The 57,671-nt window shown below is 57.3% G+C and carries 46 protein-coding genes and 1 pseudogene (1 of these 47 running past the window's edge); 28 read left to right on the top strand and 19 right to left on the bottom strand.

Annotation, left to right across the window (positions count from 1 at the left end; translation table 11 throughout):
* The 5 genes from ABIE61_RS10200 to ABIE61_RS10180 form a co-directional block, all read left to right on the top strand.
* Positions 1 to 650, top strand: partial view of an EAL domain-containing protein gene (locus tag ABIE61_RS10200; RefSeq protein ID WP_354409134.1) — the 3' portion only. 3,481 nt of this gene lie to the left of the window's left edge; only the last 650 of its 4,131 coding nucleotides appear in the window; its start codon lies beyond the left edge, outside the window; its stop codon occupies positions 648 to 650.
* A gap of 84 nt (positions 651 to 734) precedes the next feature.
* Complete coding sequence (locus ABIE61_RS10195; protein ID WP_354409131.1) at positions 735 to 3,599, top strand: bifunctional diguanylate cyclase/phosphodiesterase; 2,865 nt, start codon at positions 735 to 737, stop codon at positions 3,597 to 3,599.
* Positions 3,600 to 3,727: 128 nt separating this feature from the next.
* Positions 3,728 to 4,867: a putative porin gene (locus ABIE61_RS10190; RefSeq protein WP_354409129.1), complete on the top strand. Its 1,140-nt coding sequence runs from the start codon at positions 3,728 to 3,730 to the stop codon at positions 4,865 to 4,867.
* Complete coding sequence (locus ABIE61_RS10185; protein WP_354409126.1) at positions 4,851 to 5,759, top strand: metal ABC transporter substrate-binding protein; 909 nt, start codon at positions 4,851 to 4,853, stop codon at positions 5,757 to 5,759. Before ABIE61_RS10190 ends, ABIE61_RS10185 begins: the two co-directional genes overlap by 17 nt.
* Positions 5,749 to 6,525 carry a metal ABC transporter permease gene (locus tag ABIE61_RS10180; RefSeq protein ID WP_354409123.1) on the top strand — a complete coding sequence of 259 codons (777 nt, stop codon included), beginning with the start codon at positions 5,749 to 5,751 and terminating at the stop codon, positions 6,523 to 6,525. The genes ABIE61_RS10185 and ABIE61_RS10180 overlap by 11 nt, the downstream gene beginning before the upstream one ends.
* On the opposite strand, the gene ABIE61_RS10175 is transcribed toward ABIE61_RS10180, so the two are convergent.
* Genes ABIE61_RS10175 through ABIE61_RS10160 form a run of 4 tightly spaced genes read right to left on the bottom strand, consistent with a single transcriptional unit; the run spans position 6,486 to position 9,569 of the window.
* Positions 6,486 to 7,055: a DUF3299 domain-containing protein gene (locus ABIE61_RS10175; RefSeq protein WP_354409121.1), complete on the bottom strand. Its 570-nt coding sequence runs from the start codon at positions 7,053 to 7,055 to the stop codon at positions 6,486 to 6,488. The two genes, ABIE61_RS10180 and ABIE61_RS10175, sit on opposite strands and share 40 nt — an antisense overlap.
* Before the next feature lie 11 nt (positions 7,056 to 7,066).
* A complete protein-coding gene (locus tag ABIE61_RS10170; protein WP_354409118.1) occupies positions 7,067 to 8,323 on the bottom strand; it encodes an ABC transporter permease in 1,257 nt (418 codons plus the stop codon).
* Positions 8,323 to 9,006 carry an ATP-binding cassette domain-containing protein gene (locus ABIE61_RS10165; protein WP_354409115.1) on the bottom strand — a complete coding sequence of 228 codons (684 nt, stop codon included), beginning with the start codon at positions 9,004 to 9,006 and terminating at the stop codon, positions 8,323 to 8,325. Before ABIE61_RS10165 ends, ABIE61_RS10170 begins: the two co-directional genes overlap by 1 nt.
* Entirely contained in the window at positions 9,003 to 9,569 is a 567-nt protein-coding gene (locus ABIE61_RS10160; RefSeq protein WP_354409113.1) for a ZrgA family zinc uptake protein, read from the bottom strand. Before ABIE61_RS10160 ends, ABIE61_RS10165 begins: the two co-directional genes overlap by 4 nt.
* A gap of 256 nt (positions 9,570 to 9,825) precedes the next feature.
* Here ABIE61_RS10160 and ABIE61_RS10155 point away from each other — a divergent pair, with 256 nt between their 5' ends.
* The 4 genes from ABIE61_RS10155 to ABIE61_RS10140 all read left to right on the top strand — a co-directional run bounded on the left by ABIE61_RS10155 (position 9,826) and on the right by ABIE61_RS10140 (position 16,878).
* On the top strand, positions 9,826 to 11,142 hold the full coding sequence (locus ABIE61_RS10155) for a methyl-accepting chemotaxis protein (protein WP_354409110.1): 1,317 nt from the start codon (positions 9,826 to 9,828) through the stop codon (positions 11,140 to 11,142).
* A gap of 84 nt (positions 11,143 to 11,226) precedes the next feature.
* Positions 11,227 to 13,869 (top strand): GAF domain-containing protein, encoded by a 2,643-nt coding sequence (locus ABIE61_RS10150; protein WP_354409107.1) that lies wholly within the window; start codon positions 11,227 to 11,229, stop codon positions 13,867 to 13,869.
* Positions 13,866 to 15,602: a GGDEF/EAL domain-containing response regulator gene (locus tag ABIE61_RS10145; protein WP_354409104.1), complete on the top strand. Its 1,737-nt coding sequence runs from the start codon at positions 13,866 to 13,868 to the stop codon at positions 15,600 to 15,602. The genes ABIE61_RS10150 and ABIE61_RS10145 overlap by 4 nt, the downstream gene beginning before the upstream one ends.
* Positions 15,603 to 15,621: 19 nt before the next feature.
* Positions 15,622 to 16,878, top strand: a complete 1,257-nt coding sequence (locus ABIE61_RS10140) for a DUF2254 domain-containing protein (RefSeq protein ID WP_354409102.1) — start codon at positions 15,622 to 15,624, stop codon at positions 16,876 to 16,878.
* A gap of 72 nt (positions 16,879 to 16,950) precedes the next feature.
* Here the strand turns inward: ABIE61_RS10140 and ABIE61_RS10135 are convergent, their stop codons facing one another.
* A complete protein-coding gene (locus tag ABIE61_RS10135; RefSeq protein ID WP_354409099.1) occupies positions 16,951 to 19,086 on the bottom strand; it encodes a BCCT family transporter in 2,136 nt (711 codons plus the stop codon).
* Positions 19,087 to 19,328: 242 nt separating this feature from the next.
* Between ABIE61_RS10135 and ABIE61_RS10130 the strand changes: the two genes are divergently transcribed.
* From ABIE61_RS10130 to ABIE61_RS10120, 3 genes are read left to right on the top strand one after another with little or no spacing between them, the layout of a single operon-like run.
* Positions 19,329 to 21,071: an autotransporter assembly complex protein TamA gene (locus ABIE61_RS10130; protein WP_354409096.1), complete on the top strand. Its 1,743-nt coding sequence runs from the start codon at positions 19,329 to 19,331 to the stop codon at positions 21,069 to 21,071.
* Positions 21,068 to 24,295: a translocation/assembly module TamB domain-containing protein gene (locus ABIE61_RS10125; RefSeq protein ID WP_354409094.1), complete on the top strand. Its 3,228-nt coding sequence runs from the start codon at positions 21,068 to 21,070 to the stop codon at positions 24,293 to 24,295. Before ABIE61_RS10130 ends, ABIE61_RS10125 begins: the two co-directional genes overlap by 4 nt.
* Positions 24,296 to 24,319: 24 nt before the next feature.
* Entirely contained in the window at positions 24,320 to 24,562 is a 243-nt protein-coding gene (locus ABIE61_RS10120; protein ID WP_354409091.1) for a Rho-binding antiterminator, read from the top strand.
* A 16-nt stretch (positions 24,563 to 24,578) separates the two neighbouring features.
* Here the strand turns inward: ABIE61_RS10120 and ABIE61_RS10115 are convergent, their stop codons facing one another.
* Together ABIE61_RS10115 and ABIE61_RS10110 are read right to left on the bottom strand one after the other, a co-directional pair.
* Complete coding sequence (locus tag ABIE61_RS10115) at positions 24,579 to 25,439, bottom strand: universal stress protein (protein WP_354409088.1); 861 nt, start codon at positions 25,437 to 25,439, stop codon at positions 24,579 to 24,581.
* Between the two features lie 9 nt (positions 25,440 to 25,448).
* Positions 25,449 to 26,939: a SulP family inorganic anion transporter gene (locus tag ABIE61_RS10110; protein ID WP_354409085.1), complete on the bottom strand. Its 1,491-nt coding sequence runs from the start codon at positions 26,937 to 26,939 to the stop codon at positions 25,449 to 25,451.
* Positions 26,940 to 27,345: 406 nt separating this feature from the next.
* Here ABIE61_RS10110 and cysP point away from each other — a divergent pair, with 406 nt between their 5' ends.
* The 4 genes from cysP to ABIE61_RS10090 are packed head-to-tail and all read left to right on the top strand — an operon-like array spanning position 27,346 to position 31,203.
* Positions 27,346 to 28,341: a thiosulfate ABC transporter substrate-binding protein CysP gene (gene cysP / locus ABIE61_RS10105; protein ID WP_354409082.1), complete on the top strand. Its 996-nt coding sequence runs from the start codon at positions 27,346 to 27,348 to the stop codon at positions 28,339 to 28,341.
* A 10-nt stretch (positions 28,342 to 28,351) separates the two neighbouring features.
* Positions 28,352 to 29,242 carry a sulfate/thiosulfate ABC transporter permease CysT gene (gene cysT / locus ABIE61_RS10100; RefSeq protein WP_354409079.1) on the top strand — a complete coding sequence of 297 codons (891 nt, stop codon included), beginning with the start codon at positions 28,352 to 28,354 and terminating at the stop codon, positions 29,240 to 29,242.
* 6 nt (positions 29,243 to 29,248) lie between these two features.
* Complete coding sequence (cysW, locus tag ABIE61_RS10095) at positions 29,249 to 30,112, top strand: sulfate ABC transporter permease subunit CysW (RefSeq protein WP_354409076.1); 864 nt, start codon at positions 29,249 to 29,251, stop codon at positions 30,110 to 30,112.
* Complete coding sequence (locus ABIE61_RS10090; RefSeq protein ID WP_354409073.1) at positions 30,109 to 31,203, top strand: sulfate/molybdate ABC transporter ATP-binding protein; 1,095 nt, start codon at positions 30,109 to 30,111, stop codon at positions 31,201 to 31,203. Before cysW ends, ABIE61_RS10090 begins: the two co-directional genes overlap by 4 nt.
* Here the strand turns inward: ABIE61_RS10090 and ABIE61_RS10085 are convergent.
* From ABIE61_RS10085 to ABIE61_RS10045, 9 genes are read right to left on the bottom strand one after another with little or no spacing between them, the layout of a single operon-like run.
* Positions 31,197 to 32,048: a metallophosphoesterase family protein gene (locus ABIE61_RS10085; RefSeq protein ID WP_354409070.1), complete on the bottom strand. Its 852-nt coding sequence runs from the start codon at positions 32,046 to 32,048 to the stop codon at positions 31,197 to 31,199. The two genes, ABIE61_RS10090 and ABIE61_RS10085, sit on opposite strands and share 7 nt — an antisense overlap.
* The gene (locus tag ABIE61_RS10080) at positions 32,045 to 33,439 is read right to left on the bottom strand and encodes a sodium:solute symporter family transporter (RefSeq protein ID WP_354409067.1); all 1,395 of its coding nucleotides are present in this window, start codon (positions 33,437 to 33,439) and stop codon (positions 32,045 to 32,047) included. Before ABIE61_RS10080 ends, ABIE61_RS10085 begins: the two co-directional genes overlap by 4 nt.
* A gap of 1 nt (position 33,440) precedes the next feature.
* Positions 33,441 to 34,241, bottom strand: coding sequence for a DUF3047 domain-containing protein (locus tag ABIE61_RS10075; protein ID WP_354409064.1), 801 nt, complete (start codon positions 34,239 to 34,241; stop codon positions 33,441 to 33,443).
* On the bottom strand, positions 34,238 to 34,864 hold the full coding sequence (locus tag ABIE61_RS10070; protein WP_354409061.1) for a TIGR04282 family arsenosugar biosynthesis glycosyltransferase: 627 nt from the start codon (positions 34,862 to 34,864) through the stop codon (positions 34,238 to 34,240). Before ABIE61_RS10070 ends, ABIE61_RS10075 begins: the two co-directional genes overlap by 4 nt.
* On the bottom strand, positions 34,861 to 35,547 hold the full coding sequence (locus ABIE61_RS10065) for a TIGR04283 family arsenosugar biosynthesis glycosyltransferase (RefSeq protein ID WP_354409058.1): 687 nt from the start codon (positions 35,545 to 35,547) through the stop codon (positions 34,861 to 34,863). Before ABIE61_RS10065 ends, ABIE61_RS10070 begins: the two co-directional genes overlap by 4 nt.
* Position 35,548: 1 nt before the next feature.
* Positions 35,549 to 37,699 carry a dihydrolipoyl dehydrogenase family protein gene (locus ABIE61_RS10060; protein WP_354409056.1) on the bottom strand — a complete coding sequence of 717 codons (2,151 nt, stop codon included), beginning with the start codon at positions 37,697 to 37,699 and terminating at the stop codon, positions 35,549 to 35,551.
* Positions 37,696 to 38,658, bottom strand: coding sequence for an arsenosugar biosynthesis radical SAM (seleno)protein ArsS (gene arsS, locus ABIE61_RS10055; protein ID WP_354409054.1), 963 nt, complete (start codon positions 38,656 to 38,658; stop codon positions 37,696 to 37,698). The genes ABIE61_RS10060 and arsS overlap by 4 nt, the downstream gene beginning before the upstream one ends.
* Before the next feature lie 57 nt (positions 38,659 to 38,715).
* On the bottom strand, positions 38,716 to 38,922 hold the full coding sequence (locus tag ABIE61_RS10050; RefSeq protein ID WP_175527667.1) for a zf-HC2 domain-containing protein: 207 nt from the start codon (positions 38,920 to 38,922) through the stop codon (positions 38,716 to 38,718).
* A complete protein-coding gene (locus ABIE61_RS10045; RefSeq protein ID WP_091827109.1) occupies positions 38,919 to 39,515 on the bottom strand; it encodes a sigma-70 family RNA polymerase sigma factor in 597 nt (198 codons plus the stop codon). Before ABIE61_RS10045 ends, ABIE61_RS10050 begins: the two co-directional genes overlap by 4 nt.
* A 192-nt stretch (positions 39,516 to 39,707) precedes the next feature.
* On the opposite strand from ABIE61_RS10045, the gene ABIE61_RS10040 reads away from it, so the two are divergent.
* The 7 genes from ABIE61_RS10040 to ABIE61_RS10010 all read left to right on the top strand — a co-directional run bounded on the left by ABIE61_RS10040 (position 39,708) and on the right by ABIE61_RS10010 (position 48,123).
* The gene (locus ABIE61_RS10040) at positions 39,708 to 40,496 is read left to right on the top strand and encodes a metalloregulator ArsR/SmtB family transcription factor (RefSeq protein ID WP_354409051.1); all 789 of its coding nucleotides are present in this window, start codon (positions 39,708 to 39,710) and stop codon (positions 40,494 to 40,496) included.
* A gap of 23 nt (positions 40,497 to 40,519) precedes the next feature.
* The gene (locus ABIE61_RS10035) at positions 40,520 to 41,845 is read left to right on the top strand and encodes a permease (protein ID WP_354409049.1); all 1,326 of its coding nucleotides are present in this window, start codon (positions 40,520 to 40,522) and stop codon (positions 41,843 to 41,845) included.
* A gap of 43 nt (positions 41,846 to 41,888) precedes the next feature.
* The gene (locus ABIE61_RS10030; protein ID WP_091827150.1) at positions 41,889 to 42,119 is read left to right on the top strand and encodes a thioredoxin family protein; all 231 of its coding nucleotides are present in this window, start codon (positions 41,889 to 41,891) and stop codon (positions 42,117 to 42,119) included.
* Positions 42,120 to 42,232: 113 nt separating this feature from the next.
* Complete coding sequence (locus ABIE61_RS10025) at positions 42,233 to 43,234, top strand: ArsJ-associated glyceraldehyde-3-phosphate dehydrogenase (protein WP_354409046.1); 1,002 nt, start codon at positions 42,233 to 42,235, stop codon at positions 43,232 to 43,234.
* Positions 43,235 to 44,476 (top strand): organoarsenical effux MFS transporter ArsJ, encoded by a 1,242-nt coding sequence (gene arsJ, locus ABIE61_RS10020; protein ID WP_354409043.1) that lies wholly within the window; start codon positions 43,235 to 43,237, stop codon positions 44,474 to 44,476.
* 122 nt (positions 44,477 to 44,598) lie between these two features.
* Positions 44,599 to 46,215 (top strand): methyl-accepting chemotaxis protein, encoded by a 1,617-nt coding sequence (locus ABIE61_RS10015; protein WP_354409041.1) that lies wholly within the window; start codon positions 44,599 to 44,601, stop codon positions 46,213 to 46,215.
* Between the two features lie 132 nt (positions 46,216 to 46,347).
* A complete protein-coding gene (locus ABIE61_RS10010) occupies positions 46,348 to 48,123 on the top strand; it encodes an SLC13 family permease (RefSeq protein WP_354409038.1) in 1,776 nt (591 codons plus the stop codon).
* Positions 48,124 to 48,153: 30 nt separating this feature from the next.
* On the opposite strand, the gene nhaB is transcribed toward ABIE61_RS10010, so the two are convergent.
* Positions 48,154 to 49,665 (bottom strand): sodium/proton antiporter NhaB, encoded by a 1,512-nt coding sequence (gene nhaB, locus ABIE61_RS10005; RefSeq protein ID WP_354409035.1) that lies wholly within the window; start codon positions 49,663 to 49,665, stop codon positions 48,154 to 48,156.
* A gap of 195 nt (positions 49,666 to 49,860) precedes the next feature.
* On the opposite strand from nhaB, the gene ABIE61_RS10000 reads away from it, so the two are divergent.
* Positions 49,861 to 50,313, top strand: a complete 453-nt coding sequence (locus ABIE61_RS10000) for an NfeD family protein (protein ID WP_354409032.1) — start codon at positions 49,861 to 49,863, stop codon at positions 50,311 to 50,313.
* 60 nt (positions 50,314 to 50,373) lie between these two features.
* Positions 50,374 to 51,213: an SPFH domain-containing protein gene (locus ABIE61_RS09995; RefSeq protein ID WP_175527668.1), complete on the top strand. Its 840-nt coding sequence runs from the start codon at positions 50,374 to 50,376 to the stop codon at positions 51,211 to 51,213.
* A gap of 1 nt (position 51,214) precedes the next feature.
* Here the strand turns inward: ABIE61_RS09995 and ABIE61_RS09990 are convergent, their stop codons facing one another.
* Positions 51,215 to 53,473 (bottom strand): sensor domain-containing protein, encoded by a 2,259-nt coding sequence (locus ABIE61_RS09990; protein WP_354409029.1) that lies wholly within the window; start codon positions 53,471 to 53,473, stop codon positions 51,215 to 51,217.
* 155 nt (positions 53,474 to 53,628) lie between these two features.
* Here ABIE61_RS09990 and ABIE61_RS09985 point away from each other — a divergent pair, with 155 nt between their 5' ends.
* From ABIE61_RS09985 to ABIE61_RS09975, 3 genes are all read left to right on the top strand, one after another.
* Positions 53,629 to 54,618, top strand: a complete 990-nt coding sequence (locus ABIE61_RS09985) for an amidoligase family protein (protein WP_206840997.1) — start codon at positions 53,629 to 53,631, stop codon at positions 54,616 to 54,618.
* On the top strand, positions 54,591 to 55,271 hold the full coding sequence (locus tag ABIE61_RS09980) for a gamma-glutamyl-gamma-aminobutyrate hydrolase family protein (protein WP_354409026.1): 681 nt from the start codon (positions 54,591 to 54,593) through the stop codon (positions 55,269 to 55,271). The genes ABIE61_RS09985 and ABIE61_RS09980 overlap by 28 nt, the downstream gene beginning before the upstream one ends.
* A gap of 333 nt (positions 55,272 to 55,604) precedes the next feature.
* Complete coding sequence (locus tag ABIE61_RS09975; protein WP_354409023.1) at positions 55,605 to 57,182, top strand: DEAD/DEAH box helicase; 1,578 nt, start codon at positions 55,605 to 55,607, stop codon at positions 57,180 to 57,182.
* Positions 57,183 to 57,404: 222 nt separating this feature from the next.
* Here ABIE61_RS09975 and ABIE61_RS09970 read toward each other — a convergent pair.
* Positions 57,405 to 57,671: pseudogene (locus ABIE61_RS09970) on the bottom strand (IS1380 family transposase); the annotation flags it as partial.

Genomic DNA, 57,671 nt, shown 5'->3' with positions numbered 1-57,671 from the left:
GGGGACTGATCTCGCCGGCCGAGTTTATCTCGCTGGCCGAGCAGACCGTGCTGATTGACCATATCGGCCGCTGGATACTCAATGAAGCCTGTGACCAGATCGCACGCTGGCAGGCGGCAGGGCTGCAGATTCCGCGCGTGGCGGTCAATGTATCGCCGCAGCAGCTGCGCTATCACAGCCTGCCCGATGAGGTGGCCAAGGCACTGGAGCGCACCGGCATTGCGCCTGAGCTGCTGGAGCTTGAGCTGACCGAGGGCGCGCTGATGGCACCCAATCTGGAACCGGTGTCGATGCTCGGAGAATTGCGTAGCCTCGGTGTACGCCTGGCCATTGATGACTTTGGTACCGGATACTCGTCACTGGCCTATCTGAAGCGTTTCCCGCTGGATCTGCTCAAGATCGACAAGTCATTTACCGATGATCTGCTGGAAAGCGATGAGGCCCGCGCCATCGTTGAAACCATTATTGTACTGGGGCACAAGCTGGGTCTGAGGGTGCTGGCGGAAGGCGTCGAACTGGAAACCCAGCGCGCCCTGCTGGAGGAGTTGGGCTGTCATCAGTATCAGGGCTATCTGGGCAGCCGACCGTTGCCGGTGGCCGAACTGGAGTCGCTGCTTAAACAGGATGGCCCTGATCTGCAACAAACCTGAGGGATTCAACCTGTCGGCTTTTGATGTATGATCGATCAGACGTTTAATACTCGGGCTTCAATCGCCTGACCTGCAGGGAGTGCAGTGGATACTGTGAATTCATCTGCCGTGTGTCACAGCTCCGGTCGAGTCGTCAGCAATCTGTTGCTGGCGCTGGCTTATCTCATGCTGGGTCTGAGTTTTTCCGCTACCGGCCTGCATGATCAGATCGTGCCTCTGTGGCTTCCGGCCGGGCTCGCGCTTGCGGTCGTGCTGCGTCATGGCTTCTCCCTGTTGCCGGGGGTTTGGCTCGGCAGTCTGTCGGTCAACCTGATTCTGCCTAACGGCTGGGTGCTGCCGGAACAGACCCACCTGCTGACAGCACTGGTGATTGCCACCGGGGCCAGTGTACAAACGGCGCTGGCCGCCTGGCTGATTGATCGCCTGAAAATTGACCCGCTGGTGCCTGCCCGCGAGCATTGGATGCTGCGCTATCTGCTCTTTGCCGGTGTCCTGACCTGTACCATCAATGCAACCCTGGGAACGCTGGCGGTTACCTATATCAATCAATCCGGCGGCAGCCTCGGTCTGATGCTGGATTGGGTCAGCTGGTGGCTGGGGGACAGCTTCGGAACCGTGTTCGGTACGCCATTGTTTCTGTCCCTGCTGCCGGCGACTCGCGCAGACAGCGCCCCTCGGCGCTGGATACTGTCGATCCGGCTGTTGGGTACGCTGCTGGCGCTGGTGGTGATCAATCAATATTACCTGGCACACCTTTCCAGCCTGCTGGAGCGCAGTTTTCGTCAGGACGTTCAACTCATCGATGCACGCATACAGGCAACCATCCAACAGAATCTGCGTGATCTGACCCGTCTGGAGCAGCAAATTGCGAGCCGACCCGATCTGACAGCGCAGGAGTTTCGTGATCTGGTATCGGCACGGATGCAGAACAATCCCGCCTTGCGCGCCTACTCCTGGGACCCGTTGGTGCCGCGCTCCGAACGCGAGGCCTTCGAGCAGCGCACGCGTGAATTGCTGGGTGATCCCGACTACGCCATTTATGGCGAATCTCCCCCGTCCGAACAGGTACTGATTCCGGTGCAGTTTGTCGAGCCGCTGGAACAAAACAGAGCTGCGCTGGGGTTTAATCTGTATTCGCTGGAAGACCGCCGCTGCTGGGTGCTGCAGGCCCAGACGCGGGGTCAGGCCGTTGCTACCGGTATCCTGAACCTGACCCAGGCACCGGATGAGCCGGGACTGTTGATCCTGCAGCCGGTCTATCGCCAGATGGGGTCGGAACTGCTGCAGAGTCGGCGCGAATTGCTGGGCTTTATTGTCGGCGTGTTTACGGTTGATCAGTTTTTCGAAGCCGCGCTGCAGGAATCGGGCATCCGGCATATCAATCTGCGTGCCGCAGAGCGCTTCGGGGAAACCTTTTATGACCGCGTCAGTCCTGTAGCGGAGCCGGTGCGGTTGAGTCAGATCTTCCCGCTGCTGCTGGCGCAGCAGGAGTGGCAGGTAGAAGCGGTGGCCGGGCCGGATTATCTGGCGGATCACCCGATCAGTCAGGCACTTTACCTGCAGGTGTTGTTGGTAGGAATAGGGGCTCTGGCTTCGCTGCTGATTGTCTCCATGTACAACCGCGAGCGACTGCTGGTGGCGCAGGTGCAGCAGCAGACCCGGGATCTGGCCTGGCAGGCGCGTCATGATGATCTGACCGAGCTGCCTAACCGCACGCGGATGCAGGAATTGCTGACCCAGTGGCTGCAGAATCCGGAACGTCCTTTTGCCCTGCTGTTTATTGACCTGGATCGCTTCAAACTGATCAATGACAGCCTGGGGCATCAGGTAGGTGACCGCCTGTTGCAGGTCTTGGCACAACAGATGCGGGCTGAAACACCCGAGGATTGCGAGTTGTTCCGTATGGGCGGTGATGAATTCATTCTGCTGGTGCCGGGCGAAGCCAAGCGCGGCATTGCCGAGGCTCAGCGCCTGCTGCTGATAGCCGGACGCTCGTACACCGTGGGCGAGCACAGCCTGCAACTGACTGCCAGTATCGGCATCAGTCTCTGTCCAGCCCACGGGCGTGATGCCAACAGCTTGATCAAGCATGCCGATACCGCGATGTACCGCGCCAAATCCCGTGGCAAGGACCGCTATGAGCTGTATTCGGAACAGCTGACCTCGGATGCGATGCACAGCTTCTCGGTGGAACAGGATCTGCGTCAGGCCCTGCAGGAAGAGCAGTTGGTGCTGCACTATCAGCCCCAGTTTCGCCTCAGTGATGGCGGCCTTTGCGGTCTGGAAGCTCTGGTGCGCTGGCAGCATCCGCAAAGAGGATTGCTGGGGCCGGATCAGTTCATTCCACTGGCGGAAGAAACCCAGCTGATCGTACCCCTGGGCTGGCAGGTCATTGATCAGGCCTGCCGTCAGTTGGCGCACTGGCTGGAGCAGGGGTTTGACGTACCTCTGGTCGCCATCAATATCTCGCCGCAGCAATTGTTGCAGGCCGACTTCATTGCGCGGCTGAATGCGCTGGTAGACGGCTTTGGTCTGGAGCGGCGTCGAATCGAGCTGGAAATCACCGAATCAATGATTCAGCAGGACCCCGACTTCGTGATTCAGCAACTGCAGCGGCTGCGCCTGTCGGGCTACCACCTGGCGCTGGATGACTTCGGTACCGGCTTCTCATCGCTGGATCGACTCAAGTATCTGCCGTTGAATCGACTCAAGATCGACAAGAGCTTCACCCGCGACATCGGCCGCAACCCCAAGGATGAAGCGGTTATCCTGACGGTCATTGCACTGGGTCGCAGTCTGGGGGTTGAAGTGCTGGCGGAAGGGGTCGAGACCGAAAAACAGCATGATTTCCTGAAAGCTCACCAGTGCAACAGCATGCAGGGCTTTTTGAAGGGCAAGCCGGTACCGGCAGAGTTGGTCAGTCTGTCCAGAAGGTCGCAGTTCGCCTGATTCATTCCCAACTTGTAGATTTCATGGTTTGAGCCGCTGAGCTTATTACGATTGGATGATATTGTTATGTTATAACAAAAGTTATAGTATTCCGCTCCCATTCATTCAACGTACTAAAGCTGTTAACCATGAAAATGAAGTCCACTCTGTTACGTACACTCCCCTTGGCTGTTTTTCTGGCCGGCGCGGCTCAGGCCGAGCTGTCTGCCCCCGAAATCAGTTTGACGATCGATGCCTATCACAAGTCTCATGACAATGCGCTTGGCGGACGCGCCGAAGGCTGGGGGCTGAGTCATACCGAGCTGGCGGTCAAGCAGCAGTTCGGCAACCTGATGACCGGTAAGCTGACCGCGGTGATGGAGTCCAACAAGCACGAGACTGACTTCAGCATTGAAGAAGCATACCTGCAGACGCTGTCGCTGCCGGCTGGCCTGACGCTGCGTGGCGGTCGTTTTCTCTCCGATATCGGCTATCTGAATGGACAGCATCCCCATGCCGACAGCTTTGTCGAGCGTCCGTTGCTGTATCGGGCGTTTCTGGGCGGTCACTACTATGATGACGGTCTGGGCCTGAGTCTGGTCATGCCGACCGACCTGTACTGGCGTATCAGTGCCGAAGCCTTTGACGGTGACAAACTGGCTGAAACCGACAGCGGTCGTACCATTGGCACCTGGGCCCTGTCCACCACCCTGGGCGGCGATCTGAGTGACTCGCAAAGCTGGCAAGCAGGCGTGAGCTATCTGCGCAATCGTACCCTGGCCGAAGAGGAACATGATCACCATCATCATCATGATGAGCATGATCATGAGGGGCACAGCCATGGGGCCGAATACACCGGCAAACATCTGTACCTGGCGGATCTGGTGTGGAAGTGGGCGCCGCAGGGCAACAATCGCAACCAGCAGCTGACACTGTCAGCCGAGTATGCCCGCGTAACCGACCCGAACGAACATGCCGGCAACAATGAATATCACGAGGGCTGGTACGGCTCTGCCGTGTACCGCTTTGCACCTCAGTGGAGTGCCGGTCTGCGCCATGGCCGAGTCGATGTGCAGATGGGTCATGGCGATCACTTCCATGAAGGCTCATTGGAAGAAACAGCCGTGATGTTGGCCTGGAATCCGACCCATACCCAGACGCTGCGACTGCAGTACACCAACCAGAATGTACGCAAGGACTGGCGCGATACCTTTGCTGCGGAGTCCGATGACGTGCTGACCCTGCAGTACATCATCAGCTTTGGAGCGCACGATGCGCATTCGTTCTAAGCTGACCGGTCTGGCGCTGGCGGCGGCACTTGTGCCGCTGCCGGCTCAGGCGCTCGAGATCTTTGCCTGTGAGCCCGAATGGGCTGCTCTGGCACAGGCGCTGGCTCCCGAGGCGCGTATCAGCAGCGCTACGCATGTGTTTCAGGACCCGCACTATATAGAAGCACGGCCCAGCCTGATCGCCCGCTTGCGGCGCGCCGATCTTGCGGTTTGCAGTGGTGCCTCGCTTGAAGCGGGCTGGTTGCCTGCGCTGCAACAGCGGGCAGCCAATCCAAAAGTGCAACCCGGGCGTGCGGGCATGCTGTTCGCAGCGGAGCAGGTTGAAACCATCGATCAGCTCGACCATGTGCCCTTTGCTGCCGGTGATGTTCATCCTGAAGGCAACCCGCATCTTCATCTGGACCCCGAGCGTTTGCGCCAGGTTGCTGCAGTACTGAGCAGTCGTTTGGGGCAGGCTGACCCTGACAGGGCTGCACAATACCGTGCAGCCTATCTGCGCTGGTCATTGCACTGGCAACAGCGGATGGAGCAGTGGCAGGAGCGTGCAGCGCCTTTGCGTGGCCATACTCTGATTGTTCAGCATAGTACCTTTGATTATTTCTGGCGCTGGCTGGGGCTTGAAGTGATTGCGGACCTGGAGCCCAAACCGGGCGTTCCGCCGACCCCCGGACACCTGGCATCACTGGTGGAGCGGGTCAGCGGCGAGCAGCCGCTGGCGATCGTACACAGCTGGTATCAGGATCCGAAAAGTGCACACTGGCTGGCTGAGAAAACCGGTTTGCCGGTGTTGGGCCTGCTATCCACAACGGCACCCGAACGCGGTATCGAAACGCTGGAGCAGCTGTTCGATCATCTGCTGACGCAATTGCTGGAGCAGGTGAGTGAATCCTGAGCTGGGTCTGTTGCTGCTGCCGTTGACTGCCGGCCTGCTGGTTCTGCTTACTCACCTTCCCCTGGGTGAGCAGGTTCTCAGGCGCGGGATTCTGTTTATTGATCTGGCGGTGGCGCAACTGGCGGCCCTGGGTGCCTTGCTGGCACAGCAATGGTGGCCGGGGCTGGCCTGGGCATCCCTGCTGGGCGGAACCGCTCTGGCTGTGCTGGGTGCGGGTCTGGTAGGCCTGCTGGCAAGGCGCTTTCCACAACAGCGAGAGGCCGTCATCGGTCTGCTGTACGCCGGAGCGGCCTGCGTTTTGTTGCTGCTGCTGGCATCTGATCCACATGCGGGCCATCTGCTGGCAAGCAGCCTCAATGGCGATATTCTCTGGGTCAGCGGGTCTGATCTGCTGCCACTTGCTGCCATTACGCTGCTGTTCTGGCTGTTGCAGTGGCTGCGGCCTGACTGGCTGGGCGGGACGTTGTTTTATCCGGTTTTCGCCCTGTTGGTCAGCCTCTCGGTCCCGCTGCTGGGGGTTTATCTGGTGTTCGTAACCCTGATAGCACCCGCGCTGGTGGCACAGTTGGCCGGCGGACGGTGGGCCGCCCTGTGCAGCGGGCTTTCAGGCTATCTGGCGGGGCTGGCCTTGGCCTGGGCGCTGGACTGGCCGGCCGGGGCTACGGTTGTGCTGAGTCTGCTGCTGGTCAGTGTGTGCTGGTTGACCGTTTACATACTCTGGCGCACTTATTCGGGCCAACCCTCGGCATCTTCCGGTAACTCATAAGGCTGAATGCGGAAGGCTTCCAGTCGGTAGCCTGCCGTTCCCATCTCGTGACTGAACACCTCAGTGGTGATGCGGCCGCTGATCAGTACTGCATCGTACAGGCTTTCAACCCGTGTGCCGGGCTGATAATGCACGTCGATAATCTGATTGGAGGGTGGCGGTGGCACATGGATGCAGGCGCCAAAGTAGGGCACCAGAAAGAAGCGGTCGACGACATCGCCCACGCCTTCCAGCGGCACCACAAAACCGGGGATGCTGATCATGCGTCCGTCCATCTCGCCCACCACTGGTGCCGATGCCAGCACCTGCATCATCCGGTCCATCATCTGTTGCGCCTGCGGGCTGTAGTCATCCAGCAGATCCAGCTCGGGGCTGTTGAACAACTCTTCCAGCGACAGGCCATAGTCCTCCGGCATCAGGTCATCCCAGTTCACCTCGGGCGCTGCCTCGCCGTTGATGATGATCTCATCAGCGGCCTGAACCGGTTGCAGCCATAGCAGGCCCAGCAGCAGGGCGGTGGTTACACGCATCGGATACTCCATCAGTTTCGTCGAATCAGGCTTTTCGCCAGTGCCATGCGGTAGGCCATAAGCGAGGGGATCAGTCCGCTGAGCAGGCCCAGCAGCAAAACGGCACCACTGAGCAGCCACTGCTCGGATGATAGACCTGTCAGAGCCAACCTCAAACCAAAACGTTCCAGCAGCGGTTGCTCAAGCAAATGCAGGCCACCCCAAAGCAGCAGCAGGCCCAACACCATGCCGCTCAAGGTCAGCAGCAGGCTTTCGGTCAACAGCAGACCGGCGATGCGCAGCGGTGATGCACCCAGCGCGCGCAGTACGGCGATTTCATGCCGACGTTGCTGTACCCCACTGAGCAGAACCGCCAACATGCCACACAGACCGATCAATAGCGCGGCACCGGATACGGCCAGCAGTGCCTTTTCAGCCACGCTGACTACCTGCCAGAGTTCCTGCAATGCCACCCCCGGCAGCACTGCCGTCAGCGGATCATCGCGGCGGGTGTTCAGCTCGCGCTGCAGATGAAAGGTTTGCAACCGGGATTCAAGCCCGACCAGCGCAGCCGTTACCTCACGTGGGGTCAGGTTGCGCTCACGGGCCTGATCCGGTGTGACCTGCATTCCGGGCAGGGGGATACCGGCGCGCCAGCCAAGGTGTACGGCTTCAAGCCCTTCCAGAGACACCAGCAGCGCACGATCCAGCGGCGTGCCACTGGCCGCCAGAATGCCGCTGACCTTGAATGGCATGTTGTCATGCTGCTTGAAGCTGGTGTTGCCGGCGCCATGAGCGATGATCAGCGCGTCACCCAGACCGTAGCCCAGCTCCCGTGCCACTTCGGCTCCCAGCACCACCGAAAACAGGTCATCCAGTGGTCCGCCCTGCGCAAACTCAAGCGGTTGTTTGGCGCCGTAGCGGTAATGTTCAAACAGGCTGTTGTGAGTGCCGACAACACGGTAGCCGCGGTGCGAGTCGCCCAGTGACAGCGGGATGGTCCAGGCGATGCGGGGGTCATCACGCAGGGCTTCGTAACTGCTCCAGCGGATATTGCTGGTCGCTGAGCCGATGTGGAATACGGAGTAGAGCAGCAGCTGCACCGGCCCGGAGCGAGCACCGACAATCAGATCGGTACCGGAGACAGTATCGAAAAAACTTAATCGGCTTTGTTCACGAATCTGCTGTACACCCAGCAACAGTGCAGTGCTCAGCGCCAGTGTAAACAGGGTCAGCAGTGCGCTGGCACGACGGCTCGCCAAGCTGCGCAGCGCCAGTCGAATCAACATCAAAGCGTGCTCCCAAGGTCAAGGTGGCGTGAAAAGTAGTGTGCAAGGCTCGGGTCGTGGCTGACCAGCAATAGGGTGGTCTCACTCTGAGCCAGCTCATCGAGCAGCAGCTGCATGAAGCGGTCGCGGCTGGCGCCATCCAGTGCCGAGGTGGGTTCATCGGCGATGATCAGATCGGGTGAGCCGATCAGAGCCCGCGCCGCGGCAACACGCTGCTGCTGACCAATGGACAGCTCTGCCACGGCGCGGCGATCAAACAGCTCCGTTGGCAGTTGCAGCTGTGCCAGCAGGCGCTTCGCTTCCGCTTCTACACTGCCGCTGCGCTGAATTGCCGCCGAGCGGCGTTTTGCGGAGAGGGAGCAGGGCAGGCTGACGTTATCGGTCAGGTTCAGGTAGGGCAGCAGGTTGAATTGCTGGAACAGAACCCCTATCCGATCGGCACGCAAGCGATCGCGGCGGCGCTCGGACAGTCGTCCCAGCGCGTGTTCGGCAACCCTGATTTCGCCTTCAACGCCGGTCAAGACACCCGCAAGCAGGTTCAGCAGGGTGCTTTTTCCACTGCCGGAAGGGCCTTGAATGAACAGGTGCTCACCGGCTGCCAATTGCAATTGCGGAATCTCCAACACCGGGGCTTGTCCGGGCCAGGCAAAACGCAGGTTGTCGATACTTATGATCGGTTTCATGGCAGCTCAAGCAGGGTTTCGCCCTGACGCAGTTGGCTCAGGTGCTGTCCTGATGGCGTGATCAACTGAACATCCAGTCGCTCGATCCCCGGATAGTGCTGCATCAAGGGTAATTCCAGTTGATTCAATTGTGCCGGGTCTGCGCACAGATAGTGATACTCCACCATCAGATCGGCATGTGCCTGGTGCTCATCATCCGCACTGTGATTGTGGTGGTCGTGGGAATGCGAGTGCCCGTGCCCGTCATGAGTATCCGTTTCGGTGAAGGGTTGGTGCAATGCGACCTTGCTCAGGCTGCAATCGGCTGCAGCCGGGAGTTGCAGCAGATGCCCGGCCTGCTGCAGTTGCTGCTGCAGCCTGGCCCAGTCAGCCTGCTCCTGTTCCGACACCGGACGATGCTCAAACCCGATCAGGTTGGCCAGGGGCGAGCGTACTGACACGGCGAGCATGGGAGGGTCCAGCACCAGATCAAGCTGGGCAACACCGTGTTGGTGTACGCCGGCTGCAACAGCCGTCTGCAGCGGGAGCAGGGCGCATAACAGCAGGGGGGGAATAAGTCGCATCTTGGCCTCCGGAAAGCATCTGTCAAAAATTAAACGTTATTTTATAACATGATTGGGTGCACTCAACGGCTCCTGAGACAAGAAACGACACAAAAAGATCAGCCGCCGCAGCAAAAAAACTGCTCTGAAGTAAACATAATTTAATGTAGCGATGATCTATCTTTATTCCTCTGCTGTATAAGCGGGTGAGAGTTTGCAGCCACGCGTCCAACACCGTCTGGTTGTTCGGCACGATCCCATCCCCCGAGGTTACAACATGCTGTTCAATCGCTATAAATCAGCCCTGCTCAAGGCCGAGGCTCAGAACGCCCGCCAGCAGGAAACCCTGAGTGCACTGAACCGACACATGGCGTTGATCGAGTTTTCGCCTCAGGGCGAAATTCTTGATGTCAGTGCCCCCTTCTGCAAGGTGATGAGCTATGACCGCGAACAACTGATCGGACAGCATCACCGTATTTTCTGCAGCGAGCAATACAGCGGCAGCACGGCCTACCGGGGGTTTTGGCAGAGCCTGGCTCGGGGCGAAGGCTGCAGTGATCGCTTTCAGCGCTTCAAGGCGTCCGGTGATGAGGTCTGGCTGGAAGCGAGCTATATCCCCGTGCGCAATGCAGCGGGTCAGGTGGTGCGCGTTGTCAAAATAGCGGCGGATGTGACCGATGATGTCAAACGGGAGCAGGAACGGACAAGTATTCTGGGCGCCATCGACCGCTCCATGGCGATTATCGAATTCAATCTTGATGGCAACATCATCAAGGTGAATCGCAACTTCGTCAACACTATGGGCTACAGTGAAAAGGAGCTGATTGGACAGCATCATCGCCTGTTCTGTGACGCCGATTATGCTGCCGGCGAGGCCTACCGTGACTTCTGGCGCAAGCTGAACCGTGGTGAATTCATATCGGATCGTTTCCGGCGCTACGACAAGGCGGGGCGGGAGGTATGGCTTCGCGCCAGTTATAACCCGTTGTTCGATGCGACCGGAAAGCTCTACGGTGTGGTCAAGATCGCTTCTGATGTGACCGATCAGGTGGAGCAGCAAAAGGCGGAGCAGCGGGCAGCGCGGATGGCGCTCGAAATTGCAGCCGAAACCGACAACAATGCTGCACAAGGCGCGGATATCGTCAGCGCGACCGTCAGCATGGTGCAGGGAATCGCCAGCGGACTCAATACGGCTGCAGAAGAAATAGGAGCGCTGAGTCACCAGTCAGACGAGATCGGCAGCATTGTCCATGTGATTCAGGGAATAGCCGAGCAGACCAACCTGCTGGCCCTGAACGCCGCAATAGAAGCCGCGCGTGCAGGCGAAGCGGGGCGCGGCTTTGCCGTCGTGGCAGATGAAGTGCGCAAGCTGGCATCCCGTACTCACGATGCGACTGAAGAGATCAAGCGTGTCGTGGCGCAGAATGGCACGCTGTCGCAAAAAGCGGTAGCCCATATGAGTGGCAGTCGTGATCAGGTTGAGGCCGGTGTAATCAAGGCCGAGCAGGCTGGACAGATGATGCAGGGGATTCGTGCCGATGCCCGGCGCGTGGTGGAGGCTATCGGGCAGTTTTCAGATACTTTAAGCGGCTGATGTTGTTCAAAGACAGTAAGTGCAGGCTGCCGTATAATCCAGTCCAGTGATTTCTGCAGATTTTGACAATGGAGTGGAGGCAGTATGACGGCCCCTCTGATACCGGATAACGAGAACCAGCGCCTTGCGGAGCTGTATGATTTAAATCTGTTGGATACAGCGCGTGATACGTCGTTCGACAGTCTGACCCAACTTGCTGCCGAGCTGTTTGATGTTCCCATTGCGCTGGTGTCTCTAGTGGACAGAGATCGGCAGTGGTTCAAGTCTACCTATGGCCTCTGTTCTGCCGAGACCAGCCGGGATGTGTCGTTTTGCAGCCATGTAGTGTACAACCAGTCTCCTTTGGTCGTGCAGGATGCGCGCCAGGACCCCAGGTTTGCCGACAATCCGCTGGTCACCGGTGAGCCTCACATCCGTTTTTATGCGGGCATGCCGATTCACTCCTCTTCGGGGTTTGTACTGGGAACCCTGTGTCTGATTGATACCCGTCCCGGAGACTTTGATGCTGCATCCCTTGAGCGCCTGAGGCTGTTGGCCAATCAAGTCGAGCAGCTGATCAGTCTGCATCAGCATACACACTCGCTTGCTGAGGATGCGGACAGTAACCGTGCGGTTTCGGCCCGCTATCAGGCCATTATTCAGGGTGCAGCCGCTGGCGTAGTGCGCATTAATGGGAGTGGCACCATGCTTGAGGTCAACCGATTTGTGTGCGACATGCTCGGCTACCCTGAAAGTGAATTGCTGGGCAGAAATGTCAAAATGTTGATGCCACAATCGGTCGCTTTGGCCCATGACGGCTTCTTGCATGCCTACCAGACAACCGGTGATGCCAAGGTCATTGGCAAGGGGCGAGAGGTCGAGGCACAGCATAAAACAGGAGAACTCATCCCGGTTCACCTGGCGGTCAGCGAAGTACAGCTCGGTACAAAAACTGATGATCATGAACGGCGTCACTTTATCGGCATCCTGTCCGATCTGCGTGATGTCCATGCTGCGCGCAAGCGTGAGCAGAAAGAGCGTGCTTTGCTTGAAGTCTTACATCAGGGCTTGACCGACTACCGGGCGTTGGTATCCGGAAATACGCTGTGGCGCTTTTTGAAAGAGGCTTTGAAGGAGCTCACACAGAGTGAATATGCACTCATCGGTGAGGTCGTTACTCAGGATGACAAGCCGGCACTTAAAATCCATGCCATAACTGATTTGTCCTGGAATGATGAGTCGCGGCGTTTGATGGAGCTTTTGGTCAGTGGCGACATGATGCTGGGTAATCCGCATACCATGCTGGGCCGGGTATTTGCTGGCGGTGAAACCGTGTTGAGCAACGATATGCTGCATGATGAGCGTAACGGGCACTTGCCACAGGGGCATCCGGTGTTGACTCGCTACCTGGGTGTGCCGATCATTGATCGTGGGCAGTTGATTGGCATGTATGCCATTGCCAACGCCCAACACGATTACGATGAAGCCTTGGTCGAATGGCTGAAACCCTTTACCTCGACCTGTGCCTTGTTGATCAATTTGCACCGCCAATTGCGTGAGCAGGAGCGTTTTACCGAAGAGTTGAGGCTTGCCAAAGAACAGGCCGAAACAGCCAGTCAGGCCAAGACGGACTTCCTTTCCTCCATGAGTCATGAGTTGCGCACACCTTTGAACTCAATCCTTGGGTTTGCGCAGTTGCTTGAAAACAGCCGTACCCCTTTGCCGGAGCGCCAGAGGCGTCAGGCGCAGCAGATTATTCGCAGTGGTCGACATCTTTTGGAACTGATCAATGAAGTGTTGGATCTGGCCCGTATAGAGTCTGGCAACATGCAGGTCTCTCTTGAATCCGTCCGGGCGCAGGATGTACTTCAGGATGCAATCGAGATTATCAGACCTCTGGCAGACGAGCGTAACCTCAGTCTTAATCTACCGGATGTGGGGCAGTGTGACGTTTGTATTTTGGGTGACTATACCCGCGTGAAACAGGTGCTGATCAACCTGCTCAGTAATGCTGTTAAATACAACCGTGATGGTGGTTCCATCAGCCTTTACTGTGTGCCCGATGACGGGGTGTACCGCATCACGATATCCGACACGGGCCATGGTATACCGGAATCGCGTCTGGATGAGTTGTTTCAGCCCTTCAATCGCCTGGGGGCTGAATCTGGCAGTATCGAGGGGACCGGGGTAGGCCTGGCCTTGACCCGTAAAGTGGTAGGTTTGATGAATGGTCAGATGGGCGTTGTCAGCCGAGAAGGAGAAGGCAGTGATTTCTGGTTTGAGTTGCCGCTGTGTGCCGGCCATGAGGTGGCATCGACCGAAGATGAGCCATCCATGGTATCGAGGGAAATAACGGAACCTGTTCGCTATCAACATGTGCTGTACATAGAAGATAATCCTGCCAATCAACGTTTGATGCAGGATCTGTTTCATGATTTGCCAGACGTGCAGTTGACCTGTGTTATGGATGCCGAGCAGGGGCTGGAGTTGGCCTTTTCAGAATCACCGGACTTGATCCTGATGGATATTGACCTGCCTGGCATGAATGGTTTTGCTGCCCAGCAGATTCTGGCTCGAAACCCCATGACCCGAAACATTCCAGTGCTTGCCATATCGGCTGCAGCCTCCTCATCCAATCGGCGCCGTGCGCGCGAAGCTGGTTTCGTCGACTATTTGACAAAACCCTTTGATATTCAGGCTCTGGTCGATCAGGTGCGGCATATTCTGTCACAAGGAGAGTCACATTGAGTCTTGCAACCCCGCTGCATATCGATGCTGATATTCTGGTAGTGGATGATAATACCGCCAATGTGGAGTTGCTGCTGGCGCTGCTGGAAGATGAAGGTTACAGCCGGGTAGAAGGCCTCTGTGACCCCAGAAAAGTTGAAGCGCGGGTCGGAAATCGTTGCCCCGATCTTGTTCTGCTGGATGTGCGCATGCCGTATTTGAGCGGTTTTGATGTGATGCAGCAGCTCAATACGATGGGTGAACAGGCTCCGGCCGTGATTATTCTGACAGCCCAGATTGACGATGAAACCCGCTATCGCGCACTTGAACTGGGTGCCCGCGACTTTCTGACCAAGCCCTTTGACCATCTGGAAGTGTTACAGCGGATCAATAATACCCTGCAGTTACAGAAATTGATGACCGAACGGCTGGAGCGGGCCAGTCAGCTTGAACACCTCGTTCAGGAACGGACTCAGGAGCTGGCGCGCAAAGCCCGGCAGGAACCATTGACCGGCCTGCCCAACCGGCGTGCCCTGCGTGAAGTGCTGCAGCAGCAGATTGATGCGCAAAGTGAAACCATCGTCATGTTTCTGGCGATTGAGGGTGTGGACGAGATTGCCCGCATCCACGGGTTCTCGGTTGCGGATCAATTGGCGGCCAAACTGGCACAACGGCTTCAAGCCTTGCCTGAGCTGAACGGCGCAACCTTGGGCGTCTGGAACAGTACCGAATGGGCGTTGCTTGCACGCTGTGTCAGCTCTGATGCAGCCGTTGACCCTGTTGCACAGTCGGTTTTGCGTTGTTTTGAGCAGCCGTTCGAGGTCGAACAGATGTCTCTGCATCCGGGTGTAAGGATAGGTGTCAGCGCCTCCTTGCCCGGACGCAGTGTGGATCAGCTGTTTCGCATGGCCGCACTGGCACTCCCGCCGGCATCAGGACAGTGGCGCGGCTATGATGATCAGCTGGAGCAACAGTTGCAGCGGCGCACAGGAATGCGCAACGCACTGCGCTCAGCCATAGAAAAACAAGAGCTGCAGTTGGCATTTCAGCCCAAAATTGATCTTCAAACCAACCGGATATGCGGTGTGGAAGCGCTTCTGCGCTGGGAAAATCCTGATTATGGACGGGTGTCACCGGCAGAATTCATCCCCCTGGCCGAAGCCAGTGGTGAAATCATCCCTATTGGTGCATGGGTCGCGGAAGAAGCCGTGGCTGCGCTTATGCGTTGGCGTACTCGGGAACAGGTCGATAATCGTTTTTCAATTGCGATCAATGTTGCTCCGCTGCAGCTCGCCCAACCTGATTTTGCCGACTGGCTGATGCAGCTCGCATCGGCTGCCGGTTTGCCATCAGGCTGTCTGGAAATAGAAGTAACCGAGTCCGGTCTGATGCAGGATATGGAGCTTGCGCTGAGACAGCTGCAGGCCCTGAGCAGCGCAGGTTTCAACGTGGCGATTGATGACTTTGGTACCGGCTACTCTTCACTGGCATATCTGAAAAAACTGCCAGTGTCGGTACTCAAAATCGATCGGGCGTTTATCCGTGAGCTGGAAACCAGTGTGCAGGACCAAAAGCTGACGGAAACCGTGATCGCCATGGCCGCTCATTTCGGTTTCTTGGCAGTTGCCGAGGGCGTCGAGGATGAGGCTCAATTGGAGCTGCTGCGGAAGATGGGCTGCAATCAGGTACAGGGGTTCTATTTTGCACCGCCATTGAAGGAGTCGGCTTTGATGAGAATGTTGAGCGCGACATAAACTTTGAGAGGTTGCGGACATGCAAAGCAAGGGACGTTATCTTTGGCTGCTGCAAAACGCCTTGAAAAAAATCTGGGTACGAGTTGCAGGCTTCGCGCTGCTGGCCATTGTTTCACTTGTGATAGCGCGTGTGTTCTCGGGCCGGCTACCTGTTGAATTGACTCAGCGCTCCGGCGCGGCTGTCGTTGAAGATCTTTTGACCATTTTAGCCTCCTCCATGTTGGCTGTAACGACCTTCTCATTATCCATCGCAGTTTCAGCGTTCGCTTCAGCGGCAAGTTCAGCGACGCCTCGTGCCACGGCACTGTTACAGGAAGACAACACGACCCAGAACGTATTGGCCACATTCATAGGATCGTTTTTGTTTAGCCTGCTTGGTCTGATCGCCCTGAGTGCGGGTTTGTATGACGAATCAAGCCGAGCTGTACTGTTTGCGTTTACCATTGCGGTCATCGTATGGGTAATTGTTGCACTGATTCGTTGGACAAATCACCTGATGAGTTTTGGGAGAATGGGGGACACTCTTGGGCGGGTGGAAAAGGCGGCCACCAAGTCTCTTGCGGCGCGCATTGATAACCCATACCTGGGAGGAAGGCCCTTTCTCAACGCTCTGCCACAGGGGCAACAGGTCTGTGCTACTGAGGCAGGCTATGTACAGCACATTGATATGCCAGCACTGCAGAGTATTGCAGATAATGCGGGTACAAAAATTTACCTGTGCCAACTGCCCGGTCATTTTGTCTATCCCGGCAAGCCGCTCATGGTCGTCACGGGCACTCAGCTGGTCAGCGAGGCCGTTTCAGAGGCCTGCAGCGCGGTCGTCGTGGGTGCGGTGCGTACCTTTGAGGATGACCCTCGATTCGGCTTGATCGTCATGGCTGAAATAGCCAGCCGCTCCCTCTCGCCGGCAGTCAATGATCCGGGTACCGCGATTGACGTTGTTGGACGCCTGCTCAGAGTACTCTCTCTCTGGTCTGAGAGAAACGAACCTGAACCCGGTTTTCCGGATATCCATGTGCCTGTTGTATCCGTGAATGATCTGGTGACCGATGCCTTCAGGCCCATCGCCAGAGATGGGGCGGCACTGGTTGAAGTGCAGTGCCGCTTGATCAAGGCTCTGTTGGCATTGAAGTCGCAGGCCCCGGATGTGTTTGGGGAGGCGGTAAATGACATGCTTGCCTACATCCTTGATCGGATGAATGCGGCAGGTGTTGCTCCTGACGATATGGACGAGGTCATCAAGATTGATGGGGTGGTTCAACTGTCTGACAGTTAAGCACCGAGCAACAGCTTAATCAAAACGAAAACGCCCCGCATCAGCGGGGCGTCAGGGTTCAGGGCGACAACCTTACTCCTTTGGCTTGTGCTCCTTGAGTTCCTCCTCAAACGCTTCAAGACCGGCATCAATTTCAGGATGCTCATGCTCTTCCTCGGCGTCATCGGGCTTGCTCAGGTCATCATCGTGTTCTTCCATCTGCCAGGGCAGGATGCCCGGCGATACATGCAGGAAGTGCAGGTACTTCTCGAACTGGTCAAGAATATCGCTGATGATGTCCTGCTGATCGTAGCCATACACGTCATAGGCCTGACCACCACGGCGCAGGAACACCTCGGCACGGTAGTAGTGTTCATCGCCGTCCGGGTCGCGGTCCATCTCCGGGTAGGCGAAGGTCGGCATGGCGTAGCCGCGCAGGCGGATTTCATAGATGAACTCCAGTTCGCCCGGCTTGATCACATCGATATGGGCACGCCAGTTGTGCTCATCGAAAGTGACCTCGGCAGGCCAGCCTTTCTCTTCCAGCTCAAGCTTTACCCGCTCCATGCTGGTGTACGCCTTGGTACGGATGAATTTTTCCACATCTTCCTTGCTCGGGAAGTCCACCAGCGATGCCAGACGTTTCTTCCAGAAGCCGGGGCCCTGCTTGCCGTTGCCACTCTGGCGATGGCTCTGCATATGACTCTGCAGACTGGCCTCGTGGTGCTGCTCGATCACCAGCGCACGCCACATCCCCACCATGGCGATCAGCATGATGATGGCAAAGGGCAGGGCGCTGACGATGGACGCGGTCTGCAGTGCACCCAAGCCACCGGCCAGCAACAGCACCGATGCCACAACACCCTCGGTGGTCGCCCAGAACACCCGCTGCCAGGCGGGAGTGTGCAAGGCACCACCGGAAGCCAGAGAGTCGATTACCAGCGAGCCGGAGTCGGATGAGGTGACAAAGAAGGTGATGATCAGAATAACGGTGACAAACGAGACGATCGATGTCAGCGGCAGACGCTCAAACAGTTTGAACAGCGCGATGGCGTGGTCATCCTGCACCTCCTGAATCAGCTGGGTATAGCCTTCCACCATGATCAGGTGCAGCGCGGTATCACCGAACACCGAGAACCAGAGAAAGGTGAAAATGGTCGGTACCAGCATCACGCCCACGACAAACTGGCGTATGGTGCGGCCACGGCTGATCTTGGCGATAAACAGGCCGACAAAGGGTGCCCAGGCGATGGTCCAGCCAAAGATGAACAGGGTCCAGTTACCGATCCAGTCGCTGGCAGTGTAGGCCTGCAGGCTGAAGGTACGCTCGACAATATTGCTCAGGTAGCTGCCGGTGTTTTCAACGAAGGTTTCCAGAATGAAGATGGTCGGGCCAACCACAAACACGAACACCATCAGAGCGATCGCCAGCGCGATATTGATCATCGACAGGCGCTTTACCCCCTTGTCCATACCGGCCACCACAGAGATGATCGCAAGGCCGGTGATGGCGGCAATGGCGATGATCTGGAAGGTGGTGTTCACCGGTATCGACGGGAACAGATAGTTTACCCCGGCGTTGATCTGCGCCACCGACAAGCCCAGTGTGGTAGCAATACCAAACAGGGTGCCAAGGATGGCAAAGGTATCGACCGTGTGTCCCATCCAGCCGTGGATACGGTCACCAATCAGGGGGTAAAGGGTTGAGCGCATCGCCAGCGGCAGGCCGTGGCGGAAGGCAAAATAGGCCAGCGACAGACCGACCAGACCGTAAATGGCCCAGATATGGAAGCCCCAGTGGAAATAGGCGATCTGCATCGCCTGCTTGGCGGCATCAATGGTCTCCGGCGCACCCGCCGGTGGTGATGCATAGTGTAGCACCGGCTCGGCCACGCCGAAGAACAGCAGCGCGATACCGTAACCGGCCGAAAACAGCATGGCGAACCAGGACTTGAAGTCATACTCCGGTTCGGCATGGTCGGGCCCGAGCTTGGTGTTGCCCCAGCTGCTGAACGCCACGCTGACGATGAAAATCAGAAACAATGCTACGGCGAGCATGTAGAACCAGCCGAAGCTGGTGGTGACATAAGCAAGGGTATCGGCGAATACCTCACCGGCCAGTTCAGGGTTGCTGACCGTGCCGATCACCATTAGTGTGATGACGATAACGGCCGGCAGAAACACCGGGACCAGAATGGTCGAACTCCATTCACGTTTTGCGGTCGTCATGGATGACTCCTTTTCAGCGACGTGTAAGCAGACTGCCCGATACGCGGATAAAAGTGAACCGGGTCAGTCCAGAATCAGTATGACAAGAAATTGAACTATCGCAAAAACATCAGGTTACATTTTAAAATCCTTACATCAGACAGCCGGATCACAGAGGTAGGGCAGTGACGCATTGCAAAGGAAGATTTTCGTTGCGGCAACAGGTTAGAATGGGAGCAGACTCGATCAAAGGAGCTGTCTGAGTGTCACTGTTTTATCGTCCGTGTTTTCGAATCCTGTCGGTGCTGCTGTTGGCCGGACTTGCCGGTCACGTATTGGCGGCCCGGTTCGAACTCAGCGGGGTCGAAAGCGAGCTGGCTGACAATGTGCGTGCAATGTTGAGTCTGGACGATGCCATGGCCCGTACGCCCCTGCCGACAGCCAGCCGTCTGCGCTATCTGCACCGTCAGGCGCCGGACGAAATTCGCCGTGCCCTGCAGCCCTTCGGCTACTACAATCCGTTGCTCCAGCTCGAAATCGACCTTGAGGGCCCAAGCGAGCAATGGGCGGCTCACTACCGCGTTGACCCCGGCCCCCGTACCCACATCCGCAGCACGCAGATCGAACTTGAGGGTGAGGGGACGGAGGACTCCGTGCTGCAGGCGGTGTTGGGTCAAACCGAGCTGAAGGTCGGTGCCCCCCTGTTGCATGCACAGTATTCCGATCTGAAAAGCAGTCTGCAGTCACAGGCTGCCGAGCGTGGCTATTATGAAGCTCAATTCCGGCGCAGCGAGATTCGGGTGGACCCGGAGCAGAATCAGGCCGATATCACCGTAATCTATGATACCGGTGTACGTGCACGCATTGGTGAGATCCGTTTTGACAACGCGCCGGTTTCAGAAACGCTGCTGCGGCGCTACCTTGGCTTTGAAACGGGCGATCCGGTCAATACTGCCCACCTGATCGAGCTGCAGCGCAACCTGATCGACAGTGATTACTTTGCCGATGTCGAGGTTCGTCCTCAGCTGGCAGAGCTGGAAAATGCCGAGCTGCCCGTCGATGTCAAATTGGTGCCGCGCAAGCGCAGCTTGTATCAGGCCGGTTTCGGCTACGGCACCGACACCGGCGCGCGCATGCAGCTGGGCCTTACCCGGCGCTGGGTCAACAGCCGCGGACATTCGTTGAACAGCCGTCTTCGGCTGTCGGAAATTCGCCAACAATTCACCACCAGTTATGAAATCCCCGGTGCCAACCCGGTCACGGATCGTTTTGCACTGAATCTAAGGGTTCAGGATGAGCAGTCCGACACCATTGATGCACGCAGTTACGCGATCGGTGGCAGCTGGCTGCAGCAGATCGGGGACTGGGAACGTCGTCTGTCACTGGACTGGGAGCAGGAGAGCTGGGTGTTTGAGGGCGTCGAGCAGGACTCGACCCTGCTGATTCCACGTGCACGCTTTACTCGCACCATCGCCGATAACCGCCTTAACACCACCAAGGGGCATCAGGTCAGCTTTGGTGTCGGACTGGCCTCGGAAAACCTGCTGTCCGATACCGACCTGCTGCAGCTGGATCTGCGCGGCAAGCGTGTGGATACCCTGTCGGATCGCTGGCGCCTGCTGACACGCGCCGAACTGGGCGTCACCCTGATCGACTCGGTGGATGATCTGCCTGCAACCATGCGTTATTACGCCGGTGGTGACAACAGTGTCAGAGGCTATGATTACCAGTCGCTGGGTCCGGTGGGGGATAACGGTGATGTTATCGGCGGGCGTTATCTGGTCAGCGGCAGTGTCGAGCTCGATTACCTGATCCGTGAAAACTGGCGCCTGGCCGTGTTTGTCGATACCGGCAGCGCCTTTGACGATACCGATACAGAGCTGAAAACAGGTGCAGGTATCGGTGCTCGCTGGCAGTCGCCGGTGGGGCCGGTGCGCCTTGATCTGGCCATGCCTCTGGATGAGAGCGGCTGGCGCATACACTTTACTCTGGGGCCTGATTTGTGAGACCGCTGTTACGCTGGAGTCTGGGTACACTGTTGATTCTGCTGCTGGGCATCCTGCTGATGTTGGCGGCCATCCTGTTTCTGCCCTCCGGTACCCGCTTTGCGCTCAACCTGAGTGCCAATCTGCTGCCCCAGCTTGAGCTCAGGGGCGTTGACGGCACACTGACATCCGAGCTGCAGATTGGGTATCTGCGTTTTGCCCAGAATGACCTGAACATCGAGGTAGAACAGCTGGCACTGCACTGGCACCCCTGGTCGCTGCGCGACCCACGCCTGAAAGTGTATGAACTCAGTGCAGGGTCCGTGAACGTTGCCTTGCCGGCATCGGTTGAAGAAGAGGCATCGGTACAGGAAACAGCCACTTTTCGGCTGCCGGAACTGCCTGCGGTGGAGTTGCCGCTTCAGCTTGAGCTGGATCGCGTCAATGTTGGCCGGATACGCGTTACCCAGGGAGAACAACTGCTGCTGGATGAGCTGGGTGTAAGCCTGGCACTGCACAGCGAAGGCCCGCTGCTGGTGATCGACTCACTGCAACTTGAGCAGCCCGGCAGCCAGTTGCAGTTGAGCGGCTGGACCGAACCGGCGCGGCAGTTTCTGAGCCACCTTGAGTTGCAGGGCTCAACCGATCTGACCCGTTGGGTACAGCTTGAACACTGGCCGGAGTCACTGCCGCTGAGTGCCGATCTGGTGCTGGACCTGGATGGCGCTCAGCGTCGACTGGAGGTGCAGCTGCAGGCGCAACAGGGTGATACGGTGCTGCGCCTGCAGTCACAGGTGGACGCCAGCGAAACGGTCCAGCTTGATTATCAACTGAGCGCCGAGGGCATAAATCCGGCACTGGCAACCCCTGATTGGCCGGGGCAGCTGGAGCTGTCGGCCAATGGTCGCATTGAATTGGGGGCGCAGCTGCCACAGTTGTCGCTTCATCTGCAGTCATTGCAGGGACAGTTGCGACAGCAGCCCATCAGCTTGAGCGCCAGGGTGGCGGGTGATACCCGACAGTGGCAAATTGATGCGTTTGATCTTCGCTACGCCGGTGCACGGGCACAGGCAAAGGGTGCGGTCAGTGATCGTCTGGACTTGAGTTGGGAGTTGCAGGTACCCAATCTGACGCGATTGCTGCCTGACGCGCGTGGGCAACTGTCACTTAGTGGGCAGTTGAAGGGCGCACTGCTGCAGCCTGCCGTAACCGCCCGCGTTCGTGCCAGTGGGCTGGGCTATGCCGATCAGGCCAGCCTGGAGCGCTTGAGTGGCGACGTGGCGCTGGACCTGTCCGGTGGCAGCGACTGGAAGGCAGACCTGCAGCTGGATAATGCCGCCGCAGCCGGGCAGACCATTGAGCAGGTCAGATTGAGCCTCAACGGCAAGCCGGAACAGCACCGCCTGAGCCTGTCTGCCAACGGCTCGCCGGGTCGGCTGGAGCTGGACGCCGCCGGTGGCTGGAGCCCGGATCAGCAGCGCTGGCAGTGGCAGCTCAATCGACTGGAGCTGCTGCCCGAGCCATTCAGTCAATGGCGCTCGGTGGCACCTGCAGGTCTCATGATCTCAATGCAGGACTACCGCCTGGAGCGTTTCTGCCTCGATGAGCAAGGTGCCGGAGGGCGTCTGTGCCTGCAGGCAGACGGTGATTTTGCCGGCCGTACCCAGGCAAGGGCTGAGCTGGACGAGCTGGCACTGAGCATGTTGGAGCCACTGCTTAATGGCATGCAGCTGACCCCGACGCTCTCGATGCAGGCAGACTTCACCCAACAGCCTGGCAGCCTGCCAAGACTTAAGGCAACACTGACAACCACGGCCGGTGAGCTGACCCCGGCGCAGGCGGACCAGTCGGTTACTTTGGCACCCCTGAATGCGAGTATTTCGCTGCTTGAAGATCGTCTGCAGGTGAGAGCCGATACACTGCTGGAAATGGTGGCCGGAGAGCTGGCGCTGGAGCTTGATGTTACGGGCCTGAGCCAGCAACAACGGCTGCGTGGACAGCTGCGCCTCAGTGCGGACGATCTGAGCGACGTGCAGGTGCTGGTACCGGACCTGCAGAACCTGAAGGGTTTTGTCCGTGGCGAGCTGAGCCTGGCCGGTACACTGGCAAAGCCGGAGCTGGCAGGGGAGATCAGCTATCGCGAGGGCAGTGTAGAACTGCCGGCAATGGGGTTGCTGATCTCGCCGATCGAGCTGCAGCTGGCGCAGGCTCAATACCCCGGCCTGATCCGTTTTTCGGGGTCGGCCCGTTCCGGTGACGGAGGGCTGCAACTGGACGGGGAGTATGATCTGGAACAGCGCACCGGTGATCTGACCCTGAAGGGCGAGCGTTTCACCGCCATGAACACACAGGAGGTTCGTGCCCTGATCAGTCCCGACCTGACCCTGAGCCTGTCACCGGCAGCGATCCGGCTGGGCGGGACTCTGGGGGTGCCACAGGCGATGATATCAACGCCCAAGTCGCGTGAAAGTGCCGTTCAGCCATCCTCGGACGTTGTTATTGTCAAGGATGGCGAGGTCGCCGAGAAGGAACCCGTTATACCCGTGTATGCCGACATTCGCATCGAACTCGGTGACGATGTGCGGGTCGATGCGCTGGGCTTCAAGGGCCGTCTGCTGGGGGCGCTGCAGATAGAAGAGTCGCCGGGTCAGACCACGCGGGCAACAGGCAGCATCCAGGTGGAAAGTGGCGAATACCGTTTGTATGGTCAGGACCTGCAGATCAGGCGTGGCAGTCTGGTGTACACGGCAGGCCCGGTGGACAATCCGGGGCTTGACCTGCGCATCGGCCGTCAGGTGGATGACGTTATGGTGGGGGCCAATGTCAGTGGCACTCTGCGAGAGCCGCGCATGGATCTGTATGGCGAGCCGGCCATGCCGGACAGCAGCGTGCTCTCCTACCTGCTGCTGGGGAAGGCTCCGGGCGAAAGTTCCGCCGGTGAGCAGCAGATGATGCTGCAGGCGGCGCTGGCACTGGGCATGAACCAGGGCAACAAAATTACCGGTAATCTGCGAGAGGCCTTTGCTCTGGACGAGTTTGGCTTTGACAGCGATGCGAGTGGTGAGTCGGCCTTTTTCATTGGCAAATACCTGTCACCCAGGCTCTATTTGCGCTACGGCGTAGGGGTGATGGATGCCGTCAATACCCTCAGCCTGAAATACAAGCTGAGTGAAAAGTGGCGTGTTGAAGCGCAAAGCAACGAGCTGGGCAGTGGCGCCGATCTGCTCTATACATTGGAACGTTGACGGTAAACCGGGGCGGGAGTGCAGATGAATTGTGACGAGCATGATTATATCGAAATCGCCTGTACCTTCCGGATGCATGTCCGGCTGATACTGACATCAGGTGAACTGATTGAGGGCAGGGCACTGGACACGCAGCGCAATGATGCCGGTGAGGAGTGTATCAAGCTCGCAGTGGGCGGTGAAAACATGCTGGTGATACAGGACCGGATCAGGAAGATGGAGGCGCTCAGTGAGAATCCGCACTTTCAGAGTGTCAGATTCTCCTGAGCGAATCAGCGTCTGATCAGCGCAACAGCAACAACGGGACCTTGCTGTTTTGCAGCATCCAGTGGGTCATGCTGCCAACCAGAAACTGGCGGATGCGAGAGTGGCCCCAGGCCCCCATCACCAACATGCCGATCTGCTGCTCTTCCACATACCCCATCAGGGCGGTGCGCACCTCTTCCTGCTCAAGCTCTGCGGTTGTAACCTCGAACCCGGCTCCTTCCAGCATGGTTTTGGCGTTGGCCAGCTGTTCACGCTGGCGCTCAAGGCGCTTGCCTGCCATCACCAGATGACAGGGGATGCCCTTGAACAGTGGGCTTTGGGCAACCATTTTCAACGCCTTGTTGGCCGTAACACTGCCGTCATAGGCGAGCATAAAACGTTCAGGTGCCTTGAACCCGTCAAGTGCGACCAGAATCGGCTTGTGCAGGGTGCGGGTGACATTCTCCAGATGGCTGCCCACGGCATCACTGGCGCTGTCATGGGCTTCGCCCTGGCGTCCCATCACCAGCAAGCGGGTATCCAGTTCAAACTCCAACAGCGTGTCGACCAGAAAGTCGTGGCGCTGAAGTTCGCTGATCTGCTCACTGGATACACCCGCTTCTTCCACCTGTTTGCGGGCTTCGCCCAACATGAAGCGGCCCTGCTCAAGCATCAGCTTGCTGCGCTTGTTGTCCAGCTCGGCCAGCTCTTCAAGCAGGTGCTCGCGGGTCCCCAAGCCTATATTGCCGCTCATGTTGCCTTCGGCCGGGTAGTCATTCTTTTCCAGCACATGCAGCAGCTCAAGCGGTGCGTCCAGTTGCTGCTGAGACCAGGCAGCGGCTGCGCAGACCGCAATGGCGGCTTTGGATCCATCGATACACGCAATAACCTTGCTCATCTTTGCTCCTTAGTGCCCGGCCATGAACTTTTCGACTTCTTCCGGCTTGTCGTGGATGGCCTGTTTGTCCACGATAGTGCGGCTGGCTTCGTTGAGACCGATCACGTCTACATCCACACCCTCGCGGCGGAACTTGATCACCACCTTGTCCAGTGAGCCAACGGCGGTGATATCCCAGAAGTGGGCCTGGCTGAGGTCTATCACGACCTTATCAAGCACTTCCTTGAAATCAAAGGAGGCGATGAACTTTTCTGCCGAGGTGAAGAATACCTGACCGGTTACGGTGTAGGTGCGGGTGGCGGTCGCATCATCCTTGCTGGAGCTGATCGCCATGTACTGCCCCACCTTGTTGGCAAAGAACAGGGATGCCAGCAGTACGCCCACGAATACACCGATCGCCAGGTTATGGGTGGCCACCACAACACCAACGGTGGCAATCATCACGATGTTGGTCGACATGGGGTGCTTCTTCAGGTCACGCAGTGAGGCCCAGGAGAAGGTGCCGATGGAGACCATGATCATCACTGCAACCAATGCGGCCATCGGGATCTGAACCAGCCACTCGTCCAGCACCACAACCATCAGGATCAGGACAACACCGGCCGTGAAGGTAGACAAGCGTCCGCGACCACCGGATTTCACGTTGATGATTGACTGGCCGATCATGGCGCAGCCGGCCATGCCGCCGAGCAGGCCGGAGCCGATATTGGCGATGCCCTGGCCCTTGCACTCACGGTTGCGGTCGCTGCTGGTGTCGGTCAGTTCATCCACGATGTTGGCGGTCATCAGGGATTCCAGCAGGCCGACGACAGCGAGGCCAACCGAGTAGGGCAGGATGATCATCAAGGTTTCAAGGTTGAGCGGCACATCAGGCCAGAGGAAGATCGGCAGCGTATCCGGCAGCTCGCCCATATCGCCCACGGTGCGGATATCAATGCCGAAAATCATGGCAAAAGCGGTGAGTGCAACAATACACACCAGTGGTGAGGGCAGATTCTTGCCGACCACCGGAATGTAGGGGAACAGGTAGATGATACCCAGACCGGCTGCTGTCATGGCATAGACATGCCAGGTGACGTTGGTCAGTTCAGGCAGCTGGGCCATAAAGATCAGAATCGCCAGTGCGTTCACAAAGCCTGTCACGACCGAGCGTGACACAAACCGCATCAGGTCCCCCAGTTTGAGGAAACCAGCCAGAATCTGGATCACGCCGGTCAGCAGCGTGGCGGCCAGCAGGTACTCAAGGCCATGATCCTTTACCAGTGTCACCATCAACAGCGCCATGGCGCCGGTGGCAGCCGAGATCATCCCCGGGCGCCCACCGGTAAAGGCGATGATCACGGCGATACAGAATGAGGCGTAGAGGCCAACCTTGGGGTCAACACCCGCGATGATTGAGAAAGCGATCGCTTCCGGGATCAGGGCCAGGGCCACCACGATACCCGCGAGCAGGTCCTTGGGAATGTTGGAAAACCAGTCCTGTTTGATTTTTTGCAGCATTGCAGTTCTCTTGAGTTTTGGCGCGTTGGGTCAGGTTTTGTTACCGGCAGGCGCATGAAAACGAGGCCATTTACGGGGCGCGGGCCCACGCACGGCGTGCTGACGGCAACATCAGAAACGGAAGGCTACCTGCAAAACAAGGCAGCAGTGGGCTCGCCATGACAGGAAGTGTCTTGGAGCCGTGTGACAGGAACGTTAGGGCGGAGTGATCTTCACAGCGCATCCTGAATCGGGTTGAACAAAGAGCGCAATATTATACAGATCCTGAGTGGCAGGTACAGGCGATCCTTTTCAGCGGTATTAATATAGCTAATCTGCATATAACTATAAAATTATAAGATTTCTTTTATTGATTTCCTTTTGTTATAAAGGATCCATTCTTAAGACCCGAACAAAAGGTGGAATCATGAAACACTGGATCAAGGCTGCTGTACTGGGTGCCGCCCTGCTGTCTCAGCCGGCACTGGCTGAAGAGCGTGAACTGCTCAACACATCATACGACATTGCCCGTGAGCTGTTCGCTGACTACAACGAGCACTTCAAAGCACACTGGCAGGAAAAAACCGGTGAGACTGTTTCAATCAAGCAGTCACACGCTGGCTCTTCTAAGCAGGCGCAGGCCATTCTGCAGGGGCTGCGTGCCGATGTGGTGACCTTCAATCAGGTCACCGATATCGATATTCTGCATGAACGCGGTAATCTGATTCCGGCCGACTGGGCCGAGCGTCTGCCCAATGCCAGCTCTCCCTATTACTCCACCATGGCGTTTCTGGTACGCGAAGGTAATCCGAAAAACATTCAGAACTGGGATGACCTGATTCGTGACGATGTGGCCCTGGTGATGCCCAACCCGAAAACCTCGGGCAATGGCCGTTACACCTATCTGGCCGCACTGGGCTATGCCCAGAAGGTGTTCGGCGATGATCAGGAAAAAATCGACCAGTTCCTGGCCAAACTGCTGCGACAGGTAAAAGTATTTGATACCGGCGGCCGCGGTGCCACCACCACCTTTATTGAACGTGGCATCGGCGATGTATTGCTGACGTTTGAAAGCGAAATCCTGAACCTGGCCGACAGTCATGACGGTGCCTACCAGGCGGTAACACCAAAAGTCAGCTTCCTGGCCGAGTTCCCGGTCACCTGGCTGGAAAGCAACAACGAGCGCAATGGTACAACCGATCTGGCCAAGGCCTATCTGGAAGAACTGTACTCCGAAGCGTCTCAGCGTCTGTTGGCCGGCTATAACTATCGTGTTCACAACGATGTTGTGAAGGCCGAAACAGCGGATCGTTTCCCTGAAGTCGAGCTGCTGCCGATTCAGGCCATTACCGGCAGCTGGCAGAAGGCGATGGATGAACACTTCGCCAGCGGTGGCAAACTGGACCAACTGCAGCGTCGCTAGGAGCGGATAGGTGACTTCACGGCAACTTTCTGCACAGCCACCATCAGGCGCCCCCTCCGGGGGGCGTCTTTTTGGCAAAAAAAGCAAAAGGGTTCTGCCCGGTTTTGCTCTGAGCCTTGGCATCTCGCTGTTTTTTGTCAGTCTGGTGTTGCTGCTGCCCATCAGTGGGCTGGTGGTGGAAACCTCTGGCATGGGCTGGGGGCGGTTCTGGTCGGTCATCACGGACCCGCGCGTTGTGGAGTCCTACAAGGTAACGGCCTGGACAGCACTGGCGGCCTCGCTGTTCAATGGTGTGTTCGGCCTGTTGTTGGCCTGGGTGCTGGTGCGGTATGAGTTTCCGGGCAAGCGGCTGGTCGATGCCGTTGTGGACCTGCCTTTTGCACTGCCTACAGCGGTTGCCGGTATCACCCTGGCGGGGCTGTTTTCGCAAAATGGCTGGTACGGCCAGTGGCTGACACAGCTGGGAATCGATGTGGCCTTTACGCCGCTGGGCATTGTGGTTGCCATGTCGTTCACCAGTATCCCCTTTGTGGTGCGTACCGTTCAGCCGGTGCTGGAAGACCTGGCTCCGGAAGATGAAGAGGCGGCGATCACACTGGGGGCAAGTGATACACGGGTGTTCCGTCAGGTAGTATTTCCGGCGATCTGGCCGGCACTGGTGACCGGGGTTGCACTCTCTTTCACACGTAGCCTCGGCGAGTTTGGCGCCATCATCTTCATTGCAGGCAACATGCCCTATGTGAGTGAAGTGACCAGTTTGATGATCTTTATTCGGCTGCAGGAGTTTGATTATGCCGCTGCCAGTGCCATCGCATCGGTGGTACTGCTGGTGTCGCTGGTGCTGCTGTTTGCCATCAACCTCTGGCAGGCACGTTTCCTGCGTCGGCTTGCGGGGCGGTAATTGACTATGAGACGTGCACAACACAACCGTATTGGTGATCAGCCCTGGGTGAAGTGGCTGTTGGTCGGGTTGACCCTGACGCTGGCTGTACTGCTGTTACTGGTGCCGCTGGTGATGATCTTTGCCCAGGCGTTCAGTGCCGGTGTCGCTGGCTATATTGAAAACCTGAGCGACAGTATTACCCTGCACGCCATCGGCCTGACCTTGCTGGTAGCGGCACTGACCGTGCCGCTGAATCTGGTATTCGGTACCGCACTGGCCTGGGCCGTGACCCGGTTCAATTTTCCGGGTCGCAAGCTGTTGATCACGTTGATCGATATTCCCTTTGCGGTCTCCCCGGTGGTGGCAGGTTTGCTCTACCTGGTGCTATACGGCAACAACGGCTGGGTGGGCAGTTGGCTCAGTGACTACGATGTTCAGCTGATGTTTGCCTGGCCGGGCATTGTCATGGTGACCGTGTTCGTGACCTGTCCCTTTGTTGCCCGTGAGCTGATCCCGCTGATGCAGCAGCAGGGCAGTGAAGAGGAAGAGGCTGCAGTGGTGCTCGGTGCTTCGGGCTGGCGGCTGTTCCGCAAGATCACGTTGCCCAATATCAAATGGGCGCTGATTTACGGGGTGGTACTGACCAACGCACGGGCGGTGGGCGAATTCGGCGCCGTGTCGGTCGTGTCCGGCAATATCCGTGGCGAGACCAATACCTTGCCGCTGCATGTGGAGCTGCTGTATCAGGATTACAACATCGTGGGGGCCTTTGCCAGTGCCTCCCTGCTGGCGGGCATCGCGGTGCTGACGCTGGCAGTAAAAGGGGTTGTTGAGTGGCACCAAAGCCGCGAAACCGTGGAAACACCGAGTGACAGGACCTGCGCATGACCATCAGAATTGAACAGATAAACAAGTTCTTCGGCAACTTTCAGGCGCTGCACGACGTTAATCTGGAAATTCCCGAAGGCCAGCTCACGGCTCTGCTGGGGCCATCCGGCTCCGGCAAGACCACGTTGCTGCGCATTATTGCCGGTCTTGAGAGCAATGATCAGGGGCGCATCCTGTTCGGTGACCGGGATGTGAGCAAGCTGCACGTGCGTGATCGCAATATCGGCTTTGTGTTCCAGCACTATGCGCTGTTTCGCAACCTGACGGTGGCGCAGAATATCGCCTTCGGTCTGGAGTCACTGCCACGCCGCGAACGCCCTTCAAAAGCCGAGATCGGCAAGCGGGTGAAGGAGCTGCTGGAGATGATTCAGCTGCCGCAGCTGGCAGATCGTTATCCCGCTCAGCTGTCCGGTGGGCAGAAGCAGCGGGTGGCTCTGGCACGGGCACTGGCGACCCGGCCGCGCATTCTGTTGTTGGATGAGCCTTTTGGTGCGCTGGATGCCAAGGTGCGCAAGGATCTGCGCCGCTGGCTGCGCAGCCTGCATGACGAATTCCACTTTACCAGCATTTTCGTCACCCATGATCAGGAAGAGGCGCTGGAGCTGTCCGATCAGGTAGTGGTGATGAGCCATGGCAGGGTGGAGCAGGTCAATACCCCCACAGAACTCTATGCTCGACCGGAAAGCCGCTTCGTGTTCGATTTTCTGGGGCACGTGAATGTGCTCTCGGGACAGATCGACACCGATCGACTGAGTCAGGGTGAGGCTTGGGTCCGGCTGCCGCAGGCCGCACAGCAAGGCGAGGCACAACTCTGCCTGCGCCCTCATGAGGTGCGACTGGTCGAGCAGCCCTCCGAGCACGCCTACCTGCCGTTCAACATCGAAGCGGTCAGCCTGATCGGCTCAGAGGTGAGGGTTGAGCTGCGCCCGGATGGCTGGGCCGGTGACGAGATCTGGGAGGTGGGTATCAGCCACGCCGAGTTCAATCGGCGTCAACCCAAACGTGGTGACCGCTGCTACGCGGTGCCCGATGTGGGGCACCTGTTTGTGGGAACCGACAGCAAACCCAAGACACTGGCCTGGGCTCAGTAACTCAGGCGCAGCGTCTGAGGCTTAAGCGGGGTGGCTGGCTCCAGTCGATCTGCCTCCGGCAGAATATCGGTACTGGGCCAGCGCCCGCTTGTCAGTGCCTGCGCGTATGCATCACACAAGTCCGCCTGTTGCATCCGTTGCCGGCTTGTCTGGGCCTGATACGGCAGTCGGTGCCAATGGGCCATGACGCCATCGCTGTCGGGTTCCAGCAGCAGATACCAGCCATCCCGAGTCCCGTCATTGGCGGGCATGCCGATCACACCGGCGTTGAGCCAGTAGCCACGCTCAAGCCGCTCGCCAAACGGAATGCCGCAATGCCCCCCGACCACCACATCGGCAGCGGTGGCTGACAGGCGTGCCTGTTTCAGTGCCTGCGGGGTGCCCGGGAAGATGAACTCGTTGATGCTGTCAGGACTGCCATGTACCACGCTGAATTGGAGTGAGCCCAACTGAAAATCCAGTTGTCCCGGCAGCTCGGCCATCCAGTATTGCTGCTCCGGGCTGACCCGTTGGCTGGCGTAGCGATACCACTCGATTGACAGCAGTGAGCAGCTGCTGTCGCTGTCGAATCCGCAGCCGCAGTCGGGCGCGCCGGCCCCCAATGACTGCTCGCAGTTGCCCTGTACCACATGGATGCCCCAGCGCCGGATCAGCTCAAGGGTTTCCACAGGCTCGGCGCAGTAGGCGATGATATCGCCCGTACAGATGATCCGCTCGGACGGAATCTGCAGCCGCTGTGCTTCGGTCTGCATCGCTTCGGTGGCGGCCAGATTGCTGTAGGGGCCACCAAACAGCAATACAGGCCCGTTCAACAGTCCCAGATCCCTCTTCGGGTTGATCATCATGGCTGTACCTCCATCCGGCTGTCCGCTGGTCGGGGGCGGCGGGCACCCAGGCTGCCGATCTGGAACATCAGGCAGCCGATGACCAGCACGGCTAGTGAGATCCACAACAGCTTGGTGTACTTGTGTGCCTCGCCCAGCAGGGCGCTATAACCCGAGGACTCGGTGAAATAGAGCACCGCACCCCCAAGGGCAACAACGAAACTGCCCAGGTAACTCCACAGCGGAATGTCGCGCTGATTGCCCCACAGGCTGAAGAAAATGACCGGTGCCAGATACATGGATGCGGTACCGCTGACCGCCACGGCGCTGAACAGATCCTTGTTGCCCCAGAACACCAGCGCCAGCCCCAGCAGCATGAACAGCACCATGGCGATACGGCCGTTGTTTACTCGTGCCGGAACCAGTTTCATGTCCATCACCACCAGTTTGGCAGAACTGGACAGGGTGCTGTCCAGGGTCGACATGGCCGAAATCACCAGCGTGGCACTGAACAGCAGCATGGGCCATTCACCCAACAATCGCGTCAGCGCCTGGTTCATGTCTTCACCACTAAAAGCACCGGCACCGGCAATAACGCCCAGTGAACCAAAGGCGAGAATGCACAGGGTGCTGATCCAGCCGGCATGGATGAAGCTGCGCCAGGTGGTGCGGCGGTCGGCAAGGAAGCCACGATCCATCATCACCGGGTCGTGCATCGGGTAGCTCCACACCTGCAGCAGGGCGACCAACAGCAAAATGGGGCCGGGATCACTGATCTCAAAGGGCTTGAAATCGAGCAGGGCGACAGAAAAGTGACCTCCGGCCACGGCAAAAATCAGCAGCAGCCCCAGCACCGCGAGGAATACCAGCATCTGGAACAGGTCGGTGCGCAGGCTGGCGTGCAGGCCGCCGAGCATGGAATAGATCAGGGTTACGAGCGACACGGCCAGTACCGCCAGGGTATAGGCCTGAGAACCGGCCACACCGAACAGAATGCCGATTACCAGCAGGTTGGCGAACACCTCGCTGACAAGGCGCACGCCGATCACCAGGTTGTAGCAGCGGGTGCCCCAGTGGCCGAAGCGTTCATGCAGGAAGGCCTGAATGCTCGTGTGCCCCTGTCGAAAGCGCAGATGGTCGATGATCAGGGCGCCGGTAAAAAACGACAGGTAATAGGCGGCGTAGGCAAGCGTGCCCCAGATGCCGTAATAAAAGCCCAGAATGGCGGCATTGAGCAGCGAACGGGCAAAGATCCAGGTGGTGACCTGAGAGAATATCAGCGTGATCAGCCCCGGTGCATCGCCCTCGGCAGAGCGGCCATGGAAAAAGCCGCCCTCCTGTGTCCTTTGGCGGGACAGATACAGCGAGAATGCAGCCACGATCATAATCAAAACAGCCAGCGGAGTGTTCATCTCAGTTCCCGTTCGTGTCAGTCAGGTTGTTGGAGTTAGACGGTGAGGCTGCAGCGGCAGGAAACCGGCACGGCGCCTCGGCGGTAACCAGATGGAGATCCGCAAACAGGGCGCCGGTTTGAACACCGGTATTGTCGCTGTCAGACGCTATGGCAAGTTGCAGCGTGCGGGCCGAGTCGGCACCAAAGAGTTGCTGCAGATCTTTCAGCAGATTGCGACGTTCTTCCACCCAGCGGCCGGTGTCGTCCCTGCCGCTGCGCAGTACCAGCATCCGGGCGCGGTCGGTATAGGCATTATCCGCCGTTGTGCCGATGGGATGACGGTTGTCCCAGATATAGTTGATGGCGGCATCCGGCAGGTCGTCGCCGTGTACGGCACGGGCCAGACCCAGCTTCATGCGTGTGCCGAGGCTCATGGCACTGTCGGGAAGGTCAAAGGTGACGTAGACACGGGCGGCATAGTCATCGCCCGCCTTGGTGGTCATGTCAGCCTGCTCGATGGGGTTGTCGACCCACCAGCGCCAGCAGAGCACCGGCGTTTGATCCAGATCCACCTGCAACGGGCGCGCCAGCAGCGCCATGGCGGCTTCGGCACGGGCTTCAACAGCTGCAACCCCCTGATGCTGGCGCAGGCCATATTGGGTCGCGGGGATGTTGTCCTCGAAGCGCACAAGCTGCCAGGGGGCCTGCGGCAGGCTGCTGTAGCGGCTGAAATCACCCAGCATGACGACTTCAGCCCCCGACAGGGCTGGCGTACACAGCGATGCGCTCAAAACAGTGGCACACAGCAAGCAGCTTCTCATATCGAATGTCCTGACAGTGATGGATAGTGTTGCAGTCGCACCAGATCGTCGGGCTCGTCCAGATCCCAGAGCGGCTCACTTTCATGCCAGTGCCAGCCCAGTTGCCTGAGGCGATCACGGGTCAGCGTTGTTACCTGATCCGTACTCCATGGCATGTCGCTGAACAGGGATGCATCAAATCGGCGCAGCCCCAGCAGGGAGTAGCCGCCATCCAGCACGGGGCAGAGGCAGGCATCCTGTTTCACCAGCGTGGCAGCCATGGCCTGCAGCCTTGGTGCTTCCAGCTGCGGGCAGTCGGTGCCGATCAGCATCACCGGCAGTCCTGATGCCAGCCCCCGTTGAGCGGCTGTGGCCATGCGCTGGCCCAGATCACCATCGGATTGTTCGGTCAGTTCGATCCGGTCATTGTTATGCCAGTGGTGCCAATAGTCGGCATGCCGATCCGGGGTCACACACAGTTCCACCGGCCCCAGATCCGCCGCCAGTGCCTGTGTTACCGCGTGGTGTAATAGCCGGTCGGCCAGTTCGGCGGCCCCCTGAGCACCCAGTGCCGGAATCAGCCGAGTTTTGGCCAGGCCGGGCCTCGGTTCCTTGGCGATAATGATGATGCGTGCAGCGTTCATCGATAGCGCTCCGCCAGTTGTTGTGCCGGGGTGCCGCGCCAGTAGGCCCAGCGCAGTTGCCACATCAGCAGGATGGTGCGCCAGCTGCCACGGCTGTCCCAGCGCCGGCCGGAGGTGGTGACGTTCTGGCGCAAACAGGTGGGGGCAACAATCGACTTAAGCCGTTTACTGATCTCGATGTCTTCCATCAACGGCTGCTCGGGGAAGCCGCCGACCCGTTCGAACAGCTCACGGCTCATGAATAGAGCCTGATCGCCGGTGGCAATGCCGCTCAGGCGGGAGCGCAGATTCATCAGGCGGGCGATCAGCGGCAACATGCGTGAACGTCCTTCAATTTGCACATCGAAGCGACCCCAGACATGAGGGTGATTGGCAAGCGCAGCCAGTACCGCTTGATCCGCCCCGTCCGGCAGGCGTGTATCGGCATGCAGGAACAGCAGGTTGTCCGCTTTGCAGGCGCGCGCGCCGCTGTTCATTTGAGTGGCGCGACCACGTGCGGCATCCAGTACCCTGAAGCCCTGTGCCCGAGCGGTTTCGGGTGTCTGGTCATGACTGCCGCCATCGACCAGCAGCACCTCGGCACCGCGCTGCTGCCAGTGACGCAAATGCTGCAAGAGCCGGGGCAGTGCCTCGATCTCGTTCAAGACCGGCACCACGATCGCAAGATCGGTCTGGGTGGTCATCTCAGCCTCTCCTCCAGGCATGGTAGCGCTGCAGCCATTTCATGGCGGCTTCGGGGGCATGTGCCTTTTTCCATTCGCCGGCGGCATACTTGTTGGCTTCGGCCCAGGTGGGGTAGGTATGAATGGTGCCCAGTACCTTGTTCAGCCCCAGTCCGTGCTTCATCGCCAGCACAAACTCGGCCAGCAGTTCGCCAGCATGACTGCCCGCGATACAGACGCCGAGAATGCGATCCTTGCCCGGTGCCGTGAGCACCTTGACGAAGCCAGTGCGTTCGCTCTCGGTAATGGCGCGATCCAGATCATCCAGATTGTAACGGGTCACCTCATACGCGACGCCCTGATCAATGGCCTCCTGCTCGCTCAGGCCCACCCGTGCCACTTCAGGGTCGGTGAAGGTGGTCCAGGGAATCACGCGGTAGTCGGCACGAAAGCGCTTGAACTGACCGAACAGCGCATTGACCGCAGCGTACCAGGCTTGATGGGCCGCCGTATGGGTGAATTGATAGGGTCCGGCCACATCGCCGACGGCATAGATATTGGGGTAGAGGGTTTCCAGATAGTCGTTGGTGACGACCGTGCGCCGGGTTTCAATCCCCAGTGTCTCCAGCCCATAGCCTGTGAGGCGTGGCTGTCGGCCGACGGCGATCAGCAGCTCGTCGAATTCCAGCGCGGTCTCCTGTTCCTGGTGCTCACAGATCAGGAACTTGCGACCTTCTCGCCACTCGGTGCGCAGGGCGGCGTGTCCGGTCAGCACCTTTACGCCGTCGGCCTGCATGGAGGCCTGCACCAGCTGGGCCACTTCCTCATCCTCACGCGGCAGCAGGCGTGTGCCGCGCTGCACCTGTGTCACGTTCGAGCCCAGGCGCGCAAAGCTTTGTGCCAGCTCACAGCCGATGGGGCCGCCACCCAACACGATCAGTCGCTTCGGTGGGATATCCAGTTCTGCAAACCTGTCCCACAGGGTATCGCTGGTGACATAGCCGGTCTCGTCCAGTCCCGGCAGTGGCGGCACGACCGGGCTGGCGCCGGTGGCGAGAATGATGCTGCGGGCAGTCAGACGCTGGCGGCTCCCATCGTGCAGGCGGATCTCCACCGTCCAGGGATCAATCAGGCTGGCATGCCCCTGAAGGACTTCGACACCCAGCCCGGTATAGCGCTCAACGCTGTCATGGGGCTCTACCTGACGGATCACCTCATGGATACGTGCCATGACGGTACGGAAGGAAAAACTCGGGTTGGTCGCTTCAAGACCATAGCGCTCGGCGTGCTTCATCTGATGGGCTACACGGGCGCTCTTGATCAGCGCCTTGCTGGGGACGCAGCCGTAGTTGAGGCAGTCGCCGCCCATTTTGTGGGCTTCGATCAGGGTCACTTTGGCGTTCACGGCGGCCGCGATGTAGGACGACACTAACCCCCCGGCGCCCGCGCCGATCACGATCAGGTTACGGTCAAAGCGCGCCGGTTTTTTCCAGCGGGCATAAACCCGGCGGCGCTGAATCAATCCAGTCACCTTCTTCGCCAGCAGCGGGAACAGGCCCAGCAGCGCGAAGGAGATTAGCAGATCAGGCGAGAGAATGCCGGACAGGCTTTCAAGCTGGGCAATCTGGGTGCCGGCATTCACGTAGACCAGCGTGCCGGCCAGCATGCCGATCTGGCTGACCCAGTAGAAGGTCCAGGCCTTGATCGGCGTGAGGCCCATCAGCAGGTTGATCAGGAAAAAGGGAAATGCCGGTACCAGCCTCAGGGTGAACAGGTAGAACGCCCCGTCTCGCTCAATACCGCGATTGATGGCTGCCAGTCGTGAACCGAAACGCTGCTGTACCGAATCACGCAGCAGATAGCGCGACACCAGAAACGCCAGTGTGGCGCCGATGGTGGATGCAAACGACACTAGTACTGTGCCCTGCAGCAAACCGAACAGGGCACCTGCGGCAACAGTCATCACAGCCGCACCGGGCAGCGACAATGCTGTAACCACCACATACAGGGTAAAAAAGGCACCAGCCGTAATCAGTGGAAACTGACTGCGCCACTGCTCGAACTGACCCAGGCCCGACTTAAGCCCTTCCAGTGTCAGCCAGTGGTGCAGATCCAGCATAAAGAAAGCACCGGCAACGGCTGCAAGGATGGCCAGTATCAGCAGTTTTTTCATCCCTTGTCTCCAATGGCGCCACCACAGCTGCTGCCCTGACCCGCCGTGCAACCATAGCAGTGATCGCCGGTACAGATCGGGTTGTCGGTCAGGTCAGTGTCGAGCAGATCCTCAAGGCTGTGTCGCTTGCCCGGTACGGGCATTTCCAGCTGTTGGTTGAAGTCGCAGTCATAGAATCGGCCCTGCCAGTCCACGCTCAGGGTGCTGCGGCACATCAGGTTATCCAGATTGGTCTGGCTGAAATTGTCTTTCAGCAGTTGCATGTAGGGCTCAAACTGACCCTTGGACAGCAGCATGGAGCCAAACCGCTTGATCGGCATGTTGGTGATGGTAAACAGCTGATTGAAGACAATACCGAAGTGTTCGGCCAGCTCACGTGTGTAGTCGGCCTCCAGTGCCTGCTGCGGCGGCGGCAGCGAAGGGCCCTGCGGGTTGTAGACCAGGTTGAGCACCAGACCGGAACCCGGCTGGCCATAACCAAGAGCGTTCAGTTTCTGCAGCCCGGCAATGCTTAGGTCAAACACTCCCTTGCCGCGTTGCCTGTCCACGTTTTCAACCGAGTAACAGGGCAGGGAGGCCACGATCTCCACCTGCTGTTCGGCGAGAAGCTCGGCCAGGCCGGTCTGATCTTCTTCAAACAGAATGGTCAGGTTGCAGCGGTCGATCACCTTCACGCCCAGCGCACGCGCAGAGCGTACCAGTTCGCGAAAGCGCGGGTGCATTTCCGGTGCGCCGCCGGTCAGATCCAGAGTGTCGATTTTGCGTGTTTTCAGTACCTGAGGGATCAGGTCAATCAACGCATCGCTCATCATCTCGGTACGATTGGGGCCGGCATTGACGTGGCAATGCACACAGGTCTGGTTACAGCGATAGCCCAAATTGACCTGCAGGGTCTGTGTTCTGTCGCGGCGTATCGTGGGAAAGTCGGTCACTTCCAGCAGTTCTATGGTCGACAGCATGTGTCAGCCCCCTTGAAAAGGTGTGTTTTGATATTAGTCGCGGCTCGGGCTGGAATATTACAGCTCGTCATCACAGTTTTTTTCAGTGGAGCTGCCCTTTGCGTACAGCCGAGTGATGTCGCGCAGTTCATGCATCTGTTGTCCAAAATTGCGGCAACCGGAACACATCATCAGGTGGACTTTCAGCTCGGCACGTTCTGCAAGGGTCAGCTCTCGATCCAGCGCCTGTGACAGCAGTGCAGTGGCCTGTCTGCAGTTCATCATGGTGTGTCTCCTTTCTGAAACCAGCCGTTATCGAGACATTGACGCAGCTTCATGCGCGCCCGATAGAGCGTTACGTTCAGGTTGTTTTCGCTGATTGACTCGGTGTGACAGATTTCGGTCGTGGACAGTTCAAGAAATTCGCGCATCATGAAAAAACGGGCATAGTGCTCGGGCAAGGCGTTCAGGCAGATGTCGAATACCCGCCAGAAGTGGCTTCTCTCAATGTCCAGGTCAGGCTGCTGCCATTTAACCGGCCGCTGGGTGCGATGCCAGTGCCCGCGACCGTTGAACAGGCTATCCATCCAGCCCTCATCGTTTGTATCGGTATCCCTGTCCTGACTGACATAACGCTGTTGCTGCCGCAGCAGATCAACAACTTTGTGCTTGAGAACGGCAAACACCCAGGTTTTGAGGGCGGCCTGACGCTTGAAGGCCGAACCGTTCTTGAGTGCGCCGAGCATGGCTTCCTGCACCGCATCCTCAGCCAATACCGCGTCCTTCAATTGCAGAGTGGCAAATTTCAGCATCTGAAGGCGCAACTCTGCGAGGAATTCGGGATCCTGCAGCCCCTGCGGGGCATTTTCGTCTGACATGGCGATACCGGTTCAGTGAAGCAACGTACGATTAGGGTCTTTAGTCGTGCAGTAGTTGAAAAACTTACACATTATTTGAGATTAGCATGGCTGGTGATGCGGTTACCCGTGACAATCCTCCCTATTGCTATATGAAACTTTACATATATGTTTTTTCATATATTCTGCCTTTTAAATGAAGACGGGGTAGATATGAAAACACGTGTCCTTTTCCTTTGTTCGGCCAACTCCGCCCGCTCACAGATGGCTGAAGTGCTGCTGCGTCATTTCGGCGGTGATCGATTTGACGTATTCAGTGCCGGCACAGAGCCCTCAACGGTCGATCCCCGTACCCTGGAGGCGCTGAAGGGCTTCGGACTGGAGGCTCAGGGGCTTGTCTCAAAGTCGGTTGAGAGCCTTGGAGATCAGAATTTCGATTATGTGATCAGCCTGTGCGACAAGGCGCATCGTGAGTGTCGATACTGGCCCAGCGGTGGTGTGGTGATGGCCTGGGATTTCCCGGATCCCAAGGCGAGCAATGATCCGAAAGCGTTTGAACGTACCCTGCAGGAGATCAGCGAGCGAATCCGTCTGTTCATGCTGGTGAACAGCAAGGACGTGAACTCGCAGGTGAAGGTGTTGCAGCCGCTGGAGTTCTACAAGTCGCTGGCGGATGAAACGCGCCTGCTCAGCCTGCTGTTGATAGAGCAGGAAGGGGAACTGTGTGTGTGTGAGCTGATGACGGCCCTAGACATGCCACAGCCCAAAATTTCACGCCATCTTGGCCAGCTGCGCAAGGCGGGGCTGCTGCTGGACCGTCGCCAGGGACAGTGGGTGTTTTACCGGCTCCATCCCCTGTTGCATGACTGGATGCGGGACGTACTGCGCCAGACACGTGAGCACGGCAATCGCATGCTGAACGAGCCACTGGCGCGTTTGGACGCAATGGGTGATCGCCCAAGCAAGGGCGGCACTGCCTGCGGGATTCAATCCGACGATTAACCTTGAACAGGACGGTAATGGTCATGTACGGACAGCTGCTCAGACTCTATGAGAGTAACCGACGCGAGGGCAACCTGCTGTTTCTCATGCTGGCGGCCTTTATCGCCATCTATTTTGTACCGGCGGGTACGGCGCGCTTTGACAACGCCGTACTTGAAGCGGTGCGCCTGACCAACTGGTATGCGCGTGAACATGTCATCCTCTGTTTACTGCCCGCGTTTCTGATCGCCGGCGCCATGGCGGTCTATATCAGCCAGGGTGCCGTGATGCGTTACCTTGGGCCTGATGCATCCAAGCCGGTCGCGTTCAGCGTGGCCTCCGTTTCGGGCACCTTGCTGGCGGTGTGCTCCTGTACGGTACTGCCGCTGTTCGGCGGCATCTACAAGCGGGGCGCGGGTCTTGGGGCCGCGATCGCCTTTCTCTATTCCGGCCCGGCGATCAATGTGATGGCGGTGGTGGTGACGGCCAAGGTACTCGGTGCCGAGATCGGTATCGCCCGTGCTGTGGGTGCCATTCTGTTTGCGCTGGTGATCGGCACCATCATGCATCTGATTTACCGCAAGGAGGAAGCAGAGCGCTCAGTGAAGAGCAGCCGAGGTTTTGAGGGTGAGTCGGGCGATCGCCCTATGAGGGTTATTGTCGGCTTCTTTGCCCTGATGGTCGGTATTCTGGTCTTTGCCAACTGGGCGGTGGCCGACAGTGAGGCCTGGATGGCGGTGTATGAATGGAAGTGGCCGATTACCGCTGTGCTGGCATCACTGCTGGCTGCGCTGCTGGTCTGGCGTTGGCACTGGCCCGCTTATCAGCTGCTGCTGTTGGGTGGCGTGGTAGTGGCGGTGGCCTGGCTGGTGCCGGTTGCTCCCGAGCTGCCGTTTGCCATCGGTATCGCCGGCTTGATGATCATCTCAAGCCTGCGTGAGCAGGATCGGGAGTGGGCCGTACAAAGCTGGGATTTTGCCAAACAGATTTTGCCCCTGCTGCTGGCCGGGGTGTTTGTCGCCGGCTTTGCGCTGGGGCGCCCGGGCAGTGAAGGCATCATCCCGTCACAATGGGTGGCGGCCGCCGTGGGTGACAACAGCCTGCTGTCGACCATTCTCGCCTCTTTCCTCGGTGCACTGATGTACTTCTCGACACTGACTGAAGTGCCGATCGTAGAGGCACTGATGGGGGCCGGAATGGGCAAGGGGCCCGCGCTGGCCTTGCTGCTGGCGGGCCCTGCACTGTCACTGCCCAACATGCTGGTGATCCGCACCATTCTGGGCACCGAGAAGACACTGGTCTACTGTGCACTGGTCGTCGTGATGGCCACCATCACCGGTTATGTATACGGCAATATCTGGCATGCCTGAGCAGGCCAGTCTGATTCGAAACGCTGAGTATGAGGAAAACAGGATGAAATTCACCATTTACGGCAGTGGCTGTGCCAAATGCAAACAGTTGACCGAGAATGCCGAGCAGGCGGCGAACGCCAAGGGCATTGCCTGCGAGATCGAGAAGGTCACCGACACCAATGCCATCATTGATGCGGGGGTCATGCGTACCCCGGCATTGGCTATTGACGATGAAATTCTGGTCGAAGGCAAGGTGGCCAGCGCGGACGAGATTCAGAAACTGTTGGGATAAGCAAAAACGAAATGGGCGTTTTTGAACGCTACATGACCCTTTGGGTCGGCCTTTGCCTTCTCGCCGGTAGTGCTGGGCAACCTTAAACCGATTTTCAGTGAAGGAGTTACACCATGACCATGAAGGTGGGGATCAATGGCTTTGGGCGTATGGGGCGACTGACCATGCGGGTACTGTTTGATCAACGCGATGTAGAGATCGTGCAGATCAACGATCCGGCCGGTGATGCCGCCACATTGGCACACCTGATGAACTTCGATTCTGTGCACGGTCGCTGGCAGCATGAGGCGCTGGCCGAAGGCGAAAGTATGTTGATCGGCTCTCAGCGTATCGCGATCAGCCGCAACAAGAGCATCGAAGAGACCGATTGGTCCGGCTGCGATCTGGTAATCGAAGCCTCTGGCAAGATGAAGAAGAAAGAGGTGCTGCAGGCCTATCTGGATCAGGGCGTGAAGCGGGTGGTGGTCACCGCGCCGGTGAAGCAGGAAGGCGTGCTGGATCTGGTGATGGGGGTGAACGATCATCTGTTTGATCCGGCGCAGCACCGCATCGTCACGGCCGCGTCCTGCACCACCAACTGTCTGGCACCGGTGGTGAAGGTGATTCATGAGCAGCTGGGCATCAAGCACGGTTCCATGACCACCATCCATGACATCACCAATACCCAGACCATTCTCGACGCGCCGCACAAGGATCTGCGCCGTGCTCGTGCCTGCGGCATGAGCCTGATCCCGACCACCACCGGCTCCGCCACCGCGATCACCCATATCTTCCCGGAACTGAAGGGCAAACTGAACGGTCACGCCATTCGTGTGCCGCTGGCCAACGCCTCCATCACCGACTGCGTGTTTGAAGTCGCCCGCGAGACAACGGTGGAAGAGGTCAACGAGATGTTGAAAGCCGCTGCCGAAGGCGAGCTGAAAGGCATTCTGGGTTATGAAGAACGCCCGCTGGTATCGATCGATTACAAGACCGATCCACGCTCGGGCATCATCGATGCGCTTTCGACCATGGTGGTGAACGGCACTCAGGTGAAGCTCTATGTCTGGTACGACAACGAGTGGGGCTACGCCAACCGCACCGCCGAACTGGCGCTGAAGGTAGGACGCGCGTAAATGCTGAGCCGGCTTTCCCCTGCCATCCGCCAGTATCTGGTGGTCACCGGCAACTACTGGGCCTTTACCCTGACCGACGGTGCCCTACGCATGCTGGTGGTGCTGCACTTTCATGGCCTGGGCTATTCGCCGCTGGAGATCGCGCTGTTGTTTCTGTTCTATGAAATATTCGGCGTGATCACCAATCTGGTGGGGGGCTGGCTGGGGGCCCACCTGGGCCTCAACCGCACCATGAACATCGGTCTGGCACTGCAGGTGATTGCCCTGACGATGCTGCTGGTGCCGGCCGCCTGGCTCACCGTACCCTGGGTGATGGCGGCGCAGGCGCTGTCCGGCATCGCCAAGGACCTGAACAAGATGAGCGCCAAAAGCTCGATCAAGCTGCTGGTGCCGGCGGATGCGCAGGGCACGCTCTACAAATGGGTGGCGCTGCTGACCGGCTCGAAGAATGCGCTCAAGGGGGTGGGCTTTTTCCTCGGTGGCGCGCTGCTGATGTGGCTGGGCTTTGCCGGGGCCGTGGCGGCGATGGCAGTGGCACTGACGCTGGTGTGGTTGCTGAGTCTGGTATTGCTGAAGCAGGATCTGGGCAAGGCGAAAAACAAGCCGAAGTTTCGCGACATCTTCTCCAAAAGCCGTGCCATCAACATACTGTCGGCGGCGCGGATGTTCCTGTTTGGCGCCCGCGATGTCTGGTTTGTGGTCGCCCTGCCGGTGTTTCTGTCGCAGACACTGGGCTGGAATCACAGCCAGACCGGCGGTTTTCTGGCGCTCTGGGTGATCGGCTACGGCATGGTACAGGCGCTTGCTCCCCGGCTGACCGGCAAGGCGGCCGGGAAGGTGCCTGACGGCGCTGCGGCGGTTGTCTGGGTCGCACTGCTGGCGCTTTTGCCGGCCCTGATAGCGTTGGGACTCCTGTACGAACTGAATCCTGATGCCGTGCTGATCGGCGGCCTGTTGCTGTTCGGTGCAGTCTTTGCCGTCAATTCGTCGCTGCACAGTTATCTGATTGTGAGTTACGCAGGCAGTGACGGCGTATCGCTGGACGTGGGTTTTTACTACATGGCTAATGCCATGGGGCGTCTGATCGGTACGCTGCTGTCCGGCTGGGTATTCCAGTTGGCAGGTATGGGTAGCAGCGGTTTGCAGGCTTGCCTCTGGATTTCGACCGCCATGCTGGTCACGACGCTATTGATCTCCCTTGGTTTGCCACGGTTAAAAGGGCCTGACCTCGCACGCCGTTGAGCGTTATCAAGTACTGATTGAGCGCTGCAGCCGGTGAGTTAATAGACCCGTCGGTGGTGCTGTCATCAAACAGTCATCCCTCAGACATATCCTGCCGAGCGTAGTATGCATTTGGAGTCATTATGCTTGGCACAGTCCGTTTTCGTATTCTGTTTTTTGCCTTCCTCTGCGTGCTTGCGCTGGCCGGTCTGGCTACGCTGGCCTGGAGTATCATTATCAAGGCTGAAGAAGCCTCCAATAACCTGATCCACACCAGCTTGGAGGAAACCTGGCTGCTGGTGGATCTTGAGCAGGATCACCGCAAACTGCAGGACCTGTCCTATAAAACCAAGGCCCAGCTGTTGCTGTGGGATGAAATTGAACCGACTCATGCTGATTTGAAGCAGGCGCTGCCCAGTCATTGGCAGCGAATTGAAAACAATGCGGGCCTGAGCGCTTGGGCCGAAGCGCATCAGGCGGAGTTTGACCGTGTGATGGCGTATCTGGATGCCATGGACAAGGGCATCAATGAAAAAAGTTACTACCGTGTCGGACAGGTGGTGGACTTTGATCTGGTACCGGCACTGGAGCCCATGCTTAAGGTGATTGCTGAGCGCCAGCAAACCAGTCGCGATGGGCTGTCCCTGGCCGCACAGGAGCTGCTGACGTTTCTTGCAAGTCAGCAGAATTATCTGTTTGGTGGCTCAATTCTGTTTCTGGTGATTGTTGTCAGCATGACGCTCTGGCTGCGTCATACCGTCATTCTGCGTCTGCAGCGCATGGAGCGGGACCTGAGCGCCATGGATCGCAACAGTGACTTGAGCGGTGTGCCAATGGTCGAAGGCAATGATGAAGTGGCCGGCGTGAATCGGGCGTTAAGTGGTTTGGTACAACGCTTTGAGCAGTTTGTTGGTGACGTCCGAACGGCTGCCAGCGGTTTGACCGAACGCTCTGCTCAGCTGGATCGGGAGGCGGAAACCCTTCACAGCACGTCAACGCAAACGCGTCGATTGATTGATGATGTAAACCAGTCCATGAACAACATCGCGAATCAGTCCACTGCCATCGAAGCGGCCAGCGAGCAGTCCGCCAATACAGTCCGTGAAGCACTGGCAGCCAATGCGGAAGCACAGCAGGGCATCCTCAGCAGCGAGCAGGCAGCAGATCACGCGGTCAGTATTATCAACCGGGTCAGCGAGTCGATTACGACCCTGACCGAATCCAGTGGCCGAATCAGCCAAGTGATCAGCATCATTGCAGATGTTGCCGAGCAGACCAACCTACTGGCCTTGAACGCTGCCATTGAGGCCGCTCGTGCCGGCGAGCACGGGCGCGGCTTTGCGGTGGTTGCGGATGAGGTCAGAGTGCTGTCGCAGCGCACCTCGGATTCCACCCGTGACATACGTCAGTGGGTTGAAGAGCTGGTGGCCGGTGTAAAAGAGGTCGAGCAACAACTGGGTGGCATGCGTGATGCCGGTAGTCAAAACCGATCCCATATTACGGCTCTGCGCGCGTTCCTGGAACGGCTGCAGGAGCAGTTTGTTGAACTGGAGAGTCACAGCTCCGGTATCAGCGATGCAATCGCGACTCAGCGTGATGAAACCGGCCGTGTAGGTCGCCGGGCACAGGCGCTGGAAGAGAGTGCCGATTCACTGGTGGCAAGCGTTGGCAGCGCACGGGAAGTCAGTAATGCCCTGCGTCAGGAATCGGACTCCATGCGTGGCCTGATCGCTCGTTTCAAGACGTCGGTAGATGCTTGAGATGCGTTACAGGCCGCGCGGGAAGTTGATAATTTATATTCTTTAAACGAATAAATTTGTTATTTATTATTCTTTTATAGAATCAAAATAACCCTGTATCTTGGTGGTTTTTAACGGATACGGGTTATCGCTGTGGAGTGGCAGGGCTGGTTTGCACTGAGTTTGATGGTTACGGCACTGGCCGTACTGATACTGACGCGCATAGGACCGCACATCGTGATGATGGCGGTGCTGGCACTGCTCAGTATCAGTGGCGTGCTGAGCCCCAGTGAGGCCCTGTCCGGCTTTTCCAACTCTGGCTTGATAACCGTTGCCTGCATGTTTGTAGTAGCGGCCGGAATTCACTCTTCCGGCGGTGTCGACATGCTGGTCAACCGTGTACTGGGCAAACCGAAAGGGGTGCGTGGTGCATTGGCCCGCATCTTTGCGCCGGTGGTGCTGCTCAGCGGCTTTCTCAACAACACCCCCGTAGTAGCGACCATGATTCCGGCGATCCATGCCTGGTCGCGCAAGATCAATATTCCCGCATCCAAACTGATGATTCCGCTCAGCTACAGTGCCATTCTGGGCGGTACGCTGACGCTGATCGGAACCAGCACCAACCTGGTCGTGAACGGTCAGTACCAGGAGCTGACCGGTGAAGCCGGCCTGTCGCTGTTCTCGATTACCGCCGTTGCGCTGCCGGTGGTACTGGTTGGCCTGGCATTTATCTGGCTGGTGTTTCCGCGTCTGCTGCCGGATCGCAGTGAAAAACGCGCTTTTGCCAATCTGCGTGAGTTCACCCTTGAGGTGGCCGTGGCGCCCGGTGGGCCGCTGGTGGGCCAAAGCGTGGAGCAGGCGGGGTTGCGCAGTCTGGATAGGGTCTATCTGGTCGAAATTGAGCGCAACGGCAATATCGTGACCGCAGTGCCGTCCGAAGAAAAGCTGCGCGACGGTGACAGACTGGTGTTTGCTGGCGATACCGAGGCCATTTCAGACCTGCTGCGCATCAATGGAATCATCCCCTCGCCGGAAAACGGCCACTCCGATACGCTCAACCTGGACCGTGCCGAACGCAGTCTGGTTGAAGCGGTGGTGTCACCTCACTGTGACGCCGTCGGCCACGCAATCCGTGATGCCCGTTTTCGGGATCGCTACGGTGCTGTTGTGTTGGCAGTAGCACGCAATGGGGAACGAGTACAGGGCAATCTGGGCAATATCGTTCTGGAAGCTGGGGATACTCTTCTGCTTGAAGCACGTCCGGCCTTTGTGAGTCGCCAGCGCTACAACAAGGACTTCCTGTTGATTAACGACCTGGACAAGTCCCAGCCGCGGCATGAGCGTGCCTGGCTGGCCTGGGGTATTCTGGCCGCGATTGTGCTTGCCGCCGGTACAGGTGCGACCAGTATGCTCAATGCGGCACTGGTGGGCGCCGGCTTAATGGTAGTGACCGGTTGCTGTAGTGTGTCTCAGGCAGAAAAGAGCCTCGATCTGACCGTGATTTTGACCATCGCAGCGTCCTTTGCACTGGGGGCTGCGCTGCAGAAAACCGGTGTGTCAGGCTGGATCGCCCATGCGATTGTCGACCTGAGTGCAGGCACGCCTTGGCTATTGTTGTTGCTGACTTATCTGGCCGTATCCATCCTGACCGAAATCATCACCAATAATGCTGCCGCCGTTCTGATGTTACCGATCGTACTGGAGGTGACTGAACGTGCCGGTCTGCAGCATGAGCCGTTCATTTTTGCCATCATGATTGCCGCTTCAGCCAGTTTTGCGACCCCGCTTGGGTATCAGACCAACCTCATGGTGTATGGTCCCGGTGGCTATCGCTTCAGTGATTTTCTCAAAGTTGGAGTGCCCATGAACCTACTGATCGGTGCGGTTACGCTGACCACATTGCTGCTGGGCTGGCCGCTGGTGCGTTGATGCGCTCGCCTCAGGGTGAGCGCAAAGCCTTCAAGCCTTGATGAACAGCATCACCGACAGCAGTCCTACCCCGCCCAACACCACAGTGTAAGGCAGAGCCATGATCACCATGCGACCATATGATAACCGTACCAGTGGTGCGATGGCCGAGGTCAACAGGAACAGGAAGGCGGCCTGGCCGTTGGGCGTGGCAACGCTGGGCAGGTTGGTGCCGGTATTGATAGCCACTGCCAGACGATCAAAATGCTCGCGGCTGATAGCGCCGTTATCCAGTGCCTGCTTGATTTCGCTGATATAAACCGTGGCGACGAACACGTTGTCGGAGATCATCGACAATACGCCGTTGGCGAGGAAGAACATGCCGGGCTGTTGCTCTGGCGGCAGTGCCAGTACTGCCGCGATAATTGGACTGAACAGGTGCTGCTCGTGAATGACTGCCACAATGGCGAAGAAGACCACCAGCAGTGATGTGAAGGGCAGTGCTTCCTGAAAGGCCTTGCCGATCTGATGCTCGTCGGTTACGCCGTTAAAAGAGGTGATCAGGATGATCACCAGCAGGCCGATAAGGCCTACTTCCGCCAAGTGCAGGGCCAGTCCGACGACCAGTATGGCGGCAGCAACTGCCTGAACGATCAGTGCGGCTTTTTGGCTCTGGGTACGCTTGGCGCGCTCGGCATCGGCAAACTCCTTCAGCACCTGCAGAACGGGACGAGGCAACTTGACGCCGTAGCCGAACAGCTTAAATTTCTCCAGCAGCACGCAAGTGATCAGCCCGGCCGCCAGTACCGGCATGGCGATGGGGGCCATCTTGATAAAGAAGTCGGCAAAATCCCAGCCGGCTGTTTTGGCAATCAGCAGGTTCTGTGGCTCGCCGACCAGCGTACATACGCCCCCCAGGGCGGTACCAATGGCACTGTGCATCAGCAGGCTGCGCAGAAAGGCGCGAAAGCCTTCCAGATCATCCCTATGCAGGTCAACCACTTCCTGGTCGCTGCCGTGGTCGTGTGTATTGTGCTGATGTCCCTTGCCGGAAGCTACCTTGTGGTAAACGGAGTAGAAGCCCACCGCTACGCTGATGATGACGGCCGTGACGGTGAGTGCGTCAAGAAATGCGGAGAGCAGGGCGGCGGTCATGCTGAACATTAGCGCCAACAGGTACTTGGAGCGCACATGCAGCAGAATATTGGTAAAGGTCACCAGCAGCAGGCTCTTCATGAAATAGATCCCGGCCACCATGAACATCAGCAGTAGAATGACCGGCAGATTGGTCTGAATCTCGGCATAGAGGGTTTCAGGCGAGGTCATGCCCAACAGCAGGGCCTCGGTGGCGAGCAATCCGCCAGGCAACAGCGGGTAGCACTTGAGTGCCATGGCCAGGGTGAAAATAAACTCGGCGATCAGAAGCCAGCCGGTCGCCTGAGGGCCAAACAGCCAGAGACAAACCGGATTAATGATCAGGAAGAGTACAATTGTCTGCTTGTACCAGGCAGGGGCATTGCCCAGAAAATTGTGCGCCAGCGCACCGGGTGTGCTCGTCGACATGGCAGGTTTCTCTCTCAGCCCTAAGGGCTGTCATGCAGTTTGAGTTGTTTTTATCGCGGCGAATTATACGCCGGGTTTAATAATATTGCTGCACCTGCGTAATATCGGAGCATCCTCAATTAGTGCTAATCATATCGACCTGCTATGGCAGGCGTTGCATAATCCCTTCTACCTCTTTCCATACAAGGACGCATCATGGAGTTTCAGATCGAATACTGGCACTGGGTCGTGTTTGGCATGCTGCTGATATTGGCCGAGCTGGTGGTGCCCAGCTTTACCATTTTCTGGTTTGGGCTCGGTGCTTTGCTGATGGCGCTGCTGGTCTGGTTGCTGCCCGAGCTTACACTGAACCTGCAGTTGGTACTGTGGGCAATCGGATCGGGTCTGTTTGCGCTGGCCTGGTTTCGACTATTGCGACCCATGATGCGAGACCGAACCAAAGCCGGTATTTCACGCGAGGCGGTACTGGGTGAAACCGGGCAGGTGATAGAAGCCCCGCAAGTCGAGCGGCGAGGGCGAGTCAGATTTACCACGCCGGTACTGGGTGATGATGAATGGGAGTTCATCTGTGAGCAGCCGGTCGAAGTGGGTGATCGAGTGGTGATAACGGAAATTTCCGGCAACACTCTGATTGTCAGAAAACGCTGATACAACCAAACCTTCAAGTGATTGCATGAGGATAAACGAATGCTGATCGATGGATTGACAATGGCTGGAGTATTTCTGGCTTTGGTAGTAGTCACCCTGTTTCTGGGTGTCAAAATTGTGCCTCAGGGCAGTAAGCATGTGGTGCAGCGGCTGGGCAAGTACCACAAGACGCTGGGACCAGGGCTGAACATCATTTTCCCCTATATTGATACCGTGGCCTACAAGGTGACGACCAAGGATATCGTGCTGGATATTCCTTCACAGGATGTGATCACGCTCGATAATGCGGTGATCATCGCCAATGCTGTGGCCTACATTAATATTGTGTCGCCGGAAAAGGCGGTCTACGGTGTCGAAGACTACCGCTTTGCGATCCAGAATCTGGTGCAGACGTCGCTGCGCTCTATTGTAGGCGAGATGAATCTGGACGAGGCTCTGTCCAATCGTGACAGTATCAAGGCCAAGCTCAAGGGCGCGATCTCCGACGATATCGCAGATTGGGGCATTACCCTGAAAACGGTCGAAATTCAGGATATCAATCCGTCCCAGACTATGCAGACAGCGATGGAAGAGCAGGCGGCAGCCGAACGTCAGCGCCGTGCCACTGTAACTCGGGCTGGTGGTGAAAAGGCTGCCGCCATACTGGAAGCGGAAGGACGACTGGAAGCATCGCGTCGTGATGCCGAGGCCAAGGTGGTATTGGCGGAAGCCAGTCAGGCTGCCATCGAAAAAGTGACCTCAGCGATTCAGGGCAACGAATTGCCGGTGATGTTCCTGCTGGGTGAAAAGTATGTGGATGCGATTAAGGAGATGTCAGCGGGTGAGAATGCCAAGATCGTACTGTTGCCCGGCGATATCCCGGCGGCTGTCCGAGGCATTATGGGTGGCATGAGCAAGTAGCTCAGATCTGGTAGTTCCACCGCTCCGGCTGCTCGGTATTGTCAAACAGATCAGGAATCTGTTCTGCCGGTACCGGGCGACTGAAAAAGTAGCCCTGATACTGATGGCAGCCAAACTCGGCCAGCATGGCCAGCTGATCGGCATCTTCAACCCCCTCGGCAATGACTGTCAGGTTGAGGTTGTCTGCCATGGAGATGATGGTGCGACAGATGGTGGCATCATCAGGATCAACACAGATTTCACGCACGAAGGACTGATCGATCTTGAGCTTGTTAAGCGGGAAACGCTTGAGGTAGCTCAGGCTTGAGTAGCCGGTGCCGAAATCGTCTACGCTCAGGTGAACCCCCATTTTATCCAGTTGTTCCAGCAGCTGGATGGTTTGGTCCACATGTTTCATGATGATACTTTCGGTCAGCTCCAGCTCAAGTTGGCTGGGGTCAAGCCGGTAGCGCTTGAGGCAGCGTGCTACCTTGTCACAAAAATTGGCATCGTCCAGCTGAGGTGCCGACAAATTGACCGACACCCGAAGGTCAAGCCCTTGCTGTTGCCACTGCTGCAGCTGGGCACAGGCGCGTTCCAGTACCCAACTGCCGATCTCTGTGATCAGTCCGTTCTCTTCAGCCAGCGGAATGAAATTCGCGGGTGATACCATTCCGTGGCCTGGCCGTTGCCAGCGAATCAATGCCTCAACGCCGATAATGCGACCGCTCTGAATTTCGATTTGAGGCTGATAGTGCAGCTCAAACTCCTCGTGGCGCAGGGCCTGGAACAACGCATTTTCCAGCTCAACGCGTTCACTCTGCTCATTATCGAGTCGGTGATTGTAAAAGTGGTACCGGTTGCGGCCGTTCGCCTTGGCACGATACATGGCGGCATCGGCATGCTGAATCAGTGCCTGAGGCGTATGGCCGTCTTCCGGGTAAACCGCCACACCGATGCTGGAAGATATTCTGAACTCCTGTACCCCCACGCGGAAAACCGGAACCAGTGCAGCCTGGAGACGCATGATCAGCTGTTCAATGCGGCTGCGCGGTTTGATGTCATTGAGCATGATGACAAACTCATCACCACCGATGCGTGACAGGGTACCCTGCTGCCCCACTGCCTGCCGCAGTCGCTCGGCCAGGCTGCGCAAGAGCATATCGCCTTCGTGATGACCGAGGGAGTCGTTGATGTGCTTGAAGCGATCCAGATCCACGAATAGAACCGCCAGCGCATCTTGACGGGTCTCGGCCTGTGCGATTTGCTCTTGCAGTCGGCTTTCGAACAGGCCTCGGTTTGGCAGGCCTGTGAGGCTATCGTGCTGAGCAAGATGGCGGATGCGCTCTTCTGCAATCTTGCGCTCCTCTATCTCACGGTGCAGGCTGGAGACCACCTGTTCCAGCTCACGTGTGCGTTCCTCAACTCGCTGCTCCAGCTGCTGGCGAGCGGTGACCAGAGCCGCCTCGGTCGCTTTGCGGTCGGAAATATCCATGATGATCCAGATGCCGCCCTTGCTCAGGTCGTTCGGGTCTACCGCCTTGCTGCGAACGTCACACCAGAACCGGGTACCATCCTTGCGGATCAATTCCATCTCTGCTTCAAAGGCGCGGCCTGAAGACAGCACTGCATTGTAACGCTCTCCCGCCGCTTGCCAGATCGACTTGTCGGCATACCAGAGCTGGGAACTGACGCCGATCAGTTCGTCAGTTTCATAGCCCAGAAGCTCGGCAAAACGCCGGTTACAGCTGGCGACATGACGGTTGTGCAGGAAGACGATGCCCACCATGGCATGGTCCAAAATCAATTGCTGTTGACGCGTAATCTGTTCCAGTGAATCTGCCGCATGACGCTGCTGATCGATATCGTCAACGATCCAGATGGAGCCCTGTTCGGGACTGGAAGGGTCGATCATTTTGCCGGTAACGCGGCACCAGAACGGTTTGCCGCTGGCGCGGCGCATCTGCAGTTCGGTACTGAAACGCTCGCCTCGGGCAAGAGAGGGATAGGCTTCAACGCCGAGCTTGCGAAAACTGAGGTTATCTGGATACAGCTGTTCGCTGCTGGTGCCAACCAGTTGGTCGGCGCTGTCGTAGCCGTAAATTTCGGCAAAGCGCTGATTGCAGCGCTGAATCTGGCGCTGCAGGATAAAACAGATGCCAACACTGGCGTTGTCCAGTACGACACGCTGTTCGTTCAGAATCCTCATCAACTCCTGCTGGCTTGGCAGAGTGAGGTTGTTGCGGCTGTCGTGTGTAGGCTTGTTGTTATCGTTTGTCATTACCGTTTCAAACCGGTCCTGAATTACCTGTTAGTGCAAGACTAGCACGAAGCTGGCAGATACTGCATAGCACTAAAGCCGATTACAGAGTCTTTGCATGGAGCAATACTTGCGTTAGGGTGAAATGAACACTGCCTGACAACTGGAGGTAGCCCATGCCAACGGCGTTTCGCATGCCAGCGGTGATTAACAGGGATGACGGCCAGATGCGCCGAATCGGGTTTGAGCTTGAGTTTACCGGGCTCAATGTGGATGAAGCGCTGGTGGCGATGCAGCAGGTGCTGAAGGCCGAGGTGGAACAGGTCTCGGCTGCCGAACGCAAGCTGAAAACTGATTCGGGCAGCTATAACCTGGAGTTGGATTGGGCTCTGCTCAAGCGCACGGCCGCCGAGGCGCAGCAGGCCACTGATTCGGATCAGCCCGAACCCGAATGGGTCGGAATGGTCAGTCAGGCGGCTGCATTGCTGGTTCCGGTCGAGGTTGTTTGCCCACCCTTGCCGCTGGATAAACTGGACGAGCTGGATGCACTGGTTGATATGCTGCGCCGCTCCGGAGCGAAGGGGACCAGTGACTCGCTTGTGGCGGCTTTGGGTGTGCATATCAATGCGGAACTGCCCGCGTTGGATGCCGAAACCATCATGGCCTATGTTGTGGCTTATAGCCTGCTGCAGTGGTGGCTGGTTGAGTCTCATGCGGTCAATATTGCCCGCAAGATCTCCCCCTATGTTGACCTGTACCCTGAAGCTTTCATTCGTGAGCTGTTGGAGGCTCCAGATACTGACCTTGACTGGCTGTTCGAGCATTACCTTACGCATAACGCCACCCGCAATCGGGCGCTTGACCTGCTGCCCCTGCTGTCGCATCTCGACGCTGATCGAGTGCAGGCGAAAGTGCCGGATGATCGCATCAAGTCTCGGCCAGCATTTCACTATCGCCTGCCCAACTGTGAGATTGAAAACCCGGCCTGGTCGTTGGCAAACGAATGGAACAAGTGGTGGGTGGTTGAGCAGTTGGCGGCGGACGCTGAAGCGAGAGCCGAGCTGAGTCAGGCCTGGTTGCAGGCTTACAGGCCTCTGCTGGGAGTCAATCGAAAACAGTGGGTTCTACAGGTGGATGGATGGCTGCAGCAACGTGGGTGGCAGTAACCGGTAACAGTCGGCGCTGGTCGCCCTCTTGGTGGTGCACCCGATTGGCGCTGCGTCTGGCAGGCGCGGAGGCGGTGCGGGTCAGTGTACGCCATGAGGTACCCGAAACTGCTGTCGATGCCCTGATCATCGGGGGCGGTGATGACATCAGCCCCGAGCATTATGGTGGTGAGCTGAGTGAGCCGGTGCGACTCGATCCGGAGCGGGATGAGCTGGAGATGCGCTGGATTCATCATGCGCTGGATACCGGTTTGCCGATGTTGGGCATCTGCCGTGGCTCTCAGCTGATCAACGTGGTGCTGGGGGGGCTGTTGTATCAGGACATTCGTCACCTGCGCCGTTTGACCTATAACCGTCCCGGGCTGTTGCCCACCAAGCAAGTACGGCTGGAACAGGGCTCGGCACTGGCGCGTATCTGCGAGCGCGAAAAGCTGCGTGTGAATAGTCTGCATCATCAGGCGGTACGCGTACCCGGAGATGGGCTCAGGGTGGTAGGGCGCGATCTGGATGAGTTGACACAGGCGGTAGAGTCAACGTCAGGACAGCCGATTATCGGCGTGCAGTGGCACCCGGAGTATCTGTTTTACCTGCCGTCACAACTGCGCCTGTTTCGTTGGCTGGTTGAGATGGCACAGGTGGAAAAACAAAATTGACGGCGAAAACAAAAAAGCCCCACCGGTTGGGGCAGGGCTCTTTCGTTTGAATCAGATGGTGGTGGGAGCTGGACTCACCACCACTTCTTTATCCTAGCTATCTTGCCCTCGTAATCATCGTTTTCACGTAGGTGCGGGTTTGTGATGCCTCGATTGTACTTACGTATGTACCTTGCAAAACTAGAGCCTTCGCGAATTCACTAGTCCCTTAGCCCGTTTGTTTGCGCGCCTTTTGGAAGTTACAATCAACCCACTAGTAGCTTGGGATCTCGCAGCTATGCTTGGACGCCTAGTGGTTACTTCGATGCTTCAACTTATAGTGGAAATAGGAAAATGATTGACTTTGTTTTTGGTAAGAAAACAAATCCGCAAGCTGTAAATGGTCTTGTCGATCAACTAAAGGAACTAGACCTAGATGGTACCCTTTATATTGGCTACCCCATATTCGATGTTGATGATGATTCTCTTCTAACCGATGCTCTATTAGTTACTCAGGAGCATGGTGTTGTAATTTTTGATTTGACTACGTCCTCTATAGATGATGAAGATCGAGTTGTAGAATATCAGGATGATTTATATCGCGGATTAAGCAGGAAATTTTTATCTGAAAGACAGCTTGTTAAACGTAGAGACCTTACATTTGATATTAACGTTGTATCAATACGCCAAGAACACGATTTTGATGATGTTGAAATAATAACTTTAGACGAGGTTCCAGCGTATGTCACGGATGGAGACGGGTTAAGTGATCGTGAATTTAAACTAATAAATGGTAATATTCAAAAAACAAGTGTTCTGAAACCAGCCCGTAAGCGAGTCAAAGTTGAAAATGAAGACTCGCTAGGTGCTGCGATAAAAAATATAGAAAAAGAAATTGCGAACCTTGATAGATGGCAAAAGAAAGCAGCTATTGAGTCACCTGAAAAGCCCCAGCGTATCCGAGGGCTAGCGGGATGTGGTAAGACAATCATTCTATCAATGAAAGCGGCTTATCTTCATGCTATAGATCCTACCTTGAATATAGTGGTCACTTTCCAATCAAGGGCTCTTTATCAGCAGCTTGAAAAACTTGTGTCTCGATTCTACTTCGAGCACCTTAAGGAAGATATAGACCCAGAGTATCTTCAAATAATGCACGCTTGGGGAAGTACGAGCTCAGTTGGGCTTTATGCTCAAATTTGCTTGGAAATAGGTATATTCCCCCTGAGCTGGGGTGATGCTAAACGCAAGTATGGTATAGATAACGCTTTTGAGGGAGCATGCGCTGAGGCTTTGAAAGCGATAGAAAATATAGAAGTAAAACCAATATATGATTATATATTGATAGACGAAGCGCAGGATTTTCCAGTTTCATTCTTTCAGCTAATTTATCGCTTCGTTAAAAATCCAAAGCATATTGTATGGGCTTATGATGAGCTACAGAATCTCGGCGAATATAGTATGCTGCCGCCAGAGAATCTTTTTGGAGTAGACAGTAACGGAACTCCAAACGTTACTTTGGTTAATGAGCAGGGTAAGCCACAACAGGATATAATGCTCCCTGTATGTTATCGAAATCCTCCTTGGACATTAACTCTTGCGCTTTCCCTTGGGCTTGGTATTTACCGGAAAGAAGGGCTTGTTAGAATGTTCCCAAATCCCGACTTTTGGGATCATATTGGATATGAGGTTGTAGGAGGTACACTGGATTTTGATACGAAGGTATCCTTACAGCGTAGCCGTGAACGTACACCAGAATATTTTTACGACTTAATCGAACCAGAAAATGCGATTAAATATGAGCGTTTTGACGATCAAGCCAGCCAAGCGGAATGGGTTGCTAATCAAATATATCAAAATATTAGTTCAGACGAACTAGAAATTGGTGACATCTTAATCGTTTTTCCCGATGCATATACCCTGAATCAGTGAATTCATCTGCTATTGCCGTGCCACCGCATTGAATATAACCACATTCTTTAACACCGCTCGATCTTATCCGGATTCTGCCGCCGCATCTGCGCTACTGCAGCATCATTCACCGTCTTCTCCGACGTTTTTTTGCTCTGAATGCTATCGGGAACCACAAAACATCCTGCCATGCATGGCGCTTTGTGGCTTGGCGGTTGAACGAGGTGAGTTAAGCCGAGTGGATCAGACCGACTCGTAGATGCAACCGAACGCCCTGAACCCGGGGCAATGTTGGCCAAAACGCAGGTAAAGACGGCGGCCGCTGCTGACCAGGCGGCAGGCCATATACATCAGCTCCTGCATGACGGTTTTTAGCCGCCGACGTTTGGCCGGATGACGCACCGGCGCATCCGGTCCCAGCAGTGCGTGCTGTCCCATCCAGCGCAATATGTTGTAGCCCAGTACGGCAAACGCCATGACCAGGTCGTTGGTATCGAACTTCCCTGACGG

This window comes from Marinobacterium sp. MBR-111 (assembly GCF_040547585.1).
GTDB classification, from domain to species: Bacteria; Pseudomonadota; Gammaproteobacteria; order Pseudomonadales; family Balneatricaceae; genus Marinobacterium; species Marinobacterium iners.
This window is presented reverse-complemented; position numbering and strand designations above follow the sequence as displayed.

Excerpts from the sequence above, each read along its gene's own strand:
- cysP (WP_354409082.1), top strand. The coding sequence starts at position 27,346 with ATGAAACACTGGATCAAGGCTGCTGTACTGGGTGCCGCCCTGCTGTCT.
- ABIE61_RS10045 (WP_091827109.1), bottom strand. The coding sequence starts at position 39,515 with ATGTCAGACGAAAATGCCCCGCAGGGGCTGCAGGATCCCGAATTCCTC.
- ABIE61_RS10155 (WP_354409110.1), top strand. The coding sequence starts at position 9,826 with ATGCTGTTCAATCGCTATAAATCAGCCCTGCTCAAGGCCGAGGCTCAG.
- ABIE61_RS10185 (WP_354409126.1), top strand. The coding sequence starts at position 4,851 with ATGCGCATTCGTTCTAAGCTGACCGGTCTGGCGCTGGCGGCGGCACTT.
- ABIE61_RS09975 (WP_354409023.1), top strand. The coding sequence starts at position 55,605 with ATGATTGACTTTGTTTTTGGTAAGAAAACAAATCCGCAAGCTGTAAAT.
- ABIE61_RS10030 (WP_091827150.1), top strand. The coding sequence starts at position 41,889 with ATGAAATTCACCATTTACGGCAGTGGCTGTGCCAAATGCAAACAGTTG.
- ABIE61_RS10190 (WP_354409129.1), top strand. The coding sequence starts at position 3,728 with ATGAAAATGAAGTCCACTCTGTTACGTACACTCCCCTTGGCTGTTTTT.
- ABIE61_RS10050 (WP_175527667.1), bottom strand. The coding sequence starts at position 38,922 with ATGATGAACTGCAGACAGGCCACTGCACTGCTGTCACAGGCGCTGGAT.
- ABIE61_RS10150 (WP_354409107.1), top strand. The coding sequence starts at position 11,227 with ATGACGGCCCCTCTGATACCGGATAACGAGAACCAGCGCCTTGCGGAG.
- cysW (WP_354409076.1), top strand. The coding sequence starts at position 29,249 with ATGAGACGTGCACAACACAACCGTATTGGTGATCAGCCCTGGGTGAAG.
- ABIE61_RS10160 (WP_354409113.1), bottom strand. The coding sequence starts at position 9,569 with ATGCGACTTATTCCCCCCCTGCTGTTATGCGCCCTGCTCCCGCTGCAG.
- ABIE61_RS10035 (WP_354409049.1), top strand. The coding sequence starts at position 40,520 with ATGTACGGACAGCTGCTCAGACTCTATGAGAGTAACCGACGCGAGGGC.
- arsS (WP_354409054.1), bottom strand. The coding sequence starts at position 38,658 with ATGCTGTCGACCATAGAACTGCTGGAAGTGACCGACTTTCCCACGATA.
- ABIE61_RS10090 (WP_354409073.1), top strand. The coding sequence starts at position 30,109 with ATGACCATCAGAATTGAACAGATAAACAAGTTCTTCGGCAACTTTCAG.
- ABIE61_RS10075 (WP_354409064.1), bottom strand. The coding sequence starts at position 34,241 with ATGAGAAGCTGCTTGCTGTGTGCCACTGTTTTGAGCGCATCGCTGTGT.
- ABIE61_RS09985 (WP_206840997.1), top strand. The coding sequence starts at position 53,629 with ATGCCAACGGCGTTTCGCATGCCAGCGGTGATTAACAGGGATGACGGC.
- ABIE61_RS10040 (WP_354409051.1), top strand. The coding sequence starts at position 39,708 with ATGAAAACACGTGTCCTTTTCCTTTGTTCGGCCAACTCCGCCCGCTCA.
- ABIE61_RS10110 (WP_354409085.1), bottom strand. The coding sequence starts at position 26,939 with ATGCTGCAAAAAATCAAACAGGACTGGTTTTCCAACATTCCCAAGGAC.
- ABIE61_RS09995 (WP_175527668.1), top strand. The coding sequence starts at position 50,374 with ATGGCTGGAGTATTTCTGGCTTTGGTAGTAGTCACCCTGTTTCTGGGT.
- ABIE61_RS10080 (WP_354409067.1), bottom strand. The coding sequence starts at position 33,439 with ATGAACACTCCGCTGGCTGTTTTGATTATGATCGTGGCTGCATTCTCG.
- ABIE61_RS10085 (WP_354409070.1), bottom strand. The coding sequence starts at position 32,048 with ATGATGATCAACCCGAAGAGGGATCTGGGACTGTTGAACGGGCCTGTA.
- ABIE61_RS09980 (WP_354409026.1), top strand. The coding sequence starts at position 54,591 with ATGGCTGCAGCAACGTGGGTGGCAGTAACCGGTAACAGTCGGCGCTGG.
- ABIE61_RS10135 (WP_354409099.1), bottom strand. The coding sequence starts at position 19,086 with ATGACGACCGCAAAACGTGAATGGAGTTCGACCATTCTGGTCCCGGTG.
- ABIE61_RS10065 (WP_354409058.1), bottom strand. The coding sequence starts at position 35,547 with ATGACCACCCAGACCGATCTTGCGATCGTGGTGCCGGTCTTGAACGAG.
- ABIE61_RS10115 (WP_354409088.1), bottom strand. The coding sequence starts at position 25,439 with ATGAGCAAGGTTATTGCGTGTATCGATGGATCCAAAGCCGCCATTGCG.
- ABIE61_RS10070 (WP_354409061.1), bottom strand. The coding sequence starts at position 34,864 with ATGAACGCTGCACGCATCATCATTATCGCCAAGGAACCGAGGCCCGGC.
- arsJ (WP_354409043.1), top strand. The coding sequence starts at position 43,235 with ATGCTGAGCCGGCTTTCCCCTGCCATCCGCCAGTATCTGGTGGTCACC.
- ABIE61_RS10060 (WP_354409056.1), bottom strand. The coding sequence starts at position 37,699 with ATGAAAAAACTGCTGATACTGGCCATCCTTGCAGCCGTTGCCGGTGCT.
- ABIE61_RS10170 (WP_354409118.1), bottom strand. The coding sequence starts at position 8,323 with ATGTTGATTCGACTGGCGCTGCGCAGCTTGGCGAGCCGTCGTGCCAGC.
- ABIE61_RS10015 (WP_354409041.1), top strand. The coding sequence starts at position 44,599 with ATGCTTGGCACAGTCCGTTTTCGTATTCTGTTTTTTGCCTTCCTCTGC.
- nhaB (WP_354409035.1), bottom strand. The coding sequence starts at position 49,665 with ATGTCGACGAGCACACCCGGTGCGCTGGCGCACAATTTTCTGGGCAAT.
- ABIE61_RS10120 (WP_354409091.1), top strand. The coding sequence starts at position 24,320 with ATGAATTGTGACGAGCATGATTATATCGAAATCGCCTGTACCTTCCGG.
- ABIE61_RS10025 (WP_354409046.1), top strand. The coding sequence starts at position 42,233 with ATGACCATGAAGGTGGGGATCAATGGCTTTGGGCGTATGGGGCGACTG.
- ABIE61_RS10140 (WP_354409102.1), top strand. The coding sequence starts at position 15,622 with ATGCAAAGCAAGGGACGTTATCTTTGGCTGCTGCAAAACGCCTTGAAA.
- ABIE61_RS10175 (WP_354409121.1), bottom strand. The coding sequence starts at position 7,055 with ATGCGTGTAACCACCGCCCTGCTGCTGGGCCTGCTATGGCTGCAACCG.
- ABIE61_RS10000 (WP_354409032.1), top strand. The coding sequence starts at position 49,861 with ATGGAGTTTCAGATCGAATACTGGCACTGGGTCGTGTTTGGCATGCTG.
- ABIE61_RS09990 (WP_354409029.1), bottom strand. The coding sequence starts at position 53,473 with ATGACAAACGATAACAACAAGCCTACACACGACAGCCGCAACAACCTC.
- ABIE61_RS10165 (WP_354409115.1), bottom strand. The coding sequence starts at position 9,006 with ATGAAACCGATCATAAGTATCGACAACCTGCGTTTTGCCTGGCCCGGA.